General features: G+C 46.9%; 47 protein-coding genes and 3 pseudogenes (1 of these 50 running past the window's edge). 36 read left to right on the top strand and 14 right to left on the bottom strand.

Annotated elements, in window-relative coordinates; translation table 11 throughout:
• Window positions 1-60: the end of a conjugative transfer protein MobI(A/C) gene (gene mobI / locus ACYVIL_RS16735; protein ID WP_430270578.1), read on the top strand. 366 nt of this gene lie to the left of the window's left edge; the window shows 60 of its 426 coding nt (coding positions 367-426); its start codon lies beyond the left edge, outside the window; its stop codon occupies window positions 58-60.
• A gap of 10 nt (window positions 61-70) precedes the next feature.
• Here the strand turns inward: mobI and umuC are convergent, their stop codons facing one another.
• On the bottom strand, window positions 71-1339 hold the full coding sequence (umuC, locus tag ACYVIL_RS16730; RefSeq protein WP_460313599.1) for a translesion error-prone DNA polymerase V subunit UmuC: 1269 nt from the start codon (window positions 1337-1339) through the stop codon (window positions 71-73).
• A gap of 7 nt (window positions 1340-1346) precedes the next feature.
• A pseudogene (gene umuD, locus ACYVIL_RS16725) lies at window positions 1347-1794 on the bottom strand (translesion error-prone DNA polymerase V autoproteolytic subunit).
• A gap of 640 nt (window positions 1795-2434) precedes the next feature.
• On the opposite strand from umuD, the gene ACYVIL_RS16720 reads away from it, so the two are divergent.
• From ACYVIL_RS16720 to ACYVIL_RS16640, 17 genes are all read left to right on the top strand, one after another.
• On the top strand, window positions 2435-3340 hold the full coding sequence (locus ACYVIL_RS16720) for a 3'-5' exonuclease (RefSeq protein ID WP_460313582.1): 906 nt from the start codon (window positions 2435-2437) through the stop codon (window positions 3338-3340).
• 87 nt (window positions 3341-3427) lie between these two features.
• A complete protein-coding gene (locus tag ACYVIL_RS16715) occupies window positions 3428-3727 on the top strand; it encodes a hypothetical protein (RefSeq protein WP_235373963.1) in 300 nt (99 codons plus the stop codon).
• A gap of 317 nt (window positions 3728-4044) precedes the next feature.
• Entirely contained in the window at window positions 4045-4968 is a 924-nt protein-coding gene (locus tag ACYVIL_RS16710; protein WP_460313580.1) for a WYL domain-containing protein, read from the top strand.
• Window positions 4969-5037: 69 nt separating this feature from the next.
• A complete protein-coding gene (locus ACYVIL_RS16705) occupies window positions 5038-6597 on the top strand; it encodes a type I restriction-modification system subunit M (RefSeq protein WP_460313578.1) in 1560 nt (519 codons plus the stop codon).
• On the top strand, window positions 6594-7784 hold the full coding sequence (locus ACYVIL_RS16700) for a restriction endonuclease subunit S (RefSeq protein ID WP_460313576.1): 1191 nt from the start codon (window positions 6594-6596) through the stop codon (window positions 7782-7784). The genes ACYVIL_RS16705 and ACYVIL_RS16700 overlap by 4 nt, the downstream gene beginning before the upstream one ends.
• A complete protein-coding gene (locus tag ACYVIL_RS16695) occupies window positions 7784-8914 on the top strand; it encodes an AAA family ATPase (protein WP_460313574.1) in 1131 nt (376 codons plus the stop codon). The genes ACYVIL_RS16700 and ACYVIL_RS16695 overlap by 1 nt, the downstream gene beginning before the upstream one ends.
• Entirely contained in the window at window positions 8907-12023 is a 3117-nt protein-coding gene (locus ACYVIL_RS16690; protein WP_460313572.1) for an HsdR family type I site-specific deoxyribonuclease, read from the top strand. The genes ACYVIL_RS16695 and ACYVIL_RS16690 overlap by 8 nt, the downstream gene beginning before the upstream one ends.
• A 102-nt stretch (window positions 12024-12125) precedes the next feature.
• On the top strand, window positions 12126-13385 hold the full coding sequence (locus tag ACYVIL_RS16685; protein WP_460313570.1) for an SIR2 family protein: 1260 nt from the start codon (window positions 12126-12128) through the stop codon (window positions 13383-13385).
• A 12-nt stretch (window positions 13386-13397) separates the two neighbouring features.
• The gene (locus ACYVIL_RS16680; RefSeq protein WP_460313568.1) at window positions 13398-15137 is read left to right on the top strand and encodes an ATP-binding protein; all 1740 of its coding nucleotides are present in this window, start codon (window positions 13398-13400) and stop codon (window positions 15135-15137) included.
• A gap of 117 nt (window positions 15138-15254) precedes the next feature.
• On the top strand, window positions 15255-17405 hold the full coding sequence (mobH, locus tag ACYVIL_RS16675; RefSeq protein ID WP_460313566.1) for a MobH family relaxase: 2151 nt from the start codon (window positions 15255-15257) through the stop codon (window positions 17403-17405).
• 48 nt (window positions 17406-17453) lie between these two features.
• Window positions 17454-19274: a conjugative transfer system coupling protein TraD gene (gene traD / locus ACYVIL_RS16670; RefSeq protein ID WP_460313564.1), complete on the top strand. Its 1821-nt coding sequence runs from the start codon at window positions 17454-17456 to the stop codon at window positions 19272-19274.
• A gap of 9 nt (window positions 19275-19283) precedes the next feature.
• Entirely contained in the window at window positions 19284-19844 is a 561-nt protein-coding gene (locus tag ACYVIL_RS16665; protein WP_000546512.1) for a hypothetical protein, read from the top strand.
• Entirely contained in the window at window positions 19831-20466 is a 636-nt protein-coding gene (locus ACYVIL_RS16660) for a DUF4400 domain-containing protein (protein WP_000033756.1), read from the top strand. Before ACYVIL_RS16665 ends, ACYVIL_RS16660 begins: the two co-directional genes overlap by 14 nt.
• 271 nt (window positions 20467-20737) lie before the next feature.
• Window positions 20738-22294 carry an IS21 family transposase gene (istA, locus tag ACYVIL_RS16655; RefSeq protein WP_000850406.1) on the top strand — a complete coding sequence of 519 codons (1557 nt, stop codon included), beginning with the start codon at window positions 20738-20740 and terminating at the stop codon, window positions 22292-22294.
• A gap of 159 nt (window positions 22295-22453) precedes the next feature.
• Window positions 22454-22702 carry a hypothetical protein gene (locus ACYVIL_RS16650; RefSeq protein ID WP_001083547.1) on the top strand — a complete coding sequence of 83 codons (249 nt, stop codon included), beginning with the start codon at window positions 22454-22456 and terminating at the stop codon, window positions 22700-22702.
• Window positions 22662-23933 carry an IS4 family transposase gene (locus ACYVIL_RS16645; RefSeq protein WP_196897288.1) on the top strand — a complete coding sequence of 424 codons (1272 nt, stop codon included), beginning with the start codon at window positions 22662-22664 and terminating at the stop codon, window positions 23931-23933. Before ACYVIL_RS16650 ends, ACYVIL_RS16645 begins: the two co-directional genes overlap by 41 nt.
• A 325-nt stretch (window positions 23934-24258) precedes the next feature.
• Window positions 24259-24501, top strand: coding sequence for a hypothetical protein (locus tag ACYVIL_RS16640; protein ID WP_013785947.1), 243 nt, complete (start codon window positions 24259-24261; stop codon window positions 24499-24501).
• A 15-nt stretch (window positions 24502-24516) separates the two neighbouring features.
• Here the strand turns inward: ACYVIL_RS16640 and ACYVIL_RS16635 are convergent, their stop codons facing one another.
• The 3 genes from ACYVIL_RS16635 to ACYVIL_RS16625 all read right to left on the bottom strand — a co-directional run bounded on the left by ACYVIL_RS16635 (window position 24517) and on the right by ACYVIL_RS16625 (window position 26422).
• Window positions 24517-25224, bottom strand: a complete 708-nt coding sequence (locus ACYVIL_RS16635) for an RES family NAD+ phosphorylase (RefSeq protein WP_013785948.1) — start codon at window positions 25222-25224, stop codon at window positions 24517-24519.
• A 68-nt stretch (window positions 25225-25292) separates the two neighbouring features.
• A complete protein-coding gene (locus tag ACYVIL_RS16630; RefSeq protein ID WP_013785949.1) occupies window positions 25293-25664 on the bottom strand; it encodes an MbcA/ParS/Xre antitoxin family protein in 372 nt (123 codons plus the stop codon).
• Window positions 25665-25753: 89 nt separating this feature from the next.
• Complete coding sequence (locus ACYVIL_RS16625) at window positions 25754-26422, bottom strand: TetR/AcrR family transcriptional regulator (protein ID WP_013785950.1); 669 nt, start codon at window positions 26420-26422, stop codon at window positions 25754-25756.
• Between the two features lie 44 nt (window positions 26423-26466).
• On the opposite strand from ACYVIL_RS16625, the gene ACYVIL_RS16620 reads away from it, so the two are divergent.
• Window positions 26467-27492: an efflux RND transporter periplasmic adaptor subunit gene (locus ACYVIL_RS16620; RefSeq protein ID WP_158306776.1), complete on the top strand. Its 1026-nt coding sequence runs from the start codon at window positions 26467-26469 to the stop codon at window positions 27490-27492.
• Window positions 27489-30530, top strand: a complete 3042-nt coding sequence (locus ACYVIL_RS16615) for an efflux RND transporter permease subunit (protein WP_024024121.1) — start codon at window positions 27489-27491, stop codon at window positions 30528-30530. The genes ACYVIL_RS16620 and ACYVIL_RS16615 overlap by 4 nt, the downstream gene beginning before the upstream one ends.
• 84 nt (window positions 30531-30614) lie before the next feature.
• Here the strand turns inward: ACYVIL_RS16615 and ACYVIL_RS16610 are convergent, their stop codons facing one another.
• A complete protein-coding gene (locus tag ACYVIL_RS16610; RefSeq protein ID WP_013785953.1) occupies window positions 30615-31229 on the bottom strand; it encodes a DUF938 domain-containing protein in 615 nt (204 codons plus the stop codon).
• A gap of 211 nt (window positions 31230-31440) precedes the next feature.
• On the opposite strand from ACYVIL_RS16610, the gene ACYVIL_RS16605 reads away from it, so the two are divergent.
• Window positions 31441-31674, top strand: coding sequence for a bacteriohemerythrin (locus tag ACYVIL_RS16605; RefSeq protein ID WP_013785954.1), 234 nt, complete (start codon window positions 31441-31443; stop codon window positions 31672-31674).
• A gap of 223 nt (window positions 31675-31897) precedes the next feature.
• On the opposite strand, the gene ACYVIL_RS16600 is transcribed toward ACYVIL_RS16605, so the two are convergent.
• Window positions 31898-33202 carry an IS1380 family transposase gene (locus ACYVIL_RS16600; RefSeq protein ID WP_013784042.1) on the bottom strand — a complete coding sequence of 435 codons (1305 nt, stop codon included), beginning with the start codon at window positions 33200-33202 and terminating at the stop codon, window positions 31898-31900.
• A 315-nt stretch (window positions 33203-33517) separates the two neighbouring features.
• On the opposite strand from ACYVIL_RS16600, the gene ACYVIL_RS16595 reads away from it, so the two are divergent.
• Together ACYVIL_RS16595 and istB are read left to right on the top strand one after the other, a co-directional pair.
• The gene (locus tag ACYVIL_RS16595) at window positions 33518-35011 is read left to right on the top strand and encodes an IS4 family transposase (RefSeq protein ID WP_013785955.1); all 1494 of its coding nucleotides are present in this window, start codon (window positions 33518-33520) and stop codon (window positions 35009-35011) included.
• A gap of 39 nt (window positions 35012-35050) precedes the next feature.
• Window positions 35051-35782 (top strand): annotated as a pseudogene (gene istB / locus ACYVIL_RS16590) (IS21-like element helper ATPase IstB); the annotation flags it as partial.
• Between the two features lie 78 nt (window positions 35783-35860).
• Here istB and ACYVIL_RS16585 read toward each other — a convergent pair.
• Window positions 35861-36433 (bottom strand): hypothetical protein, encoded by a 573-nt coding sequence (locus ACYVIL_RS16585; protein WP_001167481.1) that lies wholly within the window; start codon window positions 36431-36433, stop codon window positions 35861-35863.
• A gap of 288 nt (window positions 36434-36721) precedes the next feature.
• On the opposite strand from ACYVIL_RS16585, the gene traL reads away from it, so the two are divergent.
• The 6 genes from traL to traA all read left to right on the top strand — a co-directional run bounded on the left by traL (window position 36722) and on the right by traA (window position 40828).
• On the top strand, window positions 36722-37003 hold the full coding sequence (gene traL, locus ACYVIL_RS16580) for a type IV conjugative transfer system protein TraL (RefSeq protein ID WP_000433891.1): 282 nt from the start codon (window positions 36722-36724) through the stop codon (window positions 37001-37003).
• Complete coding sequence (locus ACYVIL_RS16575) at window positions 37000-37626, top strand: TraE/TraK family type IV conjugative transfer system protein (RefSeq protein WP_460313554.1); 627 nt, start codon at window positions 37000-37002, stop codon at window positions 37624-37626. The genes traL and ACYVIL_RS16575 overlap by 4 nt, the downstream gene beginning before the upstream one ends.
• On the top strand, window positions 37610-38506 hold the full coding sequence (locus ACYVIL_RS16570; RefSeq protein ID WP_460313597.1) for a hypothetical protein: 897 nt from the start codon (window positions 37610-37612) through the stop codon (window positions 38504-38506). Before ACYVIL_RS16575 ends, ACYVIL_RS16570 begins: the two co-directional genes overlap by 17 nt.
• A gap of 2 nt (window positions 38507-38508) precedes the next feature.
• Window positions 38509-39798: a TraB/VirB10 family protein gene (locus ACYVIL_RS16565; protein ID WP_239361016.1), complete on the top strand. Its 1290-nt coding sequence runs from the start codon at window positions 38509-38511 to the stop codon at window positions 39796-39798.
• 74 nt (window positions 39799-39872) lie between these two features.
• A complete protein-coding gene (gene traV, locus ACYVIL_RS16560) occupies window positions 39873-40445 on the top strand; it encodes a type IV conjugative transfer system lipoprotein TraV (protein WP_001944091.1) in 573 nt (190 codons plus the stop codon).
• A complete protein-coding gene (traA, locus tag ACYVIL_RS16555; protein ID WP_000180225.1) occupies window positions 40442-40828 on the top strand; it encodes a TraA family conjugative transfer protein in 387 nt (128 codons plus the stop codon). The genes traV and traA overlap by 4 nt, the downstream gene beginning before the upstream one ends.
• A 49-nt stretch (window positions 40829-40877) precedes the next feature.
• On the opposite strand, the gene ACYVIL_RS16550 is transcribed toward traA, so the two are convergent.
• The 4 genes from ACYVIL_RS16550 to ACYVIL_RS16535 form a co-directional block, all read right to left on the bottom strand.
• Entirely contained in the window at window positions 40878-41375 is a 498-nt protein-coding gene (locus ACYVIL_RS16550; RefSeq protein WP_460313551.1) for a GNAT family N-acetyltransferase, read from the bottom strand.
• Window positions 41366-41632 carry a type II toxin-antitoxin system TacA family antitoxin gene (locus ACYVIL_RS16545; RefSeq protein ID WP_032481064.1) on the bottom strand — a complete coding sequence of 89 codons (267 nt, stop codon included), beginning with the start codon at window positions 41630-41632 and terminating at the stop codon, window positions 41366-41368. The genes ACYVIL_RS16550 and ACYVIL_RS16545 overlap by 10 nt, the downstream gene beginning before the upstream one ends.
• Window positions 41633-41787: 155 nt before the next feature.
• Window positions 41788-42324: a type IV toxin-antitoxin system AbiEi family antitoxin gene (gene abiEi, locus ACYVIL_RS16540; RefSeq protein ID WP_460313548.1), complete on the bottom strand. Its 537-nt coding sequence runs from the start codon at window positions 42322-42324 to the stop codon at window positions 41788-41790.
• A gap of 404 nt (window positions 42325-42728) precedes the next feature.
• Window positions 42729-43688: an Abi family protein gene (locus ACYVIL_RS16535; protein ID WP_460313546.1), complete on the bottom strand. Its 960-nt coding sequence runs from the start codon at window positions 43686-43688 to the stop codon at window positions 42729-42731.
• A 341-nt stretch (window positions 43689-44029) separates the two neighbouring features.
• Here ACYVIL_RS16535 and ACYVIL_RS16530 point away from each other — a divergent pair, with 341 nt between their 5' ends.
• The 7 genes and pseudogenes from ACYVIL_RS16530 (at window position 44030) to traN (ending at window position 53437) form a co-directional block, all read left to right on the top strand.
• Window positions 44030-44722: a DsbC family protein gene (locus ACYVIL_RS16530; RefSeq protein ID WP_001228924.1), complete on the top strand. Its 693-nt coding sequence runs from the start codon at window positions 44030-44032 to the stop codon at window positions 44720-44722.
• Between the two features lie 54 nt (window positions 44723-44776).
• Window positions 44777-46759: pseudogene (gene traC / locus ACYVIL_RS16525) on the top strand (type IV secretion system protein TraC); the annotation flags it as partial.
• On the top strand, window positions 46752-47099 hold the full coding sequence (locus tag ACYVIL_RS16520) for a plasmid-related protein (protein WP_419440339.1): 348 nt from the start codon (window positions 46752-46754) through the stop codon (window positions 47097-47099). The pseudogene traC and the gene ACYVIL_RS16520, both read left to right, overlap by 8 nt.
• Window positions 47083-47595 carry a S26 family signal peptidase gene (locus ACYVIL_RS16515; RefSeq protein WP_460313542.1) on the top strand — a complete coding sequence of 171 codons (513 nt, stop codon included), beginning with the start codon at window positions 47083-47085 and terminating at the stop codon, window positions 47593-47595. Before ACYVIL_RS16520 ends, ACYVIL_RS16515 begins: the two co-directional genes overlap by 17 nt.
• Window positions 47596-47605: 10 nt before the next feature.
• Complete coding sequence (locus tag ACYVIL_RS16510) at window positions 47606-48730, top strand: TrbC family F-type conjugative pilus assembly protein (protein WP_460313540.1); 1125 nt, start codon at window positions 47606-47608, stop codon at window positions 48728-48730.
• Window positions 48731-48761: 31 nt separating this feature from the next.
• Window positions 48762-49742, top strand: a complete 981-nt coding sequence (locus ACYVIL_RS16505; protein WP_460313538.1) for a TraU family protein — start codon at window positions 48762-48764, stop codon at window positions 49740-49742.
• Window positions 49743-49744: 2 nt separating this feature from the next.
• Entirely contained in the window at window positions 49745-53437 is a 3693-nt protein-coding gene (traN, locus tag ACYVIL_RS16500; protein ID WP_460313537.1) for a conjugal transfer protein TraN, read from the top strand.
• 319 nt (window positions 53438-53756) lie between these two features.
• Here traN and ileS read toward each other — a convergent pair whose 3' ends face one another.
• Together ileS and ACYVIL_RS16490 are read right to left on the bottom strand one after the other, a co-directional pair.
• Entirely contained in the window at window positions 53757-56903 is a 3147-nt protein-coding gene (gene ileS, locus ACYVIL_RS16495) for an isoleucine--tRNA ligase (protein ID WP_215941805.1), read from the bottom strand.
• A gap of 371 nt (window positions 56904-57274) precedes the next feature.
• On the bottom strand, window positions 57275-57671 hold a 397-nt coding region (locus tag ACYVIL_RS16490; protein ID WP_460313534.1), incomplete at its 5' end, for a hypothetical protein.

Below are 57671 nucleotides of genomic sequence, written 5' to 3'. Positions count from 1 at the left end.
GATATTCGACGCCAAGTTGATAAGCTCAACATGCTGCGTCGCAGAGTGAATGCCTATTGAGTTAACTGCGCTACTTCACTCGCGGCAACTGGTCCCAGCGTGTTGTGTAGGCGGGAGACAAATGCTCTCGCTTCATCGACCAATCTTTCTTCGTACCTTGTCCAGCAAAGAAAACCTTTCCGGCACCGCTTTGGTTAATGGTGTCCAATACAGACATTAACTGTTGGCTATTAGAGCGGGTCGATACGTCATCGAATAGTCCTGGTTGAAACATGCCGGGATCGTAAAAGTCAGATAGCATGACGCCCGCTTTGGCATAGCGAAAGCCATCTTTCCATATCCGCTTGAGTAAGTGATTGGCCAGTTCGATAAAATCTCGTGTATCGCAACTGGGGATCAGCAATTCACCCGATGCAGAGTTGCTGTACTGCGGCTCGTTGTCCTTAAAGGGGCTGGTACGTATGAACACGGTCATCACTTTGGCTTGCTGCTGTTCTTTGCGTAGCTTCTCAGTGGCGCGGATCGCGTATTCGCATACAGCTTCACGTAACAATTCAAAGTGCGTTACTTTTTCGCCAAATGAACGGCTACAGACGATTTGTTTCTTAGTTGGCGGGATCTCTTCAAGTTCAATGCACGACTCACCATTGAGCTCTCTGACGGTTCTCTCTAAAACCACTGAAAACTGGTCTCTGATGGCTCTAGGGGAGGCATTGGCTAGGTCAAGGGCTGTGGTGATACCCAACGCATTTAAACGCTTAGTAAGCTGTCTACCAACGCCCCAAACATCATCAACAGGGACTAATGCGAGCAATCGACGTTGCCGATCTGGATTAGTCAGGTCTACAACCCCCTGAGTGGCTGGATACTTTTTGGCGGCATGGTTAGCCAGCTTGGCGAGAGTTTTAGTCGGTGCAATGCCTACACAGACGGTGATCCCAATCCAGTGGCGTATGCGCTCTCGCACTTGTTGTCCGAACTCGACAAGGGATATGGAAGACTCAATACCGGTTAAATCCAAAAACGCTTCGTCAATGGAGTAAACCTCTACTCGTGGTGCCATCTCCTCCAAAGTGCGCATCACTCGACTGCTTAAATCTGCATACAGCGCATAGTTGGACGAAAAAGCCAAAATACCATGGCGCTGCATTTCAGCTTTGATTTGAAAGACCGGTACGCCCATTTTTATACCGAGTAACTTAGCTTCACGCGACCGTGCTACCACGCAGCCGTCATTGTTGGACAGCACCACAACCGGCGTATCTTTTAAATCAGGACGAAACAGCTTCTCACAACTGGCGTAAAAGTTGTTGCAGTCCACCAAGGCAAATACAGGCATGGGATAGTCACGACTTGCGGCGCATGTTTCGCACCACATTGGTGACCACACCAAATATCTCTAACTCTGTCCCTTCAGGAATATGAATGGGCTCATACACCTGGTTTCTTGGGATCAGCATGACGCACGGCCTTAGTTGAAGCTCCTTTACCGTGAGTTCACCATGGATACCAGCGATGACAATGTCACCGTGTTCTGCTTGGACAGAGCGATCAACCACCAAAATATCATCTGGGTGAATCCCGGCATCAATCATTGAATCACCTTCAACACGCACAAAGAACGTTGCAGCCGGTCGTTTGATGCACAGCTCGTTAAGGTCGAGCGTTTGCTCAACATAATCTTGCAGGTGAGGGAAAACCAGCAGAAACACGTTCCATGAACAATGGAATACGAAGGCGCTTGGCTTTGATGAAGGCAAGTGCGCCGCTACGGCCTATCAGCGAGACACTCATGACGAACCTCGAAAAATCGCAATTGATACTGTTTGTTTATACAGTATCTAATGCTATGCTGATTTCTACAAGTAAAATTGTAGGTAAAACTGTAGTTGTTCGAGTAAGACGCTGTGTTGTCGGTGATTTATTTTTTGTGTTGAAAAACTAGATGTGGGGGATCGCTTGCCCTCGTCAAAGCCTGCAAGGCTTGGACAATACTGCTTCTGCCTACTGCTCTTGTTTCTGTTACTGATCCTGTTACTGCTACTGGTTAACGCATGGGTCAAGTAACCGTCAGACAAGGCTTGTTGAACCCTTTGCAAAGGGTTTAAAAACAGTTAGTAAAATTCTGCTTCGTATTGAATTTACTGGCTTAAAGCGAAGTTAGGAGCACCATTAAAATACTCAGTCGAACTCAGTTCAAGCCTTTTGCAACCGTTTGAAAAGGGGTTGGCTAAGCCATACGTAAAGGGTATCGGTAAGGGTTACCTAAAGGGTTTAGCTAAGGCTTTCTGAAAGGCTTAGCCAAAGCCTTCATACATGGGTTCACCCAGTAGAAAGATTAAAAAAACGCTTAGGTATCCAAGGTGCATTTAGAAAAACCTGTGGCACAGTAAAATCACCTAAAGCGAACAATAGAATTGAAGAGGAACCATCAATGACAAGAGCCCCTGCACCATTTCCGCTAGAGCGCCTCGCGGATATCCCAGAAAGACCAGAAGATTTTAGATTGCTGGAGCGTATTCCATTAACGCGTGAGCCGCAGTCCTGGCCACTTGAACTATCTCCTGTAGTCGGTGACGAACAGCCAATGGTGCTGCTCGATACAGAGACAACCGGACTGTCTGCCGATGACGAGTCCATTATTGAGCTTGGTATGGTTAAGGTGCTTTACAGCCCCTCTGCTAAGCGGATTGTGTCGATTGTTGATGTGATCAGTTTGTATGAAGACCCCGGCAAGCCAATCCCTGAGCTGATTACCGAGTTAACCGGTATCTCCGATGATATGGTGCAAGGCCAGCACATTGATGATGCACTGGTTGCGAGTTGGTTATCCGATGATCCGCTGGTGGTCGCGCACAATGCACAGTTTGATCGTCCTTTCTTTGAAAAGCGGTTTGCCGCATTAGGCCATCTATCTTGGGCCTGTTCAGCCAGTGGCATAGATTGGAAGGCGCTGGGTTTTGAAAGTCGAAAACTTGAGTACCTGCTGCTTCGCTTAGGTTGGTTCTATGAAGGACACCGAGCTGCAACCGATTGTTTGGCGATGGCCTGGTTGTTCTATTTGTTGACCGAGTCCGTTGCAAACTTGTTGTCAGAAGCAGACAGGCGTACTGTGCTAGTTCGTGCGTTTGGTGCGCCGTTTGATGTAAAGGACTATCTAAAAGAGCGTGGTTACCGCTGGCATGACGGTGTTAAAGGTGCCAACAAACATTGGTGGCGCGAAATCAGCGAAGACGAGTTGCCGCAGGAACAAACTTACCTAGATGATTTGTACCATCGTGGCTCAGAACATGCCCACTATGACTACAAAGATGCCCGCAATCGATTTAAAGCTTTGTAGCTCTCTATAAGGTAAGCCTTGCATATTTGAAAACCTCTGGAAAATGGAAAGTGAACTCATGGTTTAACCAACAAGAGGAATCTTTCCATGTACCAAGACACCTACATTGAATACTGGGGCGAAATCTTCGTCTCTGCCCGCATCATTGAATTTGGCATCACGTTCGAGCGCTTTCTTAAAGATCCATGGAAGCACTTGATGTCCTGTGGCCAAGAGTCTGCTCCAGACGCGATTGCTGAAGGGATGCTGCCATTGCTACCAGCCCAGGCAGAAGTTGCTAGGCGCATTCGGGAGAGTGAGCAACGAGCCCTGATGTCTACAGAACCGGACAAAAGGGGATCTCATCGCGGTAACATCGTGGTGCCACTGGTTCGGGTGGCGCATTGATAGCGGCTATCAGCAATGACACGAAACAAGGCCTTCACGCCCATACCTGAGCGGCAATTGCAATCAAGATCAAAAAGTTGCCGCTTAGTCTTCCCTACAAAACAATTTGTGATAGGATGATACCTAATAAAATTAATTAGGTTGAAGCCTATTCAGTGTTTTATGTCCATCTGTCCAGCTTCAACCAGTAGAGATTGATTAGTCATTGTGGATGAAGAGCAGCATTGAGTGATGCTTTTCAATGTGATTACGTGATGTCTGACGGTACTTTATAAACAGAGTTTTAAGAAACTGGTTGAATTGGATAAACAAGACGCATGACAAATGATGGTCTGAAACAAACAGTAGTGGCGAAGCCATATAGGCTTTCGCAGATAGCGCAGTTGCCACAAGCAACCAGGGATCGCATTGCTCACATCGATTTCACCTTATTGTTTAAGGGAGAAGCGGTGCGGGCGGATTTAGTCGATCGCTTCAGTATAGCCGCCGCACAAGCAACGAAAGACTTCACAATGTACCGAGAGCTTGCACCAGGCAACATTGAGTATGACCAAAAGCTCAAGTTGCATAAACGCGGTGAAGGATTTGAGCCCTTGTTCGACTATGACGTTGTGAGAACTCTGGCGACCATTAGCCAAGGGTACGGTGATGGCTTCACTGGCAAGGTAAAACCTCCCCTTGCTTGTGAAGCGCCTTATCACTTAAACAAGCCAAGCCTATCTATAGTGGCGAAGGTCACCGAGGCCATTCACAAAGGCAAAGCCTTGAGCATCACTTATGTGTCGTTATCGAGCGGTGAAACAACGCGTGAAATTGTACCGCATACGCTGGTAGACAATGGCCTGCGTTGGCATGTTCGTGGTTTTGACCGCAAGCATGGTGAGTTCCGTGACTTTGTGCTGACTCGAATTAAAGCAGCGGTTGTGCTTGAAGACTCAAGGCTATCTGAAGCTGAGCTCGAAACTCAAGACCGGCAATGGAACAGATTTGTTGAGTTAGAGTTAGTGCCGCACCCACGCATAGAGCACAGCGAAGCGATTGAACTGGATTATGGTATGACGGGTGGCGTTCTAAAGGTTGAGATAAGAGCTGCAACCGCTGGGTATTTGCTACGCCAATGGCATGTGGATTGTTCCAAAGCACACAGCCTTCGAGGCACTGAATACCAACTTTGGTTAAAGAATACTCCGACACTCTACGGGGTCGGAAATTTGAATTTAGCTCCAGGGTTTAACGAATGATGTTCGACGACAGTGAGCATTGCGCAACCCATAAACGAATTATGACGAATTAAAAGCAGGAATTAGCAAATGACAAGTTTACAACAACGTGCCGAACTTCAACGCCAAATATGGGCGATTGCCAACGATGTAAGAGGCTCAGTGGATGGTTGGGATTTTAAGCAATATGTACTGGGTACGCTGTTCTACCGTTTTATCAGTGAAAACTTTGTCAACTACATCACAGGCGGAGATGATAGCGTTAATTATGCTGCCATGTCTGACGATGACGAAAACATCAAGTTTGCTAAAGAAGATGCCATTAAGACCAAAGGCTATTTTCTTTACCCTAGCCAGTTGTTCAGCAATGTGGCGGCCAATGCGCACAAGAATGAAAATTTAAATACTGATTTGGCCGCTATTTTTGCTGCTATCGAAAACTCAGCCAACGGCTATGATTCAGAAAAAGACATCAAAGGCTTGTTTGCGGATTTTGATACCACCAGTAATCGTCTGGGTAATACGGTAGAGGCAAAAAACAAACGCCTGGCAGCCGTGTTAAAAGGCGTGGCAGGTTTAACCTTCGGTAATTTTGAAGACAACCAAATTGATTTATTCGGTGATGCCTACGAGTTCCTGATTTCAAACTACGCGGCTAATGCGGGTAAATCCGGTGGTGAATTTTTCACCCCTCAGCACGTTTCAAAATTGATTGCGCAGCTCGCCATGCATGGCCAGACCAGTGTCAATAAAATCTATGACCCTGCGGCGGGTTCGGGCTCGTTGCTGTTACAAGCTAAAAAGCACTTCGATGCGCATATCATTGAAGATGGTTTTTTTGGTCAAGAGCTCAACCACACCACCTACAACTTGGCGCGTATGAATATGTTTTTGCACAACATTAACTACGACAAGTTTAATATTCAGTTGGGTGATACCTTAACCGAACCGCACTTTTTAGATGACAAACCCTTTGATGCCATTGTCTCTAACCCGCCTTATTCAGTGAAATGGATTGGTAGCGACGACCCAACCTTAATTAACGATGACCGTTTTGCGCCCGCTGGGGTGCTTGCGCCCAAATCAAAGGCCGACTTTGCCTTTGTGCTGCATGCCCTAAGTTACCTATCAAGCAAAGGTCGTGCAGCCATTGTTTGCTTCCCCGGTATTTTTTACCGTGGTGGTGCTGAGCAAAAAATTCGCCAGTACCTAGTAGATAACAACTACGTTGAAACTGTGATTTCACTGGCACCTAACCTGTTCTTTGGCACCACCATTGCCGTGAATATTCTTGTGCTGTCTAAACACAAAACCGACACCACCACCCAGTTTATTGATGCCAGCGGTTTGTTTAAAAAAGAAACCAACAACAACGTGCTGACTGAACAACACATCGAAGACATCATGAAAGTGTTTGCCAGCAAAGAGAACGTTGAGCACTTTGCGAAATCGGTTGAGTTGGACGTGATCGCTGGTAATGACTACAACCTCTCAGTTAGTAGCTATGTGCAGGCTAAAGACACACGTGAAGTTGTAAAGATTAAAGATCTTAATAATGAGATTAAAATTACCGTCGATAAAATCGACCAACTGCGCCGTGATATTGACGCCATAGTCGCGGAAATTGAAGGTGAGGAGCTTGAGGCATGAGTCAGTTGAGCTTTATAGAAAAGCTGTTGGAAGGGGTTGACGTGGAGTGGAAAGAGCTTGGTAATTCCATTAACTTCCAGCGAGGTAAACGACTTGTTAAGAGTCAATTAGAAGAAAGTGGAGAATACGCGGTTTTTCAAAACAGTATGACACCTCTTGGCTACTATCATGAAGGTAACGTTAGTGCTAAGTCTGCGTTTGTTATTTGTGCTGGGGCAGCTGGTGAAATCGGCTTTAGTGATGATAGTTTCTGGGCAGCTGATGACGTTTATTATGCTGAACAATCTGAAATTTTAAATAGTAAATATCTATATCATTTCTTACTTACACAAAAGCATAAGATTGCAAGCCAAGTTCGCAGGGCTAGTATTCCTCGATTGTCAAAATCAGCTATAGAGAAACTTGTAGTACCCATCCCATGCCCAGATAACCCAGAAAAATCGCTGGCAATACAAGCTGAAATAGTGCGCATTCTGGACGCATTTACCGCCATGACCGCCGAGCTGACCGCCGAGCTTAACATGCGGAAAAAACAATACAACTACTACCGCGACCAGTTGTTGAGTTTTGAAGAGGGTGATGTTGAGTGGAGGGCTTTGAGTGAAATGGCCGAGTATTCAAAGGCTCGAATCAGTTACACAGAACTAGATGACAGCAATTACGTTGGTGTTGAAAGCTTACTTCAGAATCGAGCTGGTAAAATAGACTCCACTCGAACCCCAGATAGTGGAAATCTTACACAATACAATCCTGATGATATCTTAATAGGGAATATACGTCCTTATTTGAAGAAGATATGGCATGCAGATCGAGTTGGCGGCACGAATGGTGATGTTCTTGTGGTTCACCCTACTGATACAGCTATAAATCCACGATATTTGTATCAAGTTTTAGCTGATGACAAGTTTTTTGAATACAACATGCAACATGCAAAAGGCGCAAAAATGCCACGAGGAAATAAGCCAAAAATCATGGAGTATTTGGTTCCTATTCCATTTGCTAGCAATAGAGAGAAATCTCTTGCGGAACAAGAACGCATCGTTACTATTCTCGACAAATTTGACACTCTAACGAGCTCTATTACCGAAGGTCTTCCCCGCGAAATTGAGTTACGCCAAAAGCAATACGAGTATTATCGTGATCTGTTGTTGAGCTTCCCGAAATCTCATTCAGATGAGGCAGCTTAATGAGTAAAACGCTAACGGAAATAGCAGAGTTGTTGCAAGCGTCCGATAAAAAGGTGCAGTTAATCTATGCCTTTAATGGCACAGGTAAAACACGTTTGTCGCGTGAATTTAAAGAGATCATTGCGCCGAAAGACGATGGGCAAGATGCGCTTGTTGATGCAGAGCAAGCACCTCTGTCGCGCCACAAGATTTTGTATTACAACGCGTTTACGGAAGACTTGTTTTACTGGGATAACGATTTAGATGCTGATGCAGAGCCGAAGCTAAAAATCCAACCCAATACGTTTACCGATTGGATATTAAAAGTACAAGGTCAAGAGCCTAATATCACTAGGTTGTTTCAACGTTACAGCAACGAGAAGTTGACGCCTCATTTTAATGAAGACTTTACTCAAGTAACGTTTTCATTTGAGCGAGGAAATGCGGGAAGAGCACAGCATATAAAAATATCTAAGGGCGAAGAAAGTAATTTTGTCTGGAGTATTTTTCATGGGCTTCTAGAGCAAGTTGTTAGAGTCATGAATAATCCTGATGAAGAGGATGATGAGAGCTTCAATCAGCTAGAATACGTGTTCATTGATGACCCCGTTAGCTCATTAGATGAAAACCATTTAATTGAACTTGCAGTTAATTTGGCGGAACTAATCAAGTTAAGCAAATCTGAGAAGCTTAAATTTATCATATCGACACATAATCCGCTATTTTACAATGTGTTACACAATGAGCTTAATGCGAAAATCTGTTACTTGTTGCAACGTTTTGAAGACGGAACCTTTGATTTAAAAGAAAAAAAAGGTGGCGCGAATACCAGTTTTTCTTATCACTTGTATATCAAGCAATTGATTGAACAAGCTATTACGAACAATGAAATACAGCGTTTTCACTTCAATTTACTGCGCAACCTTTATGAGAAAGTCGCAGCATTTTTGGGGTACGCAGACTGGACAGCTCTATTACCAGAGAGCCGCGAGCTATACGCCAAACGAGTGATGCACTTTTATAGTCATCGTTCATTATCAAACGAAGAAGTTGCAGAACCTACCGAACCTGAGAAGCAGATTGTTAAGTTTCTACTTGAACATCTATTAAATAACTATGGTTTTAAACTGCAAGGAGCACAGAATGACTAGCACAACAAAGCCGATTGCAGAATCAAATAATTTTATTGTCTTAGACAAATACACAAAGCAAACGCAGATAAGTGAAAGTTACCAGAGCGAAGGTGATTTAGAGCGTGAACTTATTCAAGACCTAAGCAACCAGGGCTATGAATATTTACCTGCTCTGACGACACCCGATGCCATGATGGCGAATGTGCGCAAGCAGCTACAAGCCCTTAATAAGGTCGAGTTTACTGATGCCGAGTGGGCTCGCTTTTGCGAGCAGTACCTGAACACACCCAGCGACAATATTCTCGACAAAACTCGCAAGGTGCACAGTGACTATATCTTCGATTTTGTTTTCGATGATGGTCATATCGAAAACATCTACCTATTCGACAAGAAGACCATTGCGCGTAACAAAGTGCAGGTCATTAAGCAGTTTGAACAAACTGGCAGCCACGCCAACCGTTACGATGTGACGATTTTGGTCAATGGTTTGCCTTTGGTGCAAATTGAACTGAAAAAGCGTGGTGTGGCGATCCGTGAGGCATTTAATCAAATTCATAGGTACAGCAAAGAGAGCTTTAATGCAGAGAACTCGTTGTACAAGTTCTTGCAGCTGTTTGTGATCTCTAATGGCACCGACACGCGCTATTTTGCCAATACCACGAAGCGCGACAAAAACAGCTTCGATTTTACGATGAACTGGGCAAAATCTGACAATACGCTGATCAAGGATTTAAAAGACTTTACCGCCACTTTTTTCCAGAAAGAGACCTTGCTTGAAGTGATCTTGCGTTACTCGGTGTTTGACGTCAGCAATACCTTACTTGTAATGCGCCCCTACCAGATTGCGGCCACTGAGCGCATTTTATGGAAGATAAAGAGCGCGTTTAACGCTAAGAACTGGAGCAACACCGAGAGCGGTGGGTACATTTGGCACACCACAGGTTCAGGAAAAACACTCACTAGCTTTAAAGCGGCACGTTTGGCCACCGATTTAGACTGTATCGATAAAGTCTTTTTTGTGGTGGACCGAAAAGACCTCGACTATCAGACCATGAAAGAGTATCAGCGGTTCTCGCCTGATAGTGTGAACGGTTCAGACAGTACCGCAGGGCTTAAGAGTAACCTGGACAAAGACGATAACAAGATTGTTGTTACCACAATCCAAAAGCTCAACAACTTAATCAAAAGCGAAAGCGATTTAGCTATCTACAACAAGCAGGTTGTCTTTATTTTTGATGAGTGTCATCGAAGCCAGTTCGGTGAAGCGCAGAAAAACCTGAAGAAGAAATTCAAAAAGTACTACCAGTTTGGCTTTACCGGTACGCCAATTTTCCCTGAAAACGCCTTGGGTGCTGAAACCACGGGCAGCGTGTTTGGCCAGCAGTTGCACACTTATGTGATCACTGATGCCATTCGTGATGAAAAAGTACTCAAGTTCAAAGTGGACTATAACGATGTTCGTCCGCAATTTAAGAGCATTGAGACTGAGCAGGATGATAAGAAGCTTAGTGCGGCGGAGAACAAGAAAGCGTTCTTACATCCAATGCGCATTCGTGAAATCTCGCAGTATATTCTGTGCCATTTTAACCAGAAAACGCATCGAGCCTATTCTGGTGCCAAAGGGTTTAACGCCATGTTTGCGGTAAGTAGTGTTGATGCGGCGAAAGCGTACTATGAAACCTTCAAGACATTGCAGGCCGAGGCTGAGAATGGACCCACAAGTAAGCCTCTGCGCATTGCCACTATATTCTCATTTGCTGCCAATGAAGAGCAGGACGCCATTGGTGATATTTTAGATGAGAGTTTTGAAGTCAGTGCCATGAACAGCAGCGCGAAAGAGTTTTTGAGCGCCGCGATCACTGATTACAACGCCATGTTTAAATCTAACTATGGCGTGGACAGTAATGGTTTTCAGAACTACTACCGTGACCTTGCCCAGCGCGTGAAGAATCAAGAAATAGATCTGCTCATCGTGGTGGGTATGTTTTTAACGGGTTTTGATGCGCCTACGCTTAACACCTTGTTTGTTGATAAGAATTTGCGTTATCACGGTTTGATGCAGGCGTTTTCTCGCACTAACCGCATTTATGATGCGACTAAGACCTTTGGCAATATTGTTACCTTCCGTGATTTGGAACAGGCAACCATTGATGCCATCACCTTGTTTGGTGACAAAAACACCAAGAACGTGGTGTTGGAGAAGAGCTACAAAGAATACATGGAAGGTTTTAACGATATTGCTACTGGGCAGGCGCGTCGAGGTTTTGTTGATATCGTAAAGGAGCTGCAAGAACGTTTTCCAAATCCAGAAAATATTGAAAAAGAACAAGACAAAAAAGAGTTTGCCAAGCTGTTTGGTGAATACCTAAAAGCAGAAAATATTTTACAAAACTACGATGAATTTTCTGGATTAAAAGCACTGCAAAGTCTAGATACCAGTGATGAACAAGCTGTTGAAGAGTTCAAGTCAAAGTACTATCTGGACGATGCTGACATCGAGGCAATGCAAACCATAGATATGCCGAGCGAGCGTGCTATTCAAGATTATCGCTCTACCTACAACGATACCCGCGACTGGTTGCGACGCGATAAAGAAGGTCAGGACAAAGATAAGTCAACGGTAGACTGGGACGATGTGGTCTTTGAAATTGATTTGCTTAAATCGCAAGAAATCAACCTCGATTACATTCTTGAACTGATTTTTGATCACAATAAGAAGAACAAGAGCAAAGAAGGCTTGATTGAAGAAGTCCGCCGTATGATCCGCGGTAGCCTTGGCAATAGAGCGAAAGAGAGCTTGGTGGTTGATTTTATTAACCAGACAAACCTAGATGAGATCAATGACAAAGCTAGCATTATCGACGCTTTCTTCAAATTCGCCCAGGCGGAGCAGAAGCGCGAAGCCGATGCCATTATTGCCTCTGAAAAGCTCAATATCGATGCTGCCAAACGCTATATTGCGTCATCACTCAAACGTGAGTACGCCTCTGAAAATGGCACTGCACTTAATGAGGCGCTGCCCAAACTTAGCCCATTGAACCCACAGTACCGAACCCAGAAGCAAACGGTTTTTCAGAAAATTGCCGCTTTTGTTGAAAAATTCAAAGGTGTGGGTGGGCAGATATAAGTGTTATTACGTGCTGTTCAGGAAGGAAGTTAAATAGCACAAGCGTCTGAAATTTATTGGTTTCTAGGCTGGTTGTCTTTTACGTGGAAGGTGAATTAAAAAATGGAAAATGAAAACATAGTAAGGTTTTTGTCATCAGACATAAAAAGGAACTCCGCGTCTTCGAAGAGAGAGCCAATCGAAATTGATCTTTCTAATGATGACTTAGATGACGAGCTGGCCACATTTTTTCGTTTTATCAATAAAGTTTTAGATACTGATAACTTAGTCATACTGGCTGGTTCAGGCACGTCTTTAACATTTAATAAGCCTTCTCAGCAGAATAAAGCGCCTATCGCTCCAAGTATGTGGCACCTTTGGGATTATTGTAATAAAGCAGATGAGAATCTTTTCCAATTGGTTTTGAAGGCAACAAATTATGATGCTCTTCAAAAACATCGTGAAGCAAACGGAGATGCAAAGCCAGACATTGAACTATTATTGTCTCTTTGCGATTCCTCTTTAGCCGTTGGGAACCTTTCAAATCAAAGAACTAATCAAGTAAGTAAATTCCTTGAGCAAGCCAAAAACATAATTTTAGCTAAAACCACCTTTACTGAATCGATCCCTGAATCAGACTGGGTTAGTCATGATAAATTTATGCGTGCAGTAGGTAGAAGGAGTGCTCAGCAACAACGACTTAAACTATTCACGACTAATTATGACTTGGCTTTTGAGCACGCTGCATCAAACACTGGTTTTGTTGTTATTGATGGTTTTGAATTTTCTAACCCCTCTTTTTTTAATCCTATGTGGTTCAAGTATGACATAGTGAACCGTGGGCACTCTAAGAGCAGTGAAGGCGCATACATATCCAATGTGGTTCAGCTATATAAGATGCATGGCTCTGTGGACTGGAGAAAATTTAACGGCAGAGTTAGAAAGCTAGGTGCTGATAGCAAAATTGGTGAACCTGTTTTTATCTATCCAAGCAGTAGCAAATATCAGACATCTTATGATTCTCCTTACTTAGATATGATGACTTCTTTTTTGGAAGTAGTTAAACAACCCAAAACGGCTGTACTGTGCCTAGGTTTTGGTTTTAATGATAAGCATATAAATAATGCGCTGACTATGGCGCTTAGGACTAACCCTGAGTTTATGCTGATGGTTGCAACGAAAGACCCATTCAGTGTAACGGGTTCATTCAATGATGAGATTAGGAATCTGCTAATGGCAGCTATTGACCATGGGGATGGCAGAATCGCAATAATGGATTCAACGTTTAAACAGTTTTCTAGTCTGCTACCTGAACGAAGATCAACAACTCCCGAGGACGAACTCTTCAAAGCATTTGAAAAAATCACTGCGAGTATTAAATAAGGGAGACTATTCATGGAGCGGAAAAAGTGGTTTTCCCCTTACGATCCAACAAGACGGATTGGTAGCGTCATTAGCGTATCTGCAACCGAGCTTATCATTAACTTATCTAAAGCGGGATCTGGTGAGCCCAGTTGGTCATTCGGAAATCGAATAGCCGCTGGTGAAGTAAATGAATTTGTATTCATCGACATAGGTGAAACAGCGATACTTGGGCGCCTAGTGAAAGTGTGGATTGAGGGTGGAGAGAGATTAAGTGTTGACGGTTTGGCGGATAAACCATCCGAAAATCACCCAATTGGACTGGTTCAATTATTAGTGAGTTTGAACCCAGCTAATGGTCGTAACTACAAAGGAATTAAACAGCATCCGAGATTAGGTAGCCAAATATATTCAGCTCACCCGTATCTGGTAGCAATAATCGCTGAAGGTAAACAAGATGAGGAGCCTGGCCAAATCCATTTACCGTTAGCTTCACTTCCGCATGATGAATCCGTAACTGTTCACGTTACCCCTGAGAAGTTGTTTTCACGCCATTGCGCTATTTTAGGAGCAACAGGTGGCGGGAAAAGTTACTCGATGACAAACATCATCGAGCAAGTGATTAAGGCCGGAGGCAAAGCAATTATTATTGACCCGACGGGGGAATATGAGTCACTTGGCTGTGACAGTTACTATGTTGGGAATCATGCAAAAGCAACTCCATTTAATCAGTTAACTTTTCCACATTGGCAGTTTACAGACTCAGATATTAGAGCCTTTTTAAGGCCTTCAGCACAAAGCCAAGCGCCTAAACTGGAGGCAGCTATCGAGAGTCAGAAAATAGTGTGGCAATTTTGGCAGCAACAAAATCATGGCCTTGATATCAATGCAAATTATCTTTTGAACAAATCTGGGCAAGCAAAGGCTCCTTACGAAGCTGCTCTATTATCTATGAATAGCTCTATCCAGACAGCTCCATGGATGTTTAAATACATTGCTGACCAGATTGTAAACGAGTGTGTGTGGCCAAATGGCGGGAATGCTAATAATCCTAACCCCACTATTTGGGGCGGAAGAGCTGATAATGATGTTGGCCACTGTTTAAACCTGATAGCTCGGATTAAAGCCTATTCAAACAACCCAAATTTAAAATGGATGATTGACCCGGATGATAAATTAAAGACATTACCTAATCTTATTGATGATTTCTGTTCGCCAATAAGTAGCAATAATGTGCTGAGATTAGATCTTTCTGAAGTTCCATTTGAAGCAAACTCAAGAGAAATACTTGTTAATGCCATTGGTAGAAAGTTGTTATCTGTAGCCAGGCAAGGTGCAATAAATCATGGTGCACCTCTATTAGTATTTATTGATGAAGCTCATCAATTTCTCAATAAGCGAATTGGTGAAGAAACGAACAGGTTTGAGTTGGATGCCTTTGGTAATATTGCTAAAGAAGGTAGAAAGTATGGTTTAAATACCATTATTGCTACTCAGCGACCACGTGACATTCCTGAAGATGTTTTAAGTCAGATTGGTACACTTATTGTGCATAGGTTGACCAATCAGCTGGACCAAGAAATTGTAAAAAAGGCTGTTGGCGCTATTGATCAACGTTCAGCATCTTTTCTCCCTGTCTTGGGTCAAGGAGAGGCATTGTTATTAGGAGTCGATTTCCCATTTCCTATGACTGTGAAAATGAAACGTCCTGCAAATGCGCCAACTTCGAAAAGCGCTGGCTTTTCTAAAAGTTGGAAACCTTTGCAAAAGTAGTTTCAATTAAGACAAAACTGCTTCGCCACTTCCTAGTCAAATAGGTGTGGTTCTTTTACATCTAATTCACCGCCGGTGAGTTTATGAACCTTCACACTATGGTGTCGGAGGTTCACTATGTTCAAAAACCTATTTTTTCAAGCCAAAGCACTACCAGAGCTGTCATCGCAACTGGATGCGGAAATTCCACGCTACCCGCCATTCCTGAAGGGGTTGCCAGCTGCGTCACCCGAGGATTTGCAGTCCACACAAGACGAGCTAATTGCCAAACTGCGCCAGGTACTTGGCTTTAATCAGCGTGAGTTTCAAAGGCTGATTCAGCCCTGCATTGATCATCTGGCGTCCTATGTTCACTTGTTGCCAGCTTCTGAGCATCATCATCACAGTGGTGCTGGTGGTTTATTACGTCATTCGTTGGAAGTTGCTTTCTGGGCGGCACAAGCAGCTGAAGGGATCATCTTTGTTGCCAGTGGCACACCGGTTGAGAAAAAAGAGCTGGAACCAAGGTGGCGTGTTGCCGCGGCATTAGGCGGTTTGTTCCATGATATTGGTAAGCCTGTTTCAGACCTGTCCATTACGGACGAAGATGGACGCTATCAGTGGAACCCATTTTTAGAAACATTATCCCAGTGGACCACAAATAACAGCATTGAACGTTATTTTATTCGCTGGCGCGACGGACGGTGCAAGCGGCACGAGCAATTCTCAATTCTGGTGTTAAACCGGGTGATGACACCTGAGTTGCTCGCCTGGTTAACTCAACCTGGCCCTGAGATTTTGCAAGCCATGCTGGAGGCAATTGGCAATACCGATCCCGAGCATGTCCTGTCTAAACTGGTCATTGAAGCAGACCAAACCAGTGTGCAGCGAGACCTGAAAGCTCAACGGATTTCCGTTGACGACAATGCCCTTGGTGTCCCAGTCGAACGCTATCTACTTGATGCCATGAGGCGATTACTTGCCAGTTCCCAATGGTTAGTCAATCAGCGAGACGCCAGAGTCTGGGTACGAAAATCAAATCAATCAACCAATCTTTACCTGGTTTGGAAAAGCGCGGCTAAAGACATCATTGAGCTGTTGGCCAAAGACAAGATACCTGGCATCCCAAGAGATCCCGATACCCTTGCGGACATCCTCATTGAGCGAGGATTGGCCACGAAATCCACCTCAAATGAGCGATATGAAAGTCTTGCCCCTGAAGTGCTGATCAAAGACGACAAGCCAATCTGGCTACCCATGCTGCATATATCTGAGGCCGATTTATTGTTCAGCTCGAATGTACCAAGTAGCGTGAGACTGTTTAGCAAATCTGAGTGGGAAGCAACACAGAAAACACAAGCAGAACCTCAGAGTCGTTCCAGTGAGCATCCAGACTTGCCTGAAGCGTCATCATCAATCGAACATAGCAATTCGGCAGAGTCGCCATCGTCAAAATCGTCCGAACAAGGTGATGAACTTCGTCTTGCTAGTGATGTTAGTAACCCCCAGGCAACTGGAAATGCTCCGGGTGATGGATGTGAAAAGCCTAACAATTCATTTGATGGCGCTATCGCGAATAACGTAAACCAGCACGATGAAGAAGCATTGAATCTGCCTGAATCTTTGGCGTGGCTTCCAGAGGCCAGCGGTGCGTTGATTATGGCTGGTGAACAGATTCTGATCCGTTATCCCGATGCCGTAAGACATTGGTGTGCTCCCCGAAAACTGCTTGCTGAACTCAGTCGATTAGATTGGCTTGAACTAGATCCCGCAAACCCGACACGTAAGGCCAGAACTGTGACTACGAAAGATGGCGTTCAGGAGCAAGGGTTGCTGCTGAAAGTATCGATTTCTAAAGGGCTTACTGCACTGATTGACCTTCTCAAACAAGACGCAGAATCAGCGGCAGCAATTCAGAACAAAGAGGCTTCACCGCGACCGAGTCGAACTGAGACAACCAATGCCCAAGCAAAAGAGCCCGCCATAAGAGCGGAGCGCAAGCAAAAGCCGATTGCGCCCAATACGAACTCATGTACAGACCCCAAACACGCACAGCGCCAACAGATGGTTAATTTTGTGAAAGATTTGCCCATCTTACTGACCGATGGCGATTACCCAGACGTGGATCATAGTGCCGATGGTATTCGCGTCACGATTCAAACCTTACGCCAAGTCGCCAATGAGCATGGCATTCCAGCTGGACAACTGCTTCGGGGGATCTCGGCCAGTGACGAATGCCAGTTTGATGAGGGGGAAACGGTTCTGTTTACCGCTCACGCTAAACGTTAATCCTTTTGAAATTAAGCGGATTGCAAACGGTTATTTTGCGGAGCATGAATGAAAGAAAACGCATACGAGATGCCCTGGCGCACGAACTATGAAGCCATGGCAGCAGCAGGTTGGCTGGTTGGGGCCACTGGGGCAATAGCCTCAGAAATGCTGACTGAGCTACCACCTGAGCCATTTTGGTGGATGACAGGGATTTCCTCGGGCATGGCGTTGTACCGCCTGCCCGAGGCTTACCGTCTTCATAAGTTACAGAAGGGACTAAAAGGGAAACCTTTGGCATTTATGGAGCTGGCGCATTTGCAAAAAGTGATGGCAAAACATCCTGATGAATTGTGGTTAGGTTATGGCTTTGAGTGGGACCAACGTCATGCTCAACGCGCTTATGAAATCTTAAAGCGGGATAAGCAAACCTTGCTTAATAAGGGCCATGGCAAGCAAATGGGCTCGACCTGGATTCATGGTGTCGAGCCCAAAGAAGAAGATGTGTACCAACCAGTTGGACACACTGAGGGGCACACCTTAATTGTCGGTACGACCGGTGCCGGAAAAACCCGTTGCTTTGATGCGATGATCACTCAGGCCATTTTGCGCAATGAAGCCGTGATTATTATTGACCCCAAGGGAGACAAAGAACTTAAGGATAATGCACAGCGAGCCTGTATTGCCGCCGGTAGTCCTGAGCGCTTTGTGTATTTTCATCCGGGTTTTCCAGAGCATTCAGTACGTCTTAATCCCCTGAGAAACTTTAACCGGGGCACTGAAATTGCCAGCCGTATTGCGGCACTAATCCCATCCGAAACCGGGGCTGATCCATTTAAAGCCTTTGGCCAAATGGCACTGAATAACATCGTTCAAGGTCTGCTGCTTACTTCACAACGTCCTGATCTGAAAACCCTGAGACGATTCTTGGAAGGTGGCCCAGAAGGCTTGGTAGTAAAAGCCGTCACGGCGTGGGGGGAGCAGGTGTATCCGAACTTTAGTGTGGAGATTAAACGCTTTACTGAAAAGGCCAATACCTTGGCTAAACAAGCCATGGCGATGCTGCTTTTTTACTACGAACGCATTCAGCCCGTTGCCGCCAATACTGATTTGGAAGGCCTTTTGAGCATGTTTGAACATGACAGAACCCACTATTCCAAGATGGTGGCTTCACTGATGCCGGTGCTCAATATGCTCACTTCAAGTGAACTTGGCCCACTGCTATCACCGATTGCAAACGATGTGAATGACAGCCGGTTAATTACGGATTCTGGCCGTATTATCAACAATGCCCAAGTGGCGTATATCGGCTTGGATTCATTGACTGACGCCATGGTTGGCAGCGCCATCGGTTCGTTGCTTTTATCCGATCTCACCGCCGTGGCCGGTGACCGCTATAACTATGGTGTTGATAATCGTCCCGTAAATATCTTCATCGATGAGGCGGCTGAAGTCGTCAACGATCCCTTCATTCAACTGCTCAACAAAGGCCGTGGCGCAAAAATGCGTTGCGTGATTGCTACTCAGACCTTTGCTGACTTTGCAGCTCGTACAGGCAGCGAAGCTAAGGCTCGCCAGGTGTTAGGTAACATCAACAACCTGATAGCCCTTCGGGTGATGGACGCCGAAACGCAGCAGTACATTACCGACAATCTGCCTAAGACTCGGTTGCAGTACATTATGCAAACTCAAGGTATGTCGTCCAACTCGGACAGCCCCGCGTTGTTTACCGGCAATCATGGCGAACGCTTGATGGAGGAAGAAGGCGATATGTTTCCACCGCAGTTATTAGGCCAGCTCCCCAACCTAGAGTACATCGCCAAGCTTTCAGGTGGCCGTGTGATCAAAGGTCGCATTCCTATTTTAACCAGCTCTACACAGGCAGCATAAGGAGTCTGTATGCATCATTCTGTCTGTCTGAAAATGACAACACTTACCAGTAAAGAAATGCTCGCTCAGTGGCAGCAACATAACCCCCAGTTCAAGGAAACCTTAGGACTGCTTGAAACCGACTGGCCTCATGCTTTGGCCTCGGTGTATTGCTTGGCGGACTACTTAACGGATGCGTTCACGTTAGATGGCCATTCCATCTTTGATTTGTGTCTGTGTAATGGTTTGGGCAGTTATGAAGAAGTCAGTTGTGATGATGATAGTGTACGCCTTTGGCATTTCATTGAGGCACTGACCTGGACTGCCGCCAGTGCTTTAACGGGGATTCGCCTGCGTGATCCTGACCATTTCGAGTGGGCCGCCGTAGATGGTGTGTATTTCTACTCCTGGATTCGTAATCGTCCAAATCGGATGGCGTATCTGGCTGAAGGACGTATTGATATGCGTTATGTCAGTGGCCATACATCGACAAAGCGGCTTCAACAAGTGATTAAAGCCCGGATTATGACTCCAACCGTTGCAGCCATGCTGGCGCGAGTTGAAGAGGATGTTTGGCATGAGCAAGCATAAGTCGGTTTGGCTGCTGTGTCTGGCACTGATGCTGGAGATTATTGCCATTGGCGTGTTAGTGCCCGGTGATTGGACTGGCCGGGTCATCAGTAAAGAGAAGCAGATGATCCAAAACCAATTGGGCGCACAAACAAGCTATTGGATTGGTCAAACTAGCCATCGCTGGTATCAATCATGGGTTGTGGATACGCAGATGGAGCAATCTGTGCGAGATTTTCTAATCCCCACTGAAGAGCAGCGACTGCGCTCTAAAGGGATGGAGAACATGGGAGGCTTTTGGTTTGTCTGGGTAGAAGACCGTATTCAGGCATTTTTTGATGTGTTGTACCAAGTGTTCACTCGATTTGCTTTACTGATGGTCTGGTTGCCCTTTGCGCTTATTCTCATGTTACCGGCGTTGTGGGATGGCTTAATGACCTGGAAGATTAAGAAGACAACCTTTGATTTTTCGAGCCCTATCATTCACCGCTACAGCATGATTATCCTGGGTTCAGGCGTCATCTTGCTGTTTATGGGATTGTTCGCCCCGCTGGCTATTCCACCGGTGGTACTACCGTCGATGATCATCGGCTTGGCATTGATGGCAGGGTTGGCGTTAAGTCACTTGCAGAAGAAGATATGAGGCCAGTTGGGCCTCATCTTGTAGAGCTAAAACCTTACGCCTACGGTATTGCCGTTCTCGTTGCGTATTTTTCCCAACCGTGAACACCAATTTTTCTCTAGCGTGAACACCTAATTTTCTTAACTGTGAACACTGATTTTTGCCTAAGCGTGAACACTTTTTCCGCATGACAAAATTTAGTGTTCACGGTAAGCAAAAATCCCCACCCCTTCTTGCAGGTCAGTTTTTAACCATTAACCTGCGCTCCTTTGTTTAACCCTCAGGAGCCGTTATGAAAACGAAGAAGATCTCTATGCAGAAAATCAAAGAAATTCTGCGCCTCAAATACGGCGCCGACCTCTCATCCAGGCAAATATCCCGTAGCCTGAATATATCAACGGGGGCTATCTCAAAGTACCTCAATCGAGCCGATGCGGCTGGCATTGGTTGGCCTTTGCCAGAGAGCATGACAGAGCAACAAGTTTTAGCCATCCTGCAGCCGTCACGAAAACCAAGAAAGGACACGGTCACCGTGTTTGCGGAACCCGATTTCAATGCAATTCACGATGAGTTGGGGACCAAGGGAATGACACGACAATTGCTGTGGGAAGAGTACACACAAGACCACCCCAGTAATCACTATAGCTATTCTCGCTTCACCGTTCTGTTCAAACGTTGGCAGGGCTCACGCCAGCTATCGATGAGACAAACACACCTAGCTGGCGAGAAGATGTTTGTCGATTATTGCGGGCCGACCATGGATGTCATTAACCCTCAAACGGGCGAGGTACGTACTGCCCAGATTTTTGTCTCCGTCCTGGGCGCCAGCTCTTATACATTCGTTGAGGCGACATGGTCACAAAGCTTGCCTGACTGGATTGGTTCCCATGTTCGAGCATTTAACTTTTTTGGTGGTGTTCCGGAGGTGGTTGTGCCAGATAACCTGAAAAGTGCCGTTAGCAAAGCCTGCCGCTATGATCCTGACCTAAACCCTACCTATCAGCAACTTGCAGAGCACTACAATGTTGCCGTCATCCCAGCTCGCCCCTACAAACCAAAGGACAAATCTAAAGCAGAGGTCGCGGTTCAAGTGGTTGAGCGGTGGATCATGATGCGCCTGAGAAAGCAGCCATTTTTTACTCTCGCGTCACTTAATCAAGCCATTCGTTTTTTGCTGGCAGACCTCAACAACCGCCCGTTTAAAAAACGTCCGGGATCTCGCCAATCTCAATTTGAAAGTATTGATAAGCCTGCGTTAAGACCGTTACCACCATCCCCCTATGAGTACCTTGAGGTTAAAAAGGCCAGAGTTCATCTTGATTACCATGTGGAATACGACGGTCACTTCTACTCCGTACCATATCAACTGGTAAAACAAAACGTGATGATTCATGCAAGCCGAACCACCTTGACCATTAATCATCAGGGAAAGCAGGTGGCCCACCACCCGCGAGCCTTTAAACACGGCCACACGACTGACACCACGCATATGGCGAAGGCGCATTTGAAGCATCAAGAGTGGTCGCCTCAGCGGTTTGTGTTATGGGCAACCCGAATTGGCGAATACACGACATTGGTGGTTGAGCATCAACTTGCTGGTCGCCGTCACCCCGAACACGGTTATCGCGCTTGCCTGGGTTTACTTAACCTGACAAAGAAGTATGGCCAGGAAAGGCTCGAAGCCGCCTGTCGTCGCGCACATTATATTAACGCTATTACGTACAAAAACATTGCCTCAATTCTCAGCAAAGGTTTAGACAACCTGCCCATGGAAGATGGCGATGCAGACAAGCAGATTTCCCTTCCCCTCAGTCACGATAATGTTCGCGGTGCCAAGTACTATCACTAATTACGCAAAGGAAAAACGAATGATTAATAACTCAAGTTTCGGGGTTCAAAAACAGCAAAAAATACAGCTTAAGTTACTGAATAATATAAATAAAAATAGCCTTTTCGTGGTATAATGTTAGTTAACTAGACAAAACAAAACACCCACCCAAGGCTATGTATGAATTCTGACACAACCTCTTCTGTTTTGCCATCGCTCACCGCTGAGTATTTAAGCCGCCACGATGTTCAAGTGGATAATCTGTTTAGCAAAGCATGGCAGCGCATCGGTTTTAATCGACTGCTGAAACAAGCGCGGTTTTCAAAGCGTTCAGGATCACCCGTCAGTGATGTAGTGTACCTTTTACTGCTTTGGGTCTGGCTTAACGATGTTTTCAAAGGAGTCGTTACAAAGCTTCTCGATCACTAAGAAGGATGCCCTTTATGATCTTCTTAATCGGGAAGATCTGGATTGGCGCAAGTTGCACCTTCAAACAGCGAAGACCGTCATCAGTTTGACTGACCACAGCGCCATACGCGCCTATGTTGTTGATGATTCTGTTAAAACACGGCGCGGTAAAACCATGCCAGGCATCTCTAGCCACTTTGATCACCTCAATGGTCGTTGTGTGATGGGGCAGCAAATCCTGACCCTAGGGCTGGCGACTGAAAAGCAATTTATCCCTTTAGATAGCGAACTCTATATCAGTCGAGTTAAATCACAACCTCTGACCAAAGCCTTTGCCGATGGTCGCAGTATCGCCGCAAAACGTTATCGTGATGCGCAGTCAATGACTAAACCGGAGATGGTCCATGGCATGATTAAGCGAGCCGATCGGTCCGGCATTCATGCACAGTATTTTTTAGCCGATTCATGGTTTGCCAGTAAGTCCATGCTGGCCTTTATGGAAGCGCAATCGTTAGTCTCCATTGTCCGTATGAAGAAAAATAAAATGAGTTACCGCGTGGCCGGTAGTGACAAGGTTCTCTCAACAGCGGCTGAGCTATACCAACATCACATCAAAGGCCAATGGCAGAAGGTTAAGGGCAGGCCATACCAGTCTAAGGCGATCACCGTTGAGTTAAACTTAGCACAAACCCTCGATGCACCTGATCACTGGATCAAGGTCAAGCTGCTGTTTGTACGTGGCGTTAACGAAGAAAAACAGCGTGCTGGAAAGCATGATTGGGCCTTGTTTTTATCCACCGACACTCACCTCAGTGATGAGAGAATACTCGAAATCTATGCATTACGCTGGGGAATCGAAGTGTACTTTAAGGAAGCGAAACAAAAGCTTGGGTTCCTTAAAGAGCAGAGTACACATTACAGTGCTTATATCGCCTCCATCCATTTAACGGCTCTGCGATTCTGCTTGCTGCTATTGACTCAACACGAGGAAGGTGCCGCTCGACTGAGTTATAGTCGTAACGACATGATCAACAGTCTGTGCACCTTAGATTTTGCCAGCCGACTCTGGGTTATCTTTAGAGCGCTGATATCGGGAGCGCTTGATGAGCTCAGCAAGCTATATGGAGTCAGCGTCGCCCAAGAGATCATGAACCAAATAGACAAAACGGTTCAGGAGTTCTTTATGCAAGTCATGCAAATGGATACCTTCACGCTGAGGCTAGAAGCCAAATCTATTGGTGATGAGTACTGATTTTAAGCTAAACTGAACTCCGAAACTTGAGTTATTACTCTCGGTGATGTAAAAGCCATTTTTTTCTATGCAAGCTTGTTTCCTGCATTTGTCGATCTGACGACTATCGCCACGTCAGACATTGCAACGATTATTGTGTTGACTGTCGTTGCAGTCGGTGGTGTTAAACTGGGTTATGCGTATTTCGCCAGCAGGATTCTGTCCTGGACTAAGGGCAGAGCACCAGGCGTTGTTAAAAAGACCGCTGGCGGTTTTATGGTTGGTGCAGGCACATACCTTATGGTAAAAGCCTAATGAATTGAAAATCCCACGTTGGAGGTTGTAGATGGAAGATGATTTTGAAGTTGAAATGAGTGCTTTAAGCCAGGAGCTGACGGCTGAGGGTAAAACTGTTCAGGTCGATATTTACCGTGGCGACACGGGAGGCTGGATTCTTGAAGTGATTGATGAATCGGGTGTTTCGACAGTCTGGGAAGATGAGTTCGATACAGAGGAAGCCGCACTGGATGAAGTTAAGGCGACCATCAGAGATGAAGGAATTGATTCTTTAATTGGTATGGATGTGTAAATGACGCTGGGTTAATCATACCGGGTTCCGTGGTGCGGATGGGGCTGGCATAGGAAACAGCCTGTTAACAGAGAACTCCTCCAGACAAAAGCTGAAGACCTGTTGGGAGCCCATTGCTTTAAAGGTTACCTGTTCCTGGGTTAGTTCACAAAACCAGTTTTCTCTGGATTGCGGCGCCTGGTCAGTGAAGGCGATGGGGGTAAAGAGGGCTGCGCACAGCTCATCACGAGCTGAACGGGCCGATAGATATTCAAAGGCTTCTACTCCAGCTTCTCTCATGTTGGTGCCTAATGCTTGAGTCAGGGAGTACTCAGTGCGGTGGCGCAATGCTGCCGTGAATGCACTAAAGGGTGGCTGTTGAAGCTGGATACCTTTATCGGTCTTATAACCCACTGTGAACAGCGTATGCTCGGTGTTCAATTTTGCCGCAGGTGCCGTTCCTTCCATTGAGCGGAGAAACACAAAGCGGTAGAAGGCGGATTCTGCCAGGGTTACTTCAAGTGATTTTCCGCCGTAGAACAGGCTAGGTTCATGGATACGGCCAAATCGAGATCCCCAGTGTAAGGGAGGATAACGAAAAGGTGTTTTGAGCAGGTAGTGCAGGGTGTTTGGGTAGGTATCAGGATAGTCGGGTTTTGAGGTTTCAAGTAACTCTTCAAGCACCGCCTGTTCTTCGAGTGTGTCCACATAGCCTAGTGTGGCGACTTGTTCCTGATTTTCCACCAGGCGGTATAACAACCCCTCAATGGGTCTGATGCAGGCTTCGCCGTTACAGTCAGCCCAGATTATGGTTACACCTTGCCTCGTATCGCATCCAGGCAGGTCACCACACGCATAAGTCCCTGAACAGTTTGTACCTGTATAGCAGGAACACCGCCAGTAAGCTTGTTCTGTGAGCGCATGAAATGTTTGATCCAGGCCTGGTCACCCCCGGTGAGTGCAAATAGTGCCCGGGCGGCTCTGATCAACAGCAGGGCCAGTTCACCTTGTTTACTGTCGGGACTCAGGTCCAGGTTTTGCTTTAAGCGTGTTATCGCGGTTCTATGCACACCAATCACCTTGCCCAGCTCATCTTGCTTGAGTGTCAGCTGTTTGGATGCATTAAGTAGTGCTTTTGACAGGACAACAGCTGGGTCTGGTCGTTGCTTTAGTTGTGCAGTCATCTTGCTTTTCACTCCAGGATCTAACTTTTGATCTTTATTTTAGATGCAAATAAAGCAAAATGGTAATCAGTTTTACTAAATGAAACATTTCATCTCTGCCACAGCCTCCAGCACTGCTTCACAACAGCGTCAACATGCCTGTTGATTTCCTCACCAGGTTGTCTGGGTGGGAGTTGATGCAAGGCACGCACTATGTCCAGTCCTGCAAGCATGCTCAAAAACAACTCGGCGGCATGCTCAGTATCAGTACACTCTATACGTCCTGCCTCTTGTTGTATTTTTAACCAGCCGCTCAAGGTGTCTAAGGCGTTTTGAACACTGTTGTTGTACATGCTGTGCAGTAGATCCCGGTCTACTTCGTGCAGGCTGCCCAGCAAACGCAGAAAATTGAGGTGTTCATGGCTGAGTACGAAATGTGCCAGGTTTAGTGCAAAGTCATGCAGTGCTTGCCGAGGTGTTTGGCCCTGCTCAGGTTCGATAACCAGGTGTTGAAGCAAGCTATCGCACTGGCGATGAATGATGGCCTCGATCAGTGTGTTTTTTTCGTTAAAGCGGTTATAGACCGTTACTTTTGAAACGCCCGCTTTACGTGCGACCGCTTCTATCGAGAATTTAGCTGGGCCCTGGGTGAACAGAAGTTCTGTGGCGGCATCCAGAATAGCGACTTCTTTGCTGGGATCGACAGGTCGTCCCGATCGTGACTTACAAGGCACTTTTTTATCCATTTTAATTAGTGTACGATTGCCTTCATTAATCATAGTGTATTTTTGAGTCGATTACCATGCATAGACCCTTATTCTTTATGGCTATTGTGCTGTTAATGCTGGGCTGTAGTCCAGATAATGGTGCATCCAATGCACCTCAGTCTGCGGCTCCCTGGGTTCGAACTCTGGTAGTGAGTAATGCCTCTTCTGCTTTTCTGAAGCTATCCGGCACAGTAAAAGGGCGCTATGAAACACCCGTTGCCTTTCAGGTTTCGGGCCGTATTCTGGAGCGCTATGTTGATGCGGGTCAGCGGGTCGAAGCGGGGCAGTTGCTGTTCCAGTTGGACCCGCGTGATTTGTTAGCCTCGGTGCGAGTGGCTGAAGCTGACATGAAAACGACTGAAGCGGCATTGGCAATTGCACGCAGCGAGTTGAATCGTCAACAAACACTGGTAGACGGCCAGTTTGTCAGCCGCCAAACCCTGGAGCGTTATGAGCTGACACTGCGTGAAGCCATCAGTCGTCATCAGGCGGCTAATGCTGTGTTGGAGCAGGCACGTAATGCTGTGGATTATGCTGAACTGCGTGCTGAAAAAGCGGGCATACTGAATGCCGTGACAGCTGAGCCAGGACAGGTGGTCATCATGGGGCAGGCTCTGGCTACTCTGATTGACGATAGCTCACTTGAAGCGGAGGTATATCTGCCTGAAGGTGAGGATGCTCCAGCGTCTGGTAGCCTGTTGATTGATGGTGAATCATTAGCGATTACTTTGCGGGAGATGGCAGCCTCGGCTGATCCTGACAGTCGCAGTTGGCGGGCACGTTATCGTATTGAGTCGCGCTCTGATGCCTTAAGTCTGGGCAGTGTGGTACAGGTCAGGCTTGACCAGCCACTGCAGGAGACAACCTTTAGTGTGCCCCTGGGCGCACTGGATGAACGCAGTCAAGGCGCTCAGGTCTGGCAAGTAGTTGAGGGGCAGGTGCAGCCTGTGCCTGTGGAGGTGCTGGAGCTGAGCCAGGAATATGCCCGTATTCGCGCTTCCCTGACGCAGGGTAGTCGCATTGTTGCGCTGGGCACGCATTTATTAACGCCGGGCATGCAGGTCAGGGAGCAGGCGCGATGAATTTTCCCAATTTGTCAGCCCTGGCAGTGCGTGAACGCTCGGTAACCCTGTTTTTTCTTCTCCTGTCTGTCTTTGCCGGTGTCTATGCGTTTTCATCTTTGGGGCGTGCCGAAGACCCATCCTTCACTGTACGGGTGATGGTGGTGTCGGCTATCTGGCCCGGTGCCACACCGACCGAGTTACAGGATCAGGTTGTTGACCGTCTGGAGAAACGCATTCAGGAAGTGGAGTACCTGTATAAAATTGAAACCACGATACGTCCGGGTCGGGCCGATTTACAGATAGAGTTCGAGGACTTTTCACCCAGTGAAAGGGTGCCTGATCTGTTTTATCAGGTACGTAAGCGCATGCTGGATGAAGCCGGAAGTCTGCCTGCGGGGGTCATAGGTCCGATCGTTAATGATGATTTTTCAGATGTGTATTTCTCGCTGATTTCACTGACGGCACCGGGTATGCCGATGCACAGCCTCACCCGTGAAGCGGAATCTGTCCGTGATCGTTTACAGCGTGTGCCTGGCCTGCAAAAAGCGCTGTTACTGGGCGAGCGCAGTGAGCGGGTGTTTATCGACTTTGATATGAACCGCCTGAATAACCTGGGGTTGTCAGCAGAGCAGATTTTTGCCGCGATTGAAGCCAGTAATCGTATGATGCCAGCTGGCTTTGTTGACCTGGACGGGCCACGCGCCTACCTGCGTGTGGATGCTGATCTGGCGGACCTTGATCAACTGGCTGCTTTGCCGATACGTGTGGGAGACCATCTGTTAAAGCTGTCTGATCTGGCAGATATACGGCGAGGTTACGAAGATCCTCCCTCCTATATGATCAGGGCGGATGGTGAAGCGGCCATATTGTTGGGGGTGGTGATGCAGGCCGGTCAGAACGGCCTGGAGTTTGGTGAGCGTCTGACGGCCTTTATTGATGCTGAACAGGCCGCGTTACCCCTGGGTATGTCTTTGCATATGCTGACCAATCAGACCGAAGCGATCAGTCAGGCCGTTGATCTGTTTCAGATCAAGTTTCTGGTGGCGGTGCTGGTCGTTATGGCTGTCAGCATACTGGCGATTGGCTTTCGTGCGGGTCTGGTGGTAGGTATTGCCATCCCCGTTACCATCGGCCTGACCTTCCTGTTGATGAAAATTACCGGGATCAATCTGGATCGTATCACTCTGGGTGCCTTGATTATCGCCCTGGGGTTACTGGTGGATGATGCCATCATCGCCATTGAAATGATGATCGTTAAAATGGAAGAGGGCTGGGAGCGGGTGCGCGCGGCCAGTCATGCCTGGAGTGTGACGGCCGCCCCTATGCTGTTTGGTACGCTGGTGACGGTAGCGGGTTTTGTCCCGATCGGCTTTGCCCAGTCAGGTGTGGGTGAATATGCCGGCAATATCTTTTGGGTGATGGCCTTTGCACTGCTGGTTTCCTGGCTGGTGGCTGTGACTTTTACGCCTTATCTGGGAGTGAAGCTGCTGCCATCCTATACTCAGCATCAGGCTGGAGATATCTATCAAACACGTTTTTACCAGTATCTGCGAGGCGTGGTAAACACCTGTGTGCGTTATCGTAAAACGGTCGTGCTGTCGACACTGATGTTGTTGATACTCAGCGGTGTGGGTATGGCAACGCTGGTACAAAAGCAGTTTTTTCCAGGTTCAGACCGTCCAGAGGTATTGATCGATATTAACCTGCCGCAGGGCAGTGCAATCGGCACGACAGAAGCCACGGTAAAACGCCTCGAAGCCATATTGGAAACGCTGCCCGAAGTGAAAAGCCTGTCATCCTATATCGGTGCGGGTGCGCCTCGATTCTTTATTTCGGCTAACCCTGAACAGCCTGATCCGGCCTTTGCCAAGATCATTGCCATAGGCCATGATGCCGGTGCTCGTGATCGTATTATGGCGGAGATGAATCGTCACCTGGAGGCAGGTGAGTTTCCTGAAGCACGGGTACGCGTTACCCGTTTGCTATTTGGACCGCCGGTTATCTGGCCTGTCAGCTTTCGCGTGCTGGGCCCGGATACTGAAGTCTTGCGTTCCATCGCTCACGAGGTGCGTAATCTGATGGCGGCGCATCCCAATACCGTGATGCCGCACCTGGAATGGGATGAGCGTACACCCGCCTACTATCTGGATATGGACCCTGACCGTCTGCGGTTAATGGGACTGACGCCGACCGAGGTTGCGCAGCAACTGGCGTTTCAACTCAATGGTTTTAATGTCACCGATGTGCGTCAGGATGTTCGCAGCGTACAGGTGATCGCGCGCAGTGCACGCGAAGGGGGGCTGTTACCCGAGGCGCTAGAGCTTAAGACAGCGGATGGGCGCAAGGTGGCGCTCAGTCAGTTGGGCGAGTTGAGTATCCGCTATGAAGATCCGGTGATAAAACGCTATAACCGTGAACCCTTTCTGGCTGTACATGCCGATGTACAAGGAGCCCAGCCACCTGACGTGACCCATGCGATCTGGGCTGACATGCAGTCGCTGCTTGCTGAATTACCACCGGGCTATCGTATCGATATAGGTGGATCGGTTGAACAGTCTGGCAAAGCGGATAGCTCCATCCAGAAGCTGCAACCGCTTATGCTGGCGCTTATGCTGATTTTCATCATGCTGCAGATGCGCTCATTTACCGGCACGTTTGTGGTGATTGCGACGGCTCCACTCGGGTTGGTAGGAGCGGTGGCAGCACTGCTGTTGTTTAACCAGCCGTTTGGTTTTACCGCGCTGCTGGGGTTGATCGGTTTAAGTGGTATTTTAATGCGCAACACCATGATACTGGCGCAACAGGTGCAGGATAACTTCGATTCCGGTATGCAGGCGGGTGCCGCTGTGGTTGAGGCGGCGGTGCAGCGTTCCCGTCCGGTGGTACTAACCGCTCTGGCGGCGGTGCTGGCTTTTATTCCGCTGGCTCTGGATCTGTTCTGGGGACCCTTGGCCTATGTGCTGATTGGCGGTGTCGCTGTGGGTACGCTGATTACCTTGCTATTTGTGCCAGCGCTCTATGCATGGTTGTTCAAAGTGAAAGTCAGTGACTATTGAGTCGTTCACTATCTGCAGAGTTGATAGCCTGTAAAGAGTGGATTGCCAGCCTGGCGGGTACAGCAGTTCGGCTGCTGTACTTGCTCACTCCTTCCGAAATACCACCGATAGATTGTTAGCTGGCATGGGAACTACCGCTTGTCGTATCAGCCCTTGCTCTTTTGCCAGATGAGTGACCTCATCCAGATGGCGGATACCCCAGAGCGGGTTACGTTGGCGGAGTGATGCATCAAATGCCAGGTTGCTCTCGGCAGGGCTGACATCGGCCTGCCAGAAAGGGCCATAGAGGAAGAGGACGCCATCGTTACTGAGCAGATTTTGGGCTAATTTCATAAGCCCCTCGGCGGCTTGCCAGGGCGCAATATGGATCATGTTGATCGCCAGCAGGGTGTTGTAGTCACCCTGAGGCATTTCTGTGGGAGCGGTTACATCCAGGAGTCGGGCTGGAAACAGCTTTGGATGGTGGTCACTCTGTCGCCTGGCTTCGATGCTGCTTAAGGCTGTCGGATCTATATCGGTGGGTTGCCAGTGAACGACCTGTGAGAGATTTGAGGACAGATACACCGCGTGCTCGCCCGTTCCTGAAGCTATTTCCAGTACCCTGGCCGGATCGGGAAGGTATGTCTGCAAGACATTGAAGATCGGCTCTCTGTTGCGCCGTGTAGCGGGTGCATGGGCAAGCGAGTTTGATGGTTTCATCGCAGATAGGTCTCCCTGCAAAGCAAAAGGCTCTGTATCAGGGACATTAATCTACCGGAAGAAAAGGCCAGGGTCACGTTTCATTAACCTGTGGTGTTAATTCCCATAGCAAAAATTTACTGTATTTATCCCTTATGGATATATGGGAATAGGTGGCTGGTATACAATGTCTTTTTAAAGGTTTGAATTCGGCTATAAGGCTATTTTACACATGACATCACTTTCAGATGATGCAAACAACACGTTTGAAATCTTTCCCTGGAACCCGCAACTTGAGACGGGTATTGCGATTATTGATGATCAGCATCGTAATTTGGTGATCCTGCTGAACAAGCTGGGTCAGCAGTATGTGCAGGGTGTTTCCAAACAGGCTATTGAGCAAATTCTGAAAGAGTTGTCCGATTACGCTGACTACCATTTCCAAACTGAGGAAGCTATCTCCTGAATCAGTGACGAGTATTGCTTAAGATTACAGATCGGAGCAGTCACTGTTTTATCGCTCTTTAACAATCGATTTTATTCGTACTGATGTGCGCTTGCATTGCAGGCTACTGATTTTTGCCTATTAAAGGATTTTTCTCTGGTTAAAATTCAAACAATTTTGACCGATTTGGCATGCTGAGGCCTGGCTACTAGCCATGCAAGGAATGTTTGGTATATCGAGTATGTCAGGTAATGTGATACACGCGATTGAATGCGCTAAAGCCTGGACAATGAGAGCCAAACTTAAGTGTCAGCTGTCTACCGCTCTTCACGAGTCGGCAGGCCAGATACATCAACTCTTGCATAACGGTTTTCAATCGGCGACGTTTCGCTGAGTGCCGCACAGGTGAGTCAGATTGCATTAAGCCGCGTAAACCGATCCAGCGTAAGATGTTATAAGCCATGACGGCAAAGCCCATGACCAGATCGTTGGTCGCGAACTTCCCAGATGGCAGGCGCTCTAGATCCAAGTCAGTCTTGAACTCGCTATGGAACTGTTCACACAGCGCATGCCCTTTGTAGAGTTTAATCACCGTGGCGTCATCTGCCACATCTGAAGACAATGAGGTCAACCAGCCATCTAAGCTGATTTCAGGCTCCAAGAACAACTGACCTTTGGCATCAGAGTGTCTCACCGTAACTTTGACCACTCGACGCGTATTGGCCGCATCATCCAGCTGTTGAGAGAACACGGCTTCCATTTTACCGGGTCGTGGATGATGCCACTTCGCATGTGCACAGGCTTCATCGTACCATTGCCAGACATCCTGCTTTCGTGGGTTCCATTTAATCAGGAAGTCGACGTTTTGGTTGTTCAGAAAAACACGGTTTTCAAGCGCATCATGTGCACTATCCAGTCGGATCAGTAATGACTGATCGGTCAGCTGACGTGCTCTTGGAATCACGCGTTGAAGTACATTGATAAACTCAGCATTAGCATGCTGGCTGCCAGGGCGTAACTCACAACCTAAGCACCACCCTTGCTGACCCAAATAGGCAGCAATCGGCGCATAGCCATCATGCCCTTTGTAAGTGTAGGAAACACCTTCCTTTTTAGTGTCACTGTTATCCATGGGGAACACGTCCATATCCAAGGGAATATGCCCTGTTGAGAGCTCTGTTAGTGGAATGGATGCATTCTGTAAAAACTCAACACTGGCCGAACTTAACAGTGGTAGTAAATTAACGGCATCTTCATCAAAGCGCTGACGTAATCGCGCGGATGAGGGTGATTGTTTGATACCCATGGCGGCCTTGAAGTAGGGATCATGTCTGGCTTGTTCGACGGCTTCAAAGTCACTTTTGCCCAAGCAAACGAGTCCTACATACGTACGAATAAGATCGATATTAGCGATACCATGGCGTTTAGCGACATCACGAGAAGTCTTATGAAGTGATGTCATTTGGTTGATGCAATGACCAATGAGAGCAAGACCACCATGAGGTGTGATCACTTCGGTTTTAGACTGAACAAGCTTGAACTTACGCATGGTAGTAACATCACTGATTGGGTGAATGGACAGTGATGACTATTTTAACGTTGGAAGCCTTGCTATTGCAGGGTTTTGAACACATTTATTGAATCTGAAGTCACGGATTCAGGTACAAGTTAAGATAAACTAATGCCTGAGTCAGTGTGTTAATGGTAATAAAAAAAATAAATATATGAATTTAATACTCAAGTTTCGGGGTTCAAAAACAGCAGAAATTATAGCTTAAGTTACTGAATAGTATAAATAAAAATAGCCTTTTCGTGGTATAATGTTAGTTGTCTAGACATAACAAATACAACTCAAAGGCTACACATGAATTCTGACACAAGCTCTTCTGTTTTGCCATCACTCACCGCTGAGTATTTAAGCCGCCACGATGTTCAAGTGGATAATCTGTTTAGCAAAGCATGGCAGCGCATCGGTTTTAATCGACTGCTGAAACAAGCGCGGTTTTCAAAGCGTTCAGGATCACCCGTCAGTGATGTAGTGTACCTTTTACTGCTTTGGGTCTGGCTCAAAGCAGACTCAATTGCGATGTTTTCAAGGGAGTCGTTACAAAGCTTCTCGATCACTAAGAGGGATGCCCTTTATGATCTTCTTAATCGGGAGGATCTGGATTGGCGCAAGTTGCACCTTCAAACAGCGAAGACCGTCATCAGTATGACTGACCACAGCACCATACGCGCCTATGTTGTTGATGATTCAGTTAAAACACGGCGCGGTAAAACCATGCCAGGCATCTCCAGCCACTTTGATCACCTCAACGGTCGTTGTGTGATGGGGCAGCAAATCCTGACCCTAGGACTGGCGACTGAAAAGCAATTTATCCCTTTAGATAGCGAGCTTTATATCAGTCGAGTGAAAGCACAACCACTCACCAAAGCATTTGCGGATGGTCGTAGTATCGTAGCAAAACGCTATCGTGATGCGCAGTCAATGAGTAAGCCGGAGATGATCCACCGCATGATTAAGCGAGCCGCGCGGTCCGACATTCATGCGCAATATTTTTTAGCTGATTCATGGTTTGCCAGTAAGTCCATACTGGCCTTTATGGACGCGCAATCGTTAGTCTCCATTGTCCGCATGAAGAAAAATAAGACGCGCTATCGCACTATGGATAACACCTCGGCTCTAGCAACAGCGGCTGAGCTTTACCAACACCACATCAAAGGCCAATGGCAGAAGATTAAGGGTAGACCATACCAGTCTAAGGCGATCACCGTTGAGTTGAATCTAGCAAAAAGCATCAAAGAGCCTGATCACTGGATCAAGGTCAAGCTGTTGTTTGTTCGTGGTGTCAACGAAGAAAAACAGCGCGCTGGAAAGCATGATTGGGCCTTGTTTTTATCCACCGACACTCACCTCAGTGATGAGAGAATACTCGAAATCTATGCGTTGCGCTGGGGCATCGAAGTGTACTTTAAGGAAGCGAAACAAAAGCTTGGGTTCCTCAAAGAGCAAAGTACACATTACAGTGCTTATATCGCGTCCATCCATTTAACGGCGCTGCGATTCTGCTTGCTGCTACTGACTCAACACGAGGAAGGTGCCGCTAGACTGAGTGATAGTCGTAACGACATGATCAACAGTCTGTGCACCTTAGATTTTGCTAGCCGACTCTGGGTTATCTTTAGAGCACTGATATCGGGAGCGCTTGATGAGCTCAGCAAGCTATACGGAGTCAGCGCCGCACAAGAGATCATGAACCAAATAGACAAAACGGTTCAGGAGTTCTTTATGCAAGTCATGCAAATGGATACCTTCACGCTGAGGCTAGAAGCCAAATCTATTGGTGATGAGTGCTGATTTTAGGCTAAACTGAACTCCGAAACTTGAGTTAATAAAACACGCACTCAGCTAAACAGTTTGCGATTAACCGGTATGGCTGAGGCTCTGTCTCAGCAGTGTGATCAACCCAATACCTATGAGGAGCTGAGCTTTCTCGAACGACTCGCACTCTTGGTTAATCATGAAATCACAACCCGAGATAACCGTAAAATTGCACGCCTGTTACAACAAGCCAAACTCCGAATCAATGCCCAACCATCAGACATTGATTACCAAACCAAGCGTGGTTTAAACAAAAGCACCGTCGCACAGCTATTGCAGTTTGACTGGGTTAAGCAGCATCGAAATATTCTGATTGAAGGGCCAACAGGCACAGGCAAAACATTCCTGGCCTGCGCCATGGGGCAAACTGCTTGTGAACAAGGAATCTCCGTGCGCTACTACCGGGCCAGCAGACTACTTGAAATGCTCACGATCGCACACGGTGACGGTAGCTTTGGTAAAGTGCTTTTACAGTTGCGGAAAACTGAAATCCTGATCATAGATGACTGGGGATTGGACGCCCTAAAGCGGCAGCAAAGAATGGACTTAATGGAAGTGATTGAAGACCGGCACGGAATCGGATCGACAATCATTACTAGCCAACTTCCAACCAATCATTGGCATGAAACTATTGGCGATCCAACACTTGCTGACGCCATCTTAGATAGGCTTTTACACAACGCCTATAAAATTAGTTTGAAAGGAGAATCCATGCGTAAAAAACAAGCGAATCTTGACCAACTGTGAACACTTAAGGTAAAAGTGCCGCATCTGCAAGAATAAGGGGTGGAAGTGTTCACGCTAAGCAAAAATCAGCGTTCATAGTTATAAAAATACGCACTCGTCTTCAGCAGGCAAATGGTAAGTATCAATAAGGTGGCCTTGAAGCCAAATATATTGAGGCATCCAAAACGAGTACTGTCGTATAAGAGCCAATACTTCTTTTAACGGTTTGTTTGCATGAGGCTCGGCAATACGAAAGTACATGAATGAGCAATAATCTCGAAAATACTCATGAAGCTCTGAATCCGATAGCGTTTCTTTTAGCGGCCTGTTTTGTTCGTCGTCCTCATCAGGGGAATTGGCATAAATTTCAAATAGCTGCTTTTCAGTGAGCATCTCCAAGAAGTGGTCTTCAATTAAAACCCCATCACTGGTATCGACGTCCATACCATCTTTGACATCAAAAGCCATGACACATCCAGAAGATAACGCCACTTCTGATGGTTTCAGTAAGTCATTAGCTAGCACAACTTGATGCCAATGATTAAAACCAGCAGATACTGCAACTTCATCGAGTGCTTGAGTGTGTGGAATGGATTTTTCACGTTTAAGCTTTCGTGCTTTTTGCTTTAAACGTTCAACCGAGGCAGAGGAAATGATTTTAGTAATTTGCATTGAGTTTCTCCTATTAGCGAATACGGTGCCCACTGCCGAGGTCGCAGAAAAAACCTAAGCAAAAAATAAATTTGATATGCATGTCGTCCCGTCCGGGTTTGCTAAAGTGGGCAGCTGGTCTCGACACGACCAATAACCCCATCATATCAACCGCATCAAAAAGATCAATTGTTAGTATTGTCTGAGTAGAACCCTCAAAACCTTCAAGAATTCGGCATCTAGCTGACCACTGAACCTGCCAATCCCAAGGCATCCTTCACTTCTCAATTCAAACAACGAGGAGTGACTATGGAACCTGTGAGTATTCCGTCCTATATCGATGACCCGCCGCACTTCCTGCTTTGGAGTGCCGACGAGATGGCTCCCATTCTGTTGGGGCTAGTGATCGGCATTTTTACCGGTAATGCCTTGGTTTTATGCCTGTTGGGGTTGGTGACAACCAAGCTCTATCGGCGTTTTCGTGATGGTCGCCCGGATGGTTTTATTCTTCACGCCATCTACTGGGCCGGACTGTTGCCAACCAAAGCCAAGACGATCCCTAACCCATTTATCAGGAGCTATCTGCCGTGAAGTTCGACGTGTTTTTAAAATCATGGCAAGGCACGCAATTAGAGAACCGATGGCAACGGTTCCTGATTGCGGTGCTGGTGCTATCTAACTTGCTGCTTGCGGTTGCGGCATTTTCTCGCAATACCGTGGTAGCCATTCAACCGCCAACCTTGTCTGAAACGGCTGAAGTGTCACGAAACCAGGCTACTCAGCCTTACTTGGAATCCTGGGGGCTCTACCTAGCTGAGATTATGGGCAACGTGACGCCGGGCAATGTGTCTTTTATCCGGGTTGCTATCGAGCCGCTACTTTCACCTGCGGTGTACCAGCAAGTGGTCGATGCACTGGAGATTCAGGCAAGACAGATCCGTGAAGACCGAGTCACGCTCAAATTCCAACCCAGACAAGTGGAGTATGAGTATGAAACCGGCCATGTCTTTGTGACCGGTTATTCCTTGGTCTCTGGACCATCTGGAGATGAGCAGCGCCAAACTCGCACCTATGAGTTTGATATCGATATTGAGCAATACCGTCCAAAACTTAGCTGGATGGATACGTATGAGGGGCAAGCTAGAACGAAGCGAGTTCGTGAAAAGTTGACCCAAGAGCAAAACCGGAGGGTGAATGATGCGAACCAAAATTAGTCGATGGATGACACCAAGCTTAATCGCAATTAGCCTGAGTGGCGTTCTGTTATCACAAGCGTCGTATGCAGACGTGGAATTGCCGATTGTGCCAGCCAGTGTGATGAAGCAGTCTGCTACTGCAAATCCACCGATTCAAAGCAATTCGGTTGCAGCGGATACGCCAACAACGCTACTGATGACACCGGGGGTTAATGAACTGATCCCTGTAGCACTTGGTCATCTGAATCGAATTGTGACGCCGTTTGAATCGCCTCAGGTGAGAACAACCAGTGATGCTCAGACGCAAATCAAGGGGAATGTTGTATATGTAGCCACGGACAAAGAATCACCGGTTTCACTTTACATCACTCCGCCTGGTCAGGAAGCGCCCGCGTTATCTGTCACCTTAGTGCCTCGTCGTATTCCACCGCGTGAAATCACCTTAGCTATTGATGGTCAGCAGTGGCCTATTAAGGGCGTCGTGAACCGAAAAGCCGCCACTTGGGAAACGGCTCAGCCATACGTCGATAGCCTACGTGATTTACTCAAACGCCTTGCACTAAATGAGTTACCACAAGGCTATGACATCCGTTTAGCTGGCCAAACTGACACAAGCCCGAAATGTTTTCAGCCTGGCTTAAAGTTTGGTTTTAAGCAGGGGCAAATTGTGACGGGACATTACTTCACCGTCTATGTAGGACTGGTTGAAAGCTTTGCCGATGAGCCGCTAGAAGCCAGTGAAATAGCCTGTCATGCACCAGATATAGTGGCAAGCGCCTACTGGCCTCGCAATATCTTGTTGCCGGGTGAAAAGACTGAGTTGTATGTGGTTGTTCGCAATCATCGTGAAGAAGCGGTGGAAAGTCAGCGACCTTCGCTTCTTGTGGGAGGTAAGTAACGATGAAAGCACAATGGGAACAAATGAGCCCGAACATGAAGCGGGGTCTATCGGTTGCTGGTATTGCTGGTGGTCTCATCCTGATGGTGATGGCGTTTTCACCTAATCCTGACGATGGCTCAAGCAGTCGGAACAGGCAGGAAACGATCCGGCACATTCTTACGGATACCAATACTCGTGATGTTGGGGTCGATAGTTTGGCTGCGAACGTAAAACTACTCAGTGAGCGCAATGAACAGTTACGTCGTGAAGTTGAGCGCTTGCGTCGTGACGTTGATTCAGGGCGGCTAAGCCCAGGTTCGCCTTCTATACCAAGTGAGATCAATGCGGAGCTGGCCCGCCTTAGAGCGGAGCTTGATGATGTTCGCGCTGGAGGTGATTCAGTAGCTGAAGGCACAAATAGCCGTTTTGAAGTGCCTTTATCTGCCATGGAATTACCTAAGGACGAAAAGCCACTGCCGTCTAACCCAGACGACTATTTTGCCAATGCGCCGCTGCCAGATCCGCTCTATCAGCAGCCAGCCAGTGGCCAAGGTTCACGAGCACGGGATGTTCCATTGCCGCCAATCACGATTCGTATGATTGAGCCTGAAGTGGTTGCTGAACCAGAGGTTGTTGTGCAAGAAGCGCCGCCTTTGTATTTACCGGCGGGCAGCATCATCTCAGGTACTTTGATCACAGGTTTGGACGCACCTACTCACGAGTCTGCAAGACGTGAACCTTTTCCTGCATTGCTGAGGATTCAAAAGGAAGCCATTTTACCCAACCGATTTAGAGCGGATATCAAAGAGTGTTTCTTGATCGCCGCAGGTTACGGTGATTTGAGCTCTGAGCGTGCCTATTTGCGAGGCGAGACCATTTCATGTGTGAGAGAAGATGGTGGCGTCATTGAAACGCGACTGGATTCTTATGCCGTGGGTGAAGACGGCAAAGCCGGTATTCGTGGCCGATTAGTGTCGAAACAAGGCCAGCTGGTGGCCAAATCGATGATGGCCGGATTCCTTCAGGGCTTGGCTGGCGCATTTGATGTGAATCCTGTACCAACGATTCAGACGGGTAATGCCGGTGATACTCAGCTGTACCAGCAAGTCATGAGCCAAGAAGCATTACAAGGCGCTGCGATTAAAGGCACAGGTAAAGCATTGGATCGAGTGGCCAAGTTCTATTTGGACATGGCTGAAAATATGTTCCCAGTCATAGAGGTAGACGCTGCAAGGAAAATTGAAGTCATCGTCACTCGTGGGGCCTCATTGTCATTGGCCACTTCACAAGGGGGAGGTGCAAGAAGATGAAAAAATCCTGCATGTTGCTAACCGATCGAAGTCCGTTTCAGACAATAAGATGTGTATCCAGAGGAGAGTTAACCATGACGACATCAATGCAGAACAACCCAAAGCACCAGTCAAAACAGTGGTCTAAAGCTGGATTACTTTTATTGGCAGTCGGCTCAACCTTATTGTCTGGCTGTAGTTCATTGGGTCTTGGGAGTAGTGAATATGGATGCCCAGGTATGCCTGACGGTGTGCGCTGTTTATCCGCTCGTGAAGTCTATGAGCTTACCAGTAATGGCGCTGCACCCAAGACGATTGATGCTGTGGCGACTCGAATTGGTTCTCCCTCTGGGTATTCACAATCTGATTTAGAGACAGGACTGCTGAGCCATCCAGCATTACCTGAGACGCAGCAGTCTGCACCTATTCGCATTCCTTCAAGGGTGATGCGAATTTGGATTGCGCCTTGGGAGGATGACCGTGGAGATCTGAATTTATCCAGCTACGTGTTTACCGAAATTGAACCGCGCCGGTGGGATATTGGGGTGTCAGCACCTCGAACGGTTTCGCCAGTGCTACGTCCACTTCAGACTCAAAGCGATTCAGCCTCAGCGGGAGCTGATGGTAAGCGCGATAACTTGAGTATCTACGGAGAAACTAACGAATGACAAATGCAGTTCGCACCATTCAAACTCAGCGCCTAATGACTATTGGTGCGCTTGGTTTAATGGCGTTAATGATTTCGGAGCCCTCATTTGCGGGCACCGGTGGTGATGCTTTCACTGATGTGTGGGATACCCTAAAAGATTGGACCCAAGGTACTTTGGGACGGATCGTAGCGGGAGCCATGGTTCTGGTGGGTATTGTGGGCGGTATCGCTCGCCAAAGCTTGATGGCTTTTGCCTTGGGCATTGGTGGCGGTATGGGTCTCTACAATACACCAACAGTCGTTGAAAGTGTTATGTCTGCAACTTTACCTGTCGTTGCCAGCACTCAAGAAGTCATTGGCACAACAGTTCCAGCAATCAGCGCCGTCTTACTGGGCACCTGATAATATTGACGGCTTCTCTTGTGAAAGGGGAGCCGTCATCTCAGTCTAACTACAATGATTTTTCGATATCGCAGATCCTTGCCATGAGTACTAAAGGATCAAACGTCGATTCTTTGAAGCCAAATTTCTTGTAGAACGTTTGCGCACTACCATCAATAGCATGGACTAAGATTCCTGCTCCACCGACAGCGTTCATTGCTTGTACTGAGCGAATGATACAATCTTTTAAAAGACCTGCCGCAATGCCTTGACCTTGATAGGCGTTATCTACACCAAGCCTGGCTAGAATCACCATGGGAATGGGATCAGGACTATTTCTTCTTAATGAACTGAAAGCTTGCTCTCTGGAAACTGATCCCATGGCAATGGCATAGTAACCAACCACTTGATGAGTATCAGTGTCATTGACCACATACACTCTCGCGGTTCCCCGCTTTTGACTTTTTAACGCCTGTTTTCTTAACCAGGTATCGAGTTCTTCGATGCCACATTGAAAGGCGCTAACCTGGTGCTCATCAGCGAGTAGTGTTGGTGCGCTTATTCCCAAGGCGCTTTCCTTTTAAACAGATCTTTCATGCCTTCAAGAGTCTGTGGATTTGCACGAAGTTCGTTATCAAACGCTTCAAAAGCCTTTGCTTCAAGAACAAAATCCCGCTGTTCTGCCAGTATACTATGCGCTTCATTGAGCGCTGCCTGCTGAATGAATACAGTTCTATCGACTTTTTTTAAACTTGCTGCGGCATCGATAATGTCTCTTACCGATGGCAATACTCGCATGTTGATAGGCGCTGTTTTTGTAGCCATGATATCATCCTCTGTATATCTAATTAATACACAGTTTAAACGGTTTTCGCGTGTAGTCAACAGATATACGTTATCTTTTGGGGTCTGTGATAGGGAAAAGCGGTTGTAGTTGGCTGGATGAAATTTGCTTGGCAGAGCGCCCCAAGAGCAGTTGTTCAACTATTATGCAAAGCATCGTCGTTAACTAGATGGGTATTTCTGCCAACTCGTTTTAGGTCTCTGTATGCAGTTTGTTTCGTTGCTAACCTAAGTGGTCTGCCAACTAAACTGGTATTTTCTAAAATGTTTATCGGATTTCGCTTTGTATGCGTAAATTCAATTGTACCCAAAGGTGTTTTGAATTCACCGGAACGTCCCGTTGTCATAACAGTTAACCTGTCTACTGGAATTTGCGAAATAACACCATAATCAGAAAGTGCAGACTCCAAGCTAATGTAGTTATATTCCCCACGTCGAATAGTTTTAGCAATTTGCTCCAACGTATCGCTGCCTTTCGACTGCGCAAAATTTAATAAGTACACACCATTAATCATTCGAGTTAGCAAGCCATCGTCTTGCAAACGTTTAACTCCTGCACGCAATGCTCGTTCATTATCTTGATGAAAGATTTTGGCCAGATCTGAATTAGTAAAAACACAGCGACCACGCTTGTCATATTCTAAGAGCTTTTTAATTGCCTCAGCCTTTCTCACAATACGCCTCTAGTTGTCAAGGATGACACTTAAACATGTCATGAGTGTAGACTTAGCTTTAGTAGGATACAAGTTTACAAGAATGACATCAAAAAATGTCAAATATGTTGACTTGGTTTCTAGGGGGGGATTAAAAGGACTTGGTTAGTTTAAAGTGTGATAAATTTTAACACCCAGGGTGTGAAAAAACGGGCTCAGATAAACCGGTTGGCTAGCAACGGCGCTTCTGCCATCGCTTGTAGGCGATAAAAGTGTTATGTCTGCAACTTTACCTGTTGTTGCCAGCACTCAAGAAGTTATTGGCACAACTGTTCCAGCAATCAGCGCCGTTTTACTGGGCACCTGATAAACTCAAAAGAGGCCTTTAAAAGGTTTGGGTCTACAAAGTCACTGCTTTGTGGACCTTATTTTTTATCAGGATTGGCTTTTTTGATCAGTCTTGGTGGGTAAATCTGTTTAACTTCAAGCACAATGCTCCTCCCTTTATGTACGCCTTTAGGTGATGTTGTTAGTTCATAAAGCCCAGAGACGGAACCATTTTCTTTATGACGTTTTGAAAGTTCATGTTTCAACTTGTTGACTTTTAGTTTGGTTGGATTTGTTCCCTGAAAATGGCTCAATGCCTCAAGAGAACATAGTTGTCTTATGTGATCTATGATGCCCATACCAACAATAAAATCATACCGTTCAAAGCTCATCCACATTAAACTCTCTGCAATCAGACCAACGTATTCGTTTAAGCGGATGATGCTTTCTTCCGGGGTCGTAGGACCTAAGCGAATAATATTTCCACCACCGTCAACAGTATCACGTATTTTCCAGATGGGTTCATAGTGGCCAACCCTGTTTCTAAAGTCCTTTATAAATTTAAATCGATGATGTAATGCGGTCCTTGTTGCGTTCGTGCTTTTTGCATTTGGGAACACTTTTGGAATCAACGTTGGCCAAAGTTTGGTATTTTTCACTGGGTCATCGTAGTTTTGCGTAAGTAAATTAACCCAAAAGCCAAAGCTCAAAGATGCTACAACGGTATCTGAAGATGGTCTGGGAGTAATTGGTGTTTTACGATCTTTTTTCAGGTATTGCTTCTCAGCCTCTTTTTTTGCAGAGGGAAGTTTCTTCATTAAAAACCATTCTTTGTTACCACTGAAATGGCCGGAAGCAGCTGAATGAATTGAATTTCGTAAAGTAATTTCAGTCGCCTGAAGAAGGGGGTAAAATGCTGTTGATAAGGACTTATTCCAAAGATACGTTCCAAGAGCTTCAGCATCATTTTGACAGCTGAAGTATGTGCGGTAGGTGTCCAATCGGGACTTCGAAAGCGTTACCTCTAGTGCGTTGATGAACGCTTGATCTACTTGCAAATCTTTATCTCCAATCCTATACTGTGTCTGTAAGTCCTAGATACACCCCCTCCGAGCATCGGCTCGTGATATGGCTCTAGGGCAGAATCTGACTAGAAATTGCTTTAAAATCATAGGTTTTTTGGCGAAATCTAGAAGAATTTGAAGAGGCTGCTGAAAGGCGGCCTTTTTCATTTCTGCTCGTTATAAGCTGTACACTGTTTATTCCTCCTAATTCTAACAGTTATTTCCAAATAGTTAAGCACCCTAGCAAGGCATCCAATTCTTCAATCTATCTAACCGAGTCCACATAGGACAACTGCATAGACTGGAGCCTCGATTTACATTAACGAGGACTCCTCATGCGAAAACTATCTCCAATTATTCTGGCGCTTGCGCTGTCTCCTTTGGTTCAAGCTGAACCTGTGTCTGAAGTGTCGCCCGTTGGCAAAATTGACGGCATGGTTTCTTTGCCTGTCACGGGTATGAAAGCGGTCGAAAGCAATGGCCGTATTGTTTTCATGTCAGACAGTGGCCGGTTCGTCATTGATGGCACGCTCTATGATGCCTGGTCCAAAAAGCCGCTTACCAGCCTTGAAGAAATTCGTGAAGCGGGGAACACGCTGGACTTAAGTCGTCTTGGCTTAAAAATGGATGATTTGAATCCACTGACGCTGGGTGAAGGCAAAAAGAAAGTGGTGGTCTTTGTTGACCCACGATGCCCGCACTGCCATGAGCTTTTGAAACAAGCCCTACCGTTAACCAAAGAATACACCTTCCAAATACTCCCTGTGCCAGTGCTTGGTCCTGATTCAGAGCGTCAGGTTCGCCAGCTTGGCTGTGCGCGTGACAAAAAAGCGGCCACCGATGCATTGCTGAATGGCCGGATTGGTAACCTAGAACAGGATGATGCCTGCAACTTAGAACCAATGCAGCGTACCTTGGTGACGGCTCAAATCCTGGGCATTCAAGGTGTGCCTTTCATCGTCGCCAATGATGGTCGCATCAGCCGAGGCCGTCCTTATGATCTTTCTGCTTGGTTGGAGGGGCGTTAATGAAAGCCTCTCTGTATTCACGGCAACGCGCTTCAGAGCTCTTGCCAGTATTGGCCTATTCCGACGGAGCGTGAGTTGAGTCGAGCATCCGCGCTTCGGGCTTCTTTCTCGCAAGCGCTGGCAACGGTTGGTTTTCGCGTCACTGAGATGACTGACCGAAATTGGCTCGCAGCATTAAGTGCGCAGCTTAACTGGGGAAAAGATGCTTCTTGGCGCAATCCATCACCAATCCGCAGTGAGGCAGATAAACCACTTAGGGAGCAAGTGTTGGATTATGACCGAGCTATCAAGGTGGAAAGCCAAGGTCTGATGCTGGGTGATTACCGAGTTAAAACCTTATCTTTTAAGCGCTTGCCTGAGCGGATCTGGTTTGGTCATGCCGCAAGTTTTGCGGGCGATATGATGACGGGCAGTCGCGGTTTACGCGGAAGCTTTTTGCTGAATGTCACCATTCACTTTCCCTCAGCCGAGGCGATGCGATCTCGTCTAGAGACGAAGCGTCAATGGGCGGTCAATCAGGCCTATGGCCCGATGCTCAAGTTTGTGCCGGTGCTTGCAGCCAAGAAAAAGGGATTTGATGTTCTTTTTGAAGCTTTGCAAGAAGGTGATCGTCCTATTCGGGCAAATATGACCTTAACGCTGTTTTCACCAACGGAAGAAGCGTCCATCAGCTCTGTTTCAAATGCTCGAACCTATTTCAAAGAACTCGGATTTGAGCTGATGGAAGACAAGTACTTCTGTTTGCCCATTTTTCTGAATGCCCTGCCATTTGGTGCCGACCGCCAGGCGATGAACGACTTGTTTCGATTCAAGACTATGGCGACACGGCATGTGATCCCTCTGTTGCCTTTGTTTGCGGATTGGAAAGGCACTGGCACGCCGGTGATTAACTTTGTTTCCCGTAATGGTCAGATCATGAGTGTGTCCCTTTATGACTCGGGCAGTAATTACAACTGTTGCATCGCGGCGCAATCGGGGTCGGGCAAGTCTTTCCTGGTGAACGAAATCATCTCCTCCTACTTATCTGAAGGCGGGCAATGCTGGGTGATTGATGTTGGCCGCTCTTATGAAAAGCTGTGTGAAGTTTATGACGGAGAGTTCTTACAGTTCGGGCGGGATAGTGGCATTTGCTTAAACCCGTTTGAAATCGTTGAGGACTATGACGAAGAAGCGGATGTACTGGTTGGATTATTGGCCGCAATGGCCGCACCTACGCAGTCATTAACCGATTTTCAGATGGCCAACCTAAAGCGTCAGACCCGTGAACTGTGGGAGAAAAAAGGTCGTGCCATGTTGGTTGATGATGTGGCAGCGGCTTTAAAAAATCATGAAGACCGACGTGTGCAGGACGTGGGTGAGCAGCTCTATCCGTTTACGACACAGGGCGAATATGGCCGCTTCTTTAATGGCCACAACAATATTCGCTTCAAAAACCGTTTCACCGTTCTGGAGTTAGAAGAGCTTAAGGGGCGTAAGCATCTACAACAAGTAGTGTTGCTTCAGCTTATCTACCAAATCCAACAAGAGATGTACTTAGGTGAGCGGGATCGTCGCAAGATTGTGTTCATTGACGAAGCTTGGGATCTGCTGACTCAAGGTGATGTCGGTAAGTTCATTGAGACGGGTTACCGTCGATTTCGAAAATATGGCGGCAGTGCTGTAACGGTAACGCAGTCGGTCAACGATTTGTATGACAGCCCAACAGGTAAAGCCATCGCTGAAAACTCGGCCAATATGTACCTGCTTGGCCAAAAAGCTGAAACCATCAACGCGCTCAAAAAAGAAGGCCGCTTGCCACTAGGTGAAGGCGGCTATGAATACCTGAAAACGGTTCATACCGTCACTGGTGTCTATTCCGAAATTTTCTTTATTACCGAAATGGGCACCGGGATTGGCCGCCTCATTGTCGATCCGTTTCACAAGCTGTTGTACTCGTCCCGTGCAGAAGATGTAAACGCGATTAAACAGTTAACGCGCAAAGGCCTTTCTGTTGCTGATGCCATCTCTCAGTTGTTGAAGGAGCGAGGCTATGAATAAGACCACGCTTTGGCCATTTATGGCCTCTATTACTTTGTCTATTGCTGGTAGCGGTTTAATGACCAGCTGGCTCTTAATGAAAACACTCGAACCCATCCACAGCCAGTTGGCGTTAAGTACGCCCATTGCAGTCGTCGATTTTGGGGAGACGGTGTTGTCACTGGGCCCCAATGCCAGCGAACAAGACATCGAATCCAGGTTGCTTCAGACCAATCAGCAAATTGAAAAGTTAAAAGCAGCCGGTTTTATCGTGCTGGATGCCCAAGCGGTGGTGGGTGCAGATGATTCTGTATTCGTGCCAGTAGGATCAAAGGAGGTGTCTCATGCAGATACTCCGTAAAAGAATGCCTTGGCGGCCATATCTCATCCGTTTGACCATTCTCGCGTTAATCATGGCTTTGGTAGGCACCTACGCCATGATGCGCTACCGAATAGGTATTGATACCCAGCAAGAGCGCTGCCTGCCTGATACCACGTTGTATCTGATTGACCTATGGAATAAAGAGCCCGTTAAGGATGGTTTGTATGCCTTCCACTCAAAAGGACTCGCTCCGTTATATAACGACGGTACTCGGATGCTGAAACGCCTAACAGGGATGCCTGGGGATGAAGTCAAGGTGACTCCAGAGCATGTTCTGGTGAATGGTACTGAAGTCTCAATCGGCATGGCATTAGCCCAGCGTCTTGGTGTAGCTGAAGCAGAATTTAGCCGCTCATTGACGCTGCAAGAAAACGAATATTGGTTTTCCGGCGAGGCTGCAACGAGTTTCGACTCCCGCTATTGGAATGCCGTTAAGCGCGAGCAGATTGTTGGTCGCGCTTGGCCGCTTTGGTAGGAGGTGGAAGATGAGAAGACTATGCCTCTTATTTTTGTTGGTTGCGCCATTGGCTTTTAGTCAAGTGTCCTGGGCACAAGAGCCTTATCCGTTGTCTGACGAGGACAAAAAGATCGTCGAAATGAGCCGCAGCATTTTACAAAGTGCTGTGGATGGTTCATCTGAATTTATTGAGCCTTTTGCACCGGTTGAACAACCTGTGTCGCTCAAACACAGCGATGAATGGTTGATATTTGCGTCGTCCTCACTGGGGGATTCCTCACTGAAGCAGCTATTTAAAGAGGCCAGTGCTACCGGCGCTATTGTGTTGTTTCGGGGAATTCCTGAAGGAAAGACCTTGGGGGCGGCTATCCGTGATTGGCATATGCTGATGACGGGGCTTGATCCTGTTCCTCAGGTTCGAATTGATCCGAAAGCCTTTGTGCACTGGCGGGTGACTAGCGTGCCTGCCATTTTCCGTATAGAAGATGACAAGGTGATTGCAAGTGCACTAGGGGTTTACAGCAAGGACTGGTTGCAGCGTCAAATTGAAACAGGCAATACCGGTTCATTGGGTCAACGCGGTCCAATTCATTCGATTTTAGAACCGGATTTGATGCAAGTGGCGATGCAGCGTTTACAGTCGCTTGACCTGGGCGCGTTAAAGAAAAAAGCCATTGAGCGCTTCTGGTCTCGCCAAACATTTACTGACTTAGCCAAAGCCACGCAGTATCGGATAAGAACGGTTGATCCAACCATCGTCATGCAGCGGCCACTATTGGATGCCAATGGCCGAACATTGATCCCAGCAGGAACGCGTATTAACCCGCTCAAAGCCTTGCCATTTACTCAGCAGCTCGTGGTGTTTAATGCGTCGAACGCTGAAGAAGTGGACGCAGTAGCGCATTGGCTTGAGACGCAAGATAGGACACTGCGCCGCATTACGCTTATCACTTCGCAGCTCGACCGTGCCCAAGGCTGGAATCGCCTCAATGCGCTCGAAAAGACATTGAACAGTCCGGTTTACCTTCTCAATGCCTCGCTAAAGCAGCGCTTTGATCTGCAAGTCACCCCTTCGTTTGTTCAAGCAAAGGGACTCGCGTTTGAAATAGAAGAAATTCCAGCAAAGGAGCTTGTTCATGCAAAAGCTCAATAATACGAATCGTCTGTTGCGGACTCTCGTTGTCATGTTTGTCCTAAGCGCATCTATTCCTGCAAAAGCCGAATTGACCTGCCCAGACGCTGGGTTATTGTCCGGCAAGTTGCTGACGGATGTTTGCTGGTCATGCATTTTTCCTATCCGGGTTGCCGGTCTTCCTCTTGGCTCTGGCAATGTCCCAAGCGGCGCATCAAACAAGTCGTTTTGCTTATGTGAAGACAACTTAGGTGTGCCAAGGCCAGGTATTGTTACCAGCATGTGGGAGCCAGCGCGTCTGATTGAACTGGTCAGAACGCCGGGTTGTTCGCCTTCCCTGGGAGGGGTTCGTTTACCGTTAGGTGATAGACGACTGCAAGGTGGTCATGGCGAGGGTGAATACGACACCGGTGATCTCGCTTTCTACCATTACCATTATTACGCCTTTCCGCTTTTGGTCATGCTCGATTTGTTCATGGATGGCAATTGCAATGCCGATGGTTACATGGACTTTGACTTGATGTATTTGTCGGAATTGGACCCAACATGGCTGAACGATGAACTGGCCTTTTTTACTCAGCCTGAAGCGGCTGCCGTTGCCAATCCATTGGCTATATCTGCTTGTACCGCTGACGCTGCTTCATCAACGCTTGGTAAACCCATCGACCAGTTGTTTTGGTGTGCTGGCAGTTGGGGCCATCTCTATCCCTTATCTGGCCACACCTTAGCCTTTGGCTCATTAGCAGAAAACACCAGCCATTTAGCAGCGCGAGCAATCGCGGCGCAACACAGGCGTGGTCTTGCAAGGCGAACAATGGGGAACAGTGCGCTATGCCGACCTGTTATCGAACCCATGCTGCCGAAATCCCAATACAAGATGAGTATGTTCTTCCCTGTACCGGAAACTGAAAGTGCGCATGTCATCGGTGAAAGCACCATGAAATGGGGAGAGTGGCGAACGATCCCCGGTGCCGGTGAAGATGCGCTCTACATTTTGTGGCGCTGGCAAGACTGCTGTAACTCGGGAGGTTAACTATGAAACCAACATTTTTTACCCGAGTGTTAGCGGGTATTTTATCTATCACTATGGCGTGCTTGCCCTTACATGGTGTGGCCGCTGATATGCAGCGCCAATCCGGCCTAAGCGGACAACAGGAAGGTAAGCAATTGCTGCAAAACTGGACGATGCCCGCACTCAATGGCAATACATTGTCGGTGCCGAATGGCAGTGGTAATGAGACGATTAACTTGCAAGAGCTTTTCCCTGGTATGGATCAGGGCTCATTGGATGTCTTAACGGGCGTTTATGGCTCTGATGCCAATATGAATCAATTGGGGACACAGCGCCAAGAGAGCATGGCATCCGAAAGTGGCGCTACGGGTGAGGCGTTTCGCTCGCTACAGCAAATCCAAGACCGGTCTCGGCCAGATATGGTCAATGATCCGCTTTGGGCATTAACTGATGCGGTTCAAACTGACCCAAATCTATTAACGCAAAGCTTCCCAGGCTGTGAGTCTCAAGGTGAAGGAAGCCCAAACTACCAGCAATGTGACAGGCTCAATACAGCGGTTAACAGCTGCACTATTACTCACGATTACACGGCAGGCATTATTGAGCATGTTTCTGGACCGATGAACCTTCGCTCTTGTGGTGAGGGGTGTCTTGAAGTTTGGATAGGACGTATTGGCGACAACTACTGGAGTGGTAGTTGTAAAGTGTTTGAACAGGCCATCACACTCAAAGTCGTGAACCCCGATGCGATTACCTCAGCCGTTCTTGAGTACGCCAAATGGGATGACTACATGCAAGTTTGGCTTGGCGATCAGAAAGTCTGGTCTGGGCCGAACAATAACTTTCCACCAGAAACGGTAGGTCGCTGCGAGCTCAGTACCAGTTGGGAACGCAATCCTAATACTGACCTCACCGCCAAGCTAAAAGCGGTAGAGCCCGGTTTAGAAGTGCCAGTCAAAATTCGCGTATCGGTAACGGGTAGTGGTGAGGGGTATGCACGCATTAAGGTGCGCTTTGATCCAACCAAGGTGGTGATGAATGATAGTTGGTCGCCACAATCCTGTATCGAACAAGCAGCGGATATCCCGACGAAGTTTTCAGACTACAGTATTCAATGCACGGATCAGCCGTCTTCAACCAACGGATGTACGGTGGTCAATGGTGTTTCAGTTTGTGAATCCTACTTTGCCCCAAGCCCAGTGGCTGGCATATCGCCTTTGTGTCGGCGTGTTCAAGTGAGTGTGGATGATGAAAGCTATAAGGGGATTGAAAATCAGGCCTGCCAAGTGCTTGAAGCGAATCCTTCCTGTGGATTCATGTCGTCAGAATGTGCCGAGACCAATGATAAAGGTGAATGCATTCGTTTTACCGATACCTATGACTGTGGATTGCAAACCAGCGATCCAAAGTGTGTGGTATCCAACCTTATGCCAAGTAGTTTTGAAGCCTGTGAGCCTACTCAGACGATTACGCCATTTACTGAAACCAAGCATGTACCGGATTACCAGGTGTGCGAGAAGATCAGCACGCTAACTCAGTGTCAGTTAGAGCGACGTGTATCCGCTGAAACCCATCAACAAAGCTGGTCCATTGAGCGCGGTTGCTTTAGCTCCGAAACGCTCAGTTTTGTTCCTCAGCACAGTAACACCATGCAAACTGGAAACGCGACGCTGAGTATTTTTGATAATCAAAATACTGAGATAAAAATCACCGAGTCGCCATCCAAGGCAAATGGTTGGAAAACGACACTCTCATTGACGGGCAATAAGGAGACGGTGACTGAGACGAAACCGTCCATTAAGTACCCTGAAATGACGTGTCCAAAAGGAACCTTGGTTGGCTCATTGTGCAAGGTCGTTAATGGGTCAATTATTTCGTGGCATGAACCGCAGGAAGTCACGCGTTCCAGATGCGAGTCCGGCTGGAACAAAGTCGATTTCGATACTTGCAGCCGAGAAGTTCAGAAGTGTTCGGCTCCTGCGAAACTGAGAGCTTCCTTGACCTTCTCCGGCAAGTACTTAGAGCAAGACGTTGTTCATCAATCAAGTGATCCGGGCATAGACCAATGCTTGATGCAAACGGATCAGTTTACAGCCGTGCAGTGGCAGTGTTTGGATACGGGCACAAAACGAATCGACGGGTTAACGGTTGGTAGTGGCGAGTTGGCCAATCTTGGGAGCCTTTATCCAGCGGTTGTTTCGTCTCCTGCTCATTTAACCAGTCGCGGCAGCTCTGATGGATTAGGGCTCTCATGCTGGAGGGCAAGAGCAACCTACAATGCTTCGACTGCTCATCCAGAGTTCAACATGGGCAGCTCAGATAGCTGGGTAGATGCCAATGGTAATACACAAACCATCGTCAATAACGGACAAAACACGACCACCAATACGTGTGCCGCGCTAGAGCAAAACCCTGCCTGCCAGTATGTCAGAACCGAATGCACTGAAGGCGGGGCTGGTCATGAAGGCTTCTGTTATATCCAAAGTTTGGTGTATGACTGCGGACAAAGCGTTGAAGTGCAAAATGCTCGAATGGAAACTCAATACAACTGTGAGGGGCCAGTTCGCTGTATGGGCACAGATTGTTTAGTGCCAGAGTCAATCAAGCAGGCTAACTTTGCAGAAGCAGCTGCGATGCTTAATGCGGCGCAGTTTATGACCAATGATATGTCATGTACGGGCGCTGATGGCCAAGATAACGTCGAGTGTACGGTCTTTAAAGGTAATGCTGGCCAGTGCAAAAAAGCCGTTGGTGGCATAGTGGATTGCTGTGAAAAGCCAAGTGGCGTGTCGTTATCGGATTACATCACGATGATAGTGGCGGTTAACAAGCTTGATACGGCAGTCATGGCCATGAATCCGTCTTCGGCAATCTATGGTTCGTGGAATACGCTCAGGGAACCAATCACCAGTACCTGGAGTGCGGTCAAAGAGCCTTTTGTGTCAGCATGGGACTCTCTCATGGGAGCTGGGCCATCAACGGCTGCTGGCGCGGGAGCGGAGCAAGCTGCGACTGGCTTCATGCAGGTGTTGACCAACAAAACGGCTGAATGGGTAGGTACGACCTTTGGTTCGGGGGCGCAATCGGCACTGTTTAGCAACGTTGGTGGCGCGGTTGGAGCCGATGGTGTTGTTTCGGGTGGTAACTTTGCCCTAGGGGGCGCTGCGGGCGCGGTTCTGAGTACGGTTATGACGGCCTACATGATTTATTCAGTCACCATGATCCTCATTCAGCTTATCTGGAAATGTGAGCAGAGTGAGTTTGAAATGAATGCCAAGCGGGTATTGAAGAGTTGCCACTATGTAGGTTCTTACTGCAAGTCTAAGTTCTTAGGTGCCTGTGTTGAGAAACGACAATCATATTGTTGCTTTACTTCGCCGCTTTCACGGATCATTCAAGAACAAGTTCGTCCGCAATTGGGACTTGGCTGGGGCAGTGCCAAGTCACCAAACTGTGAAGGTTTGACCGCGAGTCAGTTAAACCGGGTAGATTGGAGCCAAGTCAATCTGGATGAATGGATAGGTATCTTATCGATAACAGGCAACTTACCCGAAGTACCGTCACTGGATCTGGAAAGACTCACCGGCTCAGGAAGTACGCTAAGCGTTGATGGAAACCGTCAAAGTGCCGCAGACAGAGCCATTGAACGGCTAAACGGAATGGATGCCCAGAAATTACGTCAGGAGGCGACAGAAGAAATTTCGGGGAATAATTAAGTGTAAGCACGTCCTTCTAAAATATCTGCATCAATAATGTTCCATGTTGGTTACTTTAAAGCATTTTTTCCACTATAAAGTAACCATATCTGCACTTTGTAATTGCGGCTTGAACATGCTTCAGCTAACTCGGTTTTGCCCCAAACCTTCTTAGCCCCAACGAACTGACTACCTGACCAGTACAGCAGTAGACCAAATTAATCTAATCTGTACTTTGGGAACTTATACAGAACCTTTCCGTAGTTCTACCCCGAAATTCTCTATCGATTCATTGAAAGGCGGCGTTATTGCAAACGCCGCACTTTTTCGGTTGTAGACGCTAGTCAACTTTGATTTTTGCGACTGAAATACTGACTGCTCCCATCTCTAAAATGTACTGTTCACCTGTATTTGCAGGTAACTGAAAATCCACACGTGTAGCTAAAGTCTCTGCCTGCAAATATCTTAAGTACTTTTCTATCCAATTTCTTACGTGATCTGATGTGTTCATAGACACCGAAATCTTATCCGTCACACCAAAACCGGAGGACTTTCTCAGTTTCTGAATACGGCTCACAACTTCTCGAATCATCCCTTCTGCAACCAACTCTTCTGTGAGTTTAGGTTCAAACTCCATAGAGATATAACGGTTAGAAACCGCGTTTACCCCCTCCTTCGCCTTTCTGTAGATGACAATGTCTTCTTCTGAAAAACGTTGTCCATCAATGTCCAGAAACCCAACTTGCTGAAGTTGATCAATATCAGTCGGTACAAGGTTAGCAATCAGATTGGCATAGTGTTTCATTTGCTTACCCAGACGTTTTCCCAGTGCTGGATAGTTTGCCTTCGCGTAAAGGTCGATAAATTTTCCTTCCTCTGTACTAAAACTTAAGGACTTAAAGTTAAGCTCCGCTTTTATGTAATCAGACAAACGTCGAATGTCATCCAACACTGTCTTATCTCGGTGCAATACCGTTGCCTGGCTCAAAGGTGTTTTGAGCTTTACTTTAATATCATTTCTCATTTGTCGGCCCATGATGATCAGATGTTGAAAACTCCGGACACTTGTCTCGAGCTCGGGCAACTTGAGCTCCCTGACTGTTTGAGGATAACGACGCAAATGCACCGATAATGGTCTTTCTGCATTCTCGTCATACTCTTTGAGCTGTTGATAGATGAATTCCGACAAGAAAGGGGTAAACGGTGCCATTAACGTCGTAAACGTGTCTAGACAATAATATAAGGTGGCGTAAGCACTCTCTTTATCCTTATTCATATCAGGTTGCCAATAGCGAGCACGGTTCAGGCGAATATACCAATTGGTTAAGTCTTCCATGAACTCAAACAGAGCTGGTACCACTTCATACAAATGGTACGCCTGCATTTCAGCGTTCACTTTCTCTTTCAGACTTTCCAAACGAGAAACAATCCACCGATCAAGTACGTTCCTTGTCGGCGCTGAGTCATCAACTTTCCACCCGTCGATATCAGCATAGGTTTTAAAGAACTTAAATCCGTTATACCAAGGCAGCAGCACCTGTCTGACCATTTCTTGAACGCCTTTGTCAGAAAATTTCTGTTCTTCGGCTTTAACCAGACCAGAATTGATCAGATACAATCGCAACGCATCGGCACCATACTGTTCCATTAGGATATCGGGAGCCGTGTAGTTTTTTAGCCGCTTAGACATTTTCTTACCGTCTTCCGCCATCACAATGCCATTAACAATGACATTAGTGAAAGCGGGTTTGCCGAACAGACACTCGCTCAAAACCTGTAAGGTATAGAACCACCCTCGAGTCTGATCTACCCCTTCGGCGATAAATGATGCAGGAAAACTTGCTTCAAACTCTTGCTTGTTCTCGAATGGATAATGAACCTGCGCATAAGGCATTGAGCCTGACTCAAACCAACAATCAAAGACTTCCGGTATCCTTCGATACACACCATCCTCTCCGGCTAAAGTAAAAGTCAAATGGTCGATATGATCCCTATGCAAGTCTTCAATTTGAGCCCCGGTTAAAGACGTCAGCTCTTCGATAGACCCGACACAGTATGGTTTATCTGTCACATCGTTTATCCAGATAGGCAGTGGCGTCCCCCAATATCGATTTCTTGAAACCGCCCAATCAATCGCATTTTCCAGCCATTTGCCCATTCGACCCTGCTGAATATGTTCTGGCACCCATTTGATCTTGTTGTTGTTTTCAACAAGTTTGTCTCTCAGTTGAGTTACACCGATATACCATGAAGGTACCGTTCGATAGATGATTGGCGTATCAGAGCGAGGGCAAAAGGGATAACTGTGCATTAACGTGTCATGCCGATACAACAGCCCTCGTTCCTTAATGGTCTGAATTATCGATTTATCAGCATCTTTCACATAAACGCGGGCAAAATCACTCACTTCACTAGTAAAGCGGCCTCGGCTATCCAGTGGACACACACTCACCTCGATACCGTTTTCACGGCAGACTCGTTGATCTTCCTCACCAAAAGCGGGGGCCATATGGACAATGCCGGTGCCACTTTCCTGCGATACAAAAGTATCCGCGAGGACTTTAAACGCACCTTTAGCTTTGTGCTGTACAAAGTAAGGAAAGATAGGCGTATAGGATTTACTTGCTAGATCTGAACCCTTAGTGGTAGCGAGCACTTCGACCGAACGTCCCTTAGAAAAACTCTCTAATAACTCTTTAGCAATCCAGAACTTTTTACCCACAGACTGGTCAAGCACCTTAACGTAATCAAAGTCAGGATTTACGCAGAGCGCAAGATTAGAAGGTAGAGTCCAAGGTGTCGTTGTCCAAGCTGCCAAATAGCAATCTTCGTCTTCTAGTTTAAACAATACTGAGATAGCGGGGTCTTGAACATCTTTGTAGTTCGATGTAGCCTCAAAATTCGATAACACGGTTTCGAGTTCAGTTGAATAAGCAACAACCTTTTCCCCCTGATAAACCAGGCCTTTATCCCACAACTGTTTGAACACCCACCATACGGATTCCATATACCAGGGTTCCAGAGTTCGATAATCATTATCGAAATCTACCCAACGGCCAAGGCGGGTTATTGTTTTCTCCCACTCCTGTGTATACCGCTGAACGATACCACGGCATTCGTCGTTATATTTAGCGATACCAAACTTCTCTACCGCTTCCTTAGCAGACATCCCCAATGATTTGTCTATCTCATGTTCGATAGGAAGACCATGACAATCCCATCCAAATCGCCTTTCGACGTAATGTCCGAGCATCGTTTGATAACGAGGGATGATGTCTTTGATAGTGGATGCAACTAAATGACCGTGATGGGGTAACCCTGTGGCAAAGGGAGGACCATCGTAAAATACGAACTTAGGTTTATCTTTTGACTGCTCTAGAGATGCCTGGAATACGCTGTGCGTTTCCCAGAATTGCAACATGTCATGTTCAGCATCCACAAAAGAAAAACTTGTTGATGGAGATGCCTGTTTTTGTTTAGAACTCATATTTACCTCTTAACTTAAGATCCTAAGAGGTAAGTACAAAAAACCCGCCTCTTAGGCGGGTTTTAAAATTTAGTTGCACTAACTATCCCACCATTTCTTAAGAAATGATGATGATAATTCGTTGGAAGTTAGGCGTAATATTCATAAGTATAGTTTCGCACTTGCCGCTTTGTTTGTCAATCAGTGTATAAGTGAATTGGTCCACATTCATGTCTGTTTAGCGCATGGTTTGCAATATCAGAGGTGAACCGAACAGTCAGATTGTGTTTTAGTTTGTAACTCGGTTTTGTCCAAAACTGTGTTACAAAATCCATAACACTAAATTTTGAAGAGCCCCTTCGAGAGGGGCTGGTTGATGGGAGCCTAGTTGGCTAGTTGGCGGGGTTATCTGTTTCCTCTTCAGTGATATCGTCATCGGTTGAAGGCACCGCTTGCTCAACTTCTGCTTCTTTACCCTTAGCTTGGGCTGATTTTCGTGCTCGAATTTCGATATCAATAATGCGTCGTGCAAGTTTGATAATGCGCTGTTGCCATGCGTAGTTGCCATCAACGCGTTGCTTGTTGCTAAGCACGCTAGACAACCAGAGAGTGTCCATTGAGATCATTAACGCATCGAGTTTGCGCACTAAGCCGACAAACTGGCCAACCTGAGGCGAGCTTATTTTGGCGTTGAAGGTAATCGGGTCGGTGTAGTCAGGTACTTCATCGATACCGTTGGACTCCATCAATTTGTCTAAACGAGCTTGTTCGTTGTCTACCGCCTTAGCG

This window comes from Aliiglaciecola aliphaticivorans (assembly GCF_054782055.1).
This window is presented reverse-complemented; position numbering and strand designations above follow the sequence as displayed.

Bases quoted from the DNA above. Each gene is read 5' to 3' on its own strand.
- ACYVIL_RS16700 (WP_460313576.1), top strand. From the start codon at position 6,594: ATGAGTCAGTTGAGCTTTATAGAAAAGCTGTTGGAAGGGGTTGACGTG.
- ACYVIL_RS16585 (WP_001167481.1), bottom strand. From the start codon at position 36,433: ATGCAAATTACTAAAATCATTTCCTCTGCCTCGGTTGAACGTTTAAAG.
- ACYVIL_RS16645 (WP_196897288.1), top strand. From the start codon at position 22,662: ATGTTTTCAAAGGAGTCGTTACAAAGCTTCTCGATCACTAAGAAGGAT.
- ACYVIL_RS16660 (WP_000033756.1), top strand. From the start codon at position 19,831: ATGAGCAAGCATAAGTCGGTTTGGCTGCTGTGTCTGGCACTGATGCTG.
- ACYVIL_RS16685 (WP_460313570.1), top strand. From the start codon at position 12,126: ATGGAAAATGAAAACATAGTAAGGTTTTTGTCATCAGACATAAAAAGG.
- ACYVIL_RS16620 (WP_158306776.1), top strand. From the start codon at position 26,467: ATGGCTATTGTGCTGTTAATGCTGGGCTGTAGTCCAGATAATGGTGCA.
- ACYVIL_RS16720 (WP_460313582.1), top strand. From the start codon at position 2,435: ATGACAAGAGCCCCTGCACCATTTCCGCTAGAGCGCCTCGCGGATATC.
- ACYVIL_RS16515 (WP_460313542.1), top strand. From the start codon at position 47,083: ATGCAGATACTCCGTAAAAGAATGCCTTGGCGGCCATATCTCATCCGT.
- ACYVIL_RS16630 (WP_013785949.1), bottom strand. From the start codon at position 25,664: ATGACTGCACAACTAAAGCAACGACCAGACCCAGCTGTTGTCCTGTCA.
- ACYVIL_RS16715 (WP_235373963.1), top strand. From the start codon at position 3,428: ATGTACCAAGACACCTACATTGAATACTGGGGCGAAATCTTCGTCTCT.
- traD (WP_460313564.1), top strand. From the start codon at position 17,454: ATGAAAGAAAACGCATACGAGATGCCCTGGCGCACGAACTATGAAGCC.
- ACYVIL_RS16705 (WP_460313578.1), top strand. From the start codon at position 5,038: ATGACAAGTTTACAACAACGTGCCGAACTTCAACGCCAAATATGGGCG.
- ACYVIL_RS16530 (WP_001228924.1), top strand. From the start codon at position 44,030: ATGCGAAAACTATCTCCAATTATTCTGGCGCTTGCGCTGTCTCCTTTG.
- ACYVIL_RS16615 (WP_024024121.1), top strand. From the start codon at position 27,489: ATGAATTTTCCCAATTTGTCAGCCCTGGCAGTGCGTGAACGCTCGGTA.
- ACYVIL_RS16710 (WP_460313580.1), top strand. From the start codon at position 4,045: ATGACAAATGATGGTCTGAAACAAACAGTAGTGGCGAAGCCATATAGG.
- ACYVIL_RS16610 (WP_013785953.1), bottom strand. From the start codon at position 31,229: ATGAAACCATCAAACTCGCTTGCCCATGCACCCGCTACACGGCGCAAC.
- ACYVIL_RS16565 (WP_239361016.1), top strand. From the start codon at position 38,509: ATGAAAGCACAATGGGAACAAATGAGCCCGAACATGAAGCGGGGTCTA.
- traV (WP_001944091.1), top strand. From the start codon at position 39,873: ATGACGACATCAATGCAGAACAACCCAAAGCACCAGTCAAAACAGTGG.
- istA (WP_000850406.1), top strand. From the start codon at position 20,738: ATGAAAACGAAGAAGATCTCTATGCAGAAAATCAAAGAAATTCTGCGC.
- umuC (WP_460313599.1), bottom strand. From the start codon at position 1,339: ATGCCTGTATTTGCCTTGGTGGACTGCAACAACTTTTACGCCAGTTGT.
- ACYVIL_RS16695 (WP_460313574.1), top strand. From the start codon at position 7,784: ATGAGTAAAACGCTAACGGAAATAGCAGAGTTGTTGCAAGCGTCCGAT.
- ACYVIL_RS16520 (WP_419440339.1), top strand. From the start codon at position 46,752: ATGAATAAGACCACGCTTTGGCCATTTATGGCCTCTATTACTTTGTCT.
- ACYVIL_RS16505 (WP_460313538.1), top strand. From the start codon at position 48,762: ATGTTTGTCCTAAGCGCATCTATTCCTGCAAAAGCCGAATTGACCTGC.
- traN (WP_460313537.1), top strand. From the start codon at position 49,745: ATGAAACCAACATTTTTTACCCGAGTGTTAGCGGGTATTTTATCTATC.
- ACYVIL_RS16640 (WP_013785947.1), top strand. From the start codon at position 24,259: ATGGAAGATGATTTTGAAGTTGAAATGAGTGCTTTAAGCCAGGAGCTG.
- ileS (WP_215941805.1), bottom strand. From the start codon at position 56,903: ATGAGTTCTAAACAAAAACAGGCATCTCCATCAACAAGTTTTTCTTTT.
- ACYVIL_RS16625 (WP_013785950.1), bottom strand. From the start codon at position 26,422: ATGATTAATGAAGGCAATCGTACACTAATTAAAATGGATAAAAAAGTG.
- ACYVIL_RS16690 (WP_460313572.1), top strand. From the start codon at position 8,907: ATGACTAGCACAACAAAGCCGATTGCAGAATCAAATAATTTTATTGTC.
- mobH (WP_460313566.1), top strand. From the start codon at position 15,255: ATGTTCAAAAACCTATTTTTTCAAGCCAAAGCACTACCAGAGCTGTCA.
- traA (WP_000180225.1), top strand. From the start codon at position 40,442: ATGACAAATGCAGTTCGCACCATTCAAACTCAGCGCCTAATGACTATT.
- ACYVIL_RS16605 (WP_013785954.1), top strand. From the start codon at position 31,441: ATGACATCACTTTCAGATGATGCAAACAACACGTTTGAAATCTTTCCC.
- ACYVIL_RS16510 (WP_460313540.1), top strand. From the start codon at position 47,606: ATGAGAAGACTATGCCTCTTATTTTTGTTGGTTGCGCCATTGGCTTTT.
- traL (WP_000433891.1), top strand. From the start codon at position 36,722: ATGGAACCTGTGAGTATTCCGTCCTATATCGATGACCCGCCGCACTTC.
- ACYVIL_RS16680 (WP_460313568.1), top strand. From the start codon at position 13,398: ATGGAGCGGAAAAAGTGGTTTTCCCCTTACGATCCAACAAGACGGATT.
- ACYVIL_RS16570 (WP_460313597.1), top strand. From the start codon at position 37,610: ATGCGAACCAAAATTAGTCGATGGATGACACCAAGCTTAATCGCAATT.
- ACYVIL_RS16650 (WP_001083547.1), top strand. From the start codon at position 22,454: ATGAATTCTGACACAACCTCTTCTGTTTTGCCATCGCTCACCGCTGAG.
- ACYVIL_RS16545 (WP_032481064.1), bottom strand. From the start codon at position 41,632: ATGGCTACAAAAACAGCGCCTATCAACATGCGAGTATTGCCATCGGTA.
- ACYVIL_RS16665 (WP_000546512.1), top strand. From the start codon at position 19,284: ATGCATCATTCTGTCTGTCTGAAAATGACAACACTTACCAGTAAAGAA.
- ACYVIL_RS16595 (WP_013785955.1), top strand. From the start codon at position 33,518: ATGAATTCTGACACAAGCTCTTCTGTTTTGCCATCACTCACCGCTGAG.
- ACYVIL_RS16600 (WP_013784042.1), bottom strand. From the start codon at position 33,202: ATGCGTAAGTTCAAGCTTGTTCAGTCTAAAACCGAAGTGATCACACCT.